This is a genomic window from Roseomonas sp. GC11 (assembly GCF_024437745.1).
Classification (GTDB): Bacteria; Pseudomonadota; Alphaproteobacteria; order Acetobacterales; family Acetobacteraceae; genus Pseudoroseomonas.
The window spans coordinates 1-55842 of sequence record NZ_JANFNY010000025.1 but is presented as its reverse complement, the minus strand read 5'-3'; the positions used below and the strand labels follow the sequence as shown (position 1 = coordinate 55842).

The window sequence follows — 55842 nt, the reverse complement described above, 5'->3', positions numbered from 1 at the left end:
TCATCGCCAGCGCCTCGTCGAGGCTGTCGGCGCGGGCGTCGAGATACCCCGTTTCCAGCCGCTTCTCGATGCGGCTGGGCTGGCATTCCACCGCCAGCACCGCGGCCCCCGCGAAGACACCGGCCAGCGGCTGCGCCCCGCCCATGCCGCCGAGGCCCGCCGTCAGGATCCAGCGCCCGGCGAGGTCGCCGCCGAAATGCTGCCGCCCGGCCTCGGCGAAGGTCTCGTAAGTGCCCTGAACGATGCCCTGGCTGCCGATATAGATCCACGAGCCGGCCGTCATCTGGCCGTACATCATGAGTCCCGCGCGATCCAACTCGGAAAAATGCTCCCAGTTGGCCCAGGCGGGGACGAGGTTGGAATTGGCGAGCAGCACGCGCGGCGCATCGGCATGCGTCTCGAACACGCCCACCGGCTTGCCGGACTGCACCAGCAGAGTCTGGTTCTCTTCCAGCCGCTTCAGAACTGAAAGAATGGTCTCGTAGCTCTGCCAGTCGCGCGCGGCGCGGCCGATGCCGCCATAGACGACCAGCTCGCCCGGCCGCTCGGCCACCTCGTCATCGAGGTTGTTCATCAGCATCCGCATCGCCGCTTCCGTCGTCCACTGCTTGGCGGTCAGCGTGGCGCCGCGCGGGGCGCGGATGGCGGGGGCATTGCGCAGACGGGTGAAAGTCATGCAGGCCACTCCTTCGGTGTCAGTCCAGCGCGCCGCCGAGGCGGTATCGCGAGCCGGGATGGGTCAGCCAGGCCCGTGTCGCCACCACGCGCCAGGACCAGGTCCGGCGGTGGATCAGCAGGCAGGGCTCGTCAGGCGGGATGTCCAGCGCGGCGGCGGTCTCGGGCTCGGGGCGCGTGGCTTCCACCACATGCTCCACCCGCTCCGGCGGCGCGCAGGAGGTGAGGTAGCGATAGGGGGTGATGCGCGTGAAATCCTGCTCCAGGAAACGCGGCGCGATCACCGGGTTCACATAGCGGTCCTCGAACTGCACGGGCGTGCCGTTCTCGCGATGCACGAGGCGGCAGCGGAAGAGTTCCGCGCCCTCGGGCAGGCCGAAGCCCATGGCCAGCGCCGCATCGGCACGCGTCGCGTGCAGCGCCAGCACGCGGCTGTCATGCCGGCTGCCGCGCTCCGTCATCTCCTCCGCGATGTCGCGCAGTTCGAGGATGCTGGATTGCGGCTTGGCCCCGGCGACGAAGGTGCCCACCCCCTGCACCCGCACCAGCAGCCCCGCATCCGCCAGCTCCCGCAGCGCGCGGTTGACGGTGACGCGGGAGACGCCGGTCATCTTCACCAGTTCATTCTCGGAGGGAACGCGGTCCTCCGCGCCCCATTCACCGCTGGCGACACGGCTCAGGATGAAGGCCTTGATCTGCTGGTAGCGCGGCGTCGCCGGGCTCGGCGTGGGCAATAAAGTCGGGCTCGGCGGGGGCGGCAGGGAAGGGGCGTCGTCGCTGGGCATGGGGTTGAGCATGGTTGTCTTGACAAGTTTCGTCAACCGCGATCAGCATGCCGCCACCATTCCGCAGGAGGCCCGCCATGACCGTCTTCTTCGCCCCCCTGGCCCTGTTGCCCGGCGGCTGGGCGCGCGATGTGCGGATCACGGTGGAGGCCAGCGGCGCCATCGCCGCCGTGCAGCCGGGTGCCACGGCGGAAGGGGCGGAGCGCCTGCCCGGCATCACCCTGCCGGGCCTGCCCAACCTGCATTCCCACGCCTTCCAGCGCGCCATGGCGGGCCAGACCGAGCGCCGCTCCCCGCCCGAGGCCCGCACCGCCGAGGGTGGCACGGATTCCTTCTGGACCTGGCGCCACACCATGTATCGCTTCGTCGGCCGCTTCTCGCCCGAGGATGCGGAGGCCGTGGCCGCCCAGCTCTACGCCGAATGCCTGGAATGGGGTTTTACCAGCATCGCCGAGTTCCATTACCTGCATCACCAGCCGGACGGCACGCCCTATGCCGACCGCGCGGAAATGGCACTGCGCCATCTGGCGGCGGCACGGCGCGCGGGCATCGGCATCACCCTGCTGCCCAGCCTCTACCGGCACGGCGGAATCTTCGGGAAGGACCCGGTGCCGGGCCAGCGCCGCTTCCTCAACGACCTGGACGGCTTCTGGCGCATCGTCGAGGGCATCCGCGCCGCCATCGCCGGCGATGCGCAGGCGGGGCTGGGCCTTGCCCCGCATTCGCTCCGCGCGGTGACGCCGGAGATGCTGCGCGCGCTGTCCGGTTTCGCCGGCCCCATCCACATCCACGCCGCCGAGCAGCTGCGCGAGGTGGCGGAATGCCTGGAGGCCACCGGCGCCCGCCCCGTGCAATGGCTGCTGGACAACCTGCCGCTGGATGCGCGCTGGTGCCTGATCCATTGCACCCACATGACGGAGGAGGAGGCCGCGCGCCTCGCCCGCAGTGGCGCCGTGGCCGGGCTCTGCCCCAGCACGGAGGCCTCGCTCGGGGATGGTATTTTCGGCCTGCCGGCCTATCGCGCGGCGGGCGGGCGTTTTGGTTTCGGCACGGATAGCCATGTCGGCATCTCGCCGCGTGACGAAATGCGCCAGCTGGAGACCAGCCAGCGCCTCGCCCTGCGCCAGCGCTCCGTGGCGACGGAGGATGCGAATCCCTGGCCCGGCCGCAATCTTCTCGAAGCGGCGCTGGCGGGTGGGGCGCAGGCCAGCGGGCGCCCCATCGCCGGCATCGCCGCCGGGCAGCGCGCCGATCTCGTGGTGCTGGACCCCGATCACCCGGCGCTGTTCGGGCGGGAGGAGAATGAAGTGCTGGATGCCTGGGTCTTCAGCGGCCAGGGCAACCCGGTGACGCAGGTGGTGGCCGGTGGCCGCGTGGTGGTGCGGGAAGGGCGGCATATCCACGCCGCCGCCATCGCGGCGGAGTTCCGCGCCGCCCTGCGCCGCCTCGCGGCATGAAAGCATCAGGGAAAGAGGAAGAAGGCAGCGTTCTTTTTTGAAAAAAAGAACCAAAAAACTTTTTCAGTGGGCGTCCCGCCTCAACGCCGAAGCGGGACGCCAAACAGAAAAAATCAGCCGGCGGAAATTTCTTCTGCCTTGCGCATGATCCGCAGGAAATTGCCCGACCACAGCAGGCCAAGCGCCGCCGCGTCATAGCCGCGCCGCAGAAGTTCGGCGCTGAGGTGGCCCGTCTCCGCCGCGTTCATCCAGCCCGCCACGCCGCCGCCGCCATCGAAGTCGGAAGAAAGGCCGACATGCTCCAGGCCGATGCGCTTCACCGCGTAATCCACATGGTCGGCGAGATCGGCCACGCTGGCGCGGGCCTTGCCGTCCGGGCCGGGGGCGCGCAGGAAGCTCGGCACGGCGGTGATCTGCATCAGGCCACCGCGGGCGCGCAGGGCGTCCATCTGCTCGTCATCCAGGTTGCGGGGGTGGTCGCGCAGGGCGCGCACGCAGGTATGCGTGGCCACCACCGGCGCGCGCGAGATCTCCACCGCCTGGAGCATGCCGCTCTTGGCGACGTGGGAGACGTCGATCAGCAGGCCGAGGGCGTTCATCTCCGCCACGGCCTGCCGGCCCAGCGCGGAAAGGCCGCCATGCAGCGCCGCGCCATCGCCCAGGTCGGGGCGGGGAATGGCGGAGTCCGAGAGCAGGTTGTGCCCGTTATGCGTCAGCGTGACGTAGCAGGCGCCGAGGCCGCGCCACAGCGCCAGGCGGGAGAGATCCTCGCCCATCGCATAGCCATTCTCCACCGCCAGCAGCACGCCGAGATCGGGGCTGCCCGCCAGGGCCGCCAGTTCCGCCGCGCGGGTGACGATGCGCCGCCCGCCGCCGGCCGCCGTGGCGCGGATGCTGCGCAGCATGGCCTCGCAGCGCGCGGCGGCGGCGGCATGGCCCTCGGCCGTCAGCGGCCCCTGCGGCAGATAGGCGGCGAAGACCACGGCGCGCAGCCCGCCCGCCGCCATCTTGGGGAAATCCACGCAGCGGGAGGTCTCGCCGCGCGGGTCGGGCGTCTCCGGCCAGGGGATGTCCACATGCGTGTCGAGCGTCAGCGTCGCGGCATGGACGGCTTCGGGAGAAAGGCGGTCGGTCATGTCTCGTCCAACAGCGAGGAAGCGGCCAGACTCGGCCCGGCCGCGCCCCGCGTCAACGCCCCCGCCCCATCAGCCCAGGGCATCAGTCCAGGGCATCAGTCCAGGGCGGCGGTCACCCGCGCCAGCACCTCCGGCAGCGCCGCCGGGTCCAGCCAGCGGAAGACGGCGACGATGCGGTGCTCCGGGTCGATCCAGATGACATTGCCGCCGGCGCCCTGTGCCAGGAAGCTGGCGCGGCTGGCACCCGGATAGCGGCCCTGGCCATTCAGCCACCAGAGCAGGCCATAATCGGCATTCAGGGCGCAGGGCGTGGTGCAGGCGGCCACCCAGCCCTCGGGCAGGAGGCGGCGGCCCTCCCACACGCCATCCTGCAGCATGAGCTGCCCGATGCGCGCCTGATCCTCCGCATGGGTGAAGACGCCACCCCCCCAATGCCCGCCGCCGGAGACGGAGGGGAGGCGCTGGCCACCGATCTCGACGAAGCTGGTGCGGTAGCCCTCCCAGCGCCAGTCCTGGCTGCCGCCGATGGGGGCCATGATCCGCTCGGCGAAGACCTCGGGCAGCGGGCGGCGGAAGCGGTGCAGCAGCGCCAGGGACAGGGCGTTGACCCGGACGTCGTTATATTCCCAGTAGGTGCCGGGGCTTTGCAGCGGGCGGTCGATGCCCTTGGGGCCGCTGCCCTCGCGCTTCAGGTCGCGGCCACGGTCGATCCGCTCCGCCTTGCCGAACAGCGTGCCTTCCCACTCGCTGGTCTGCTGCAGCAGCATCCGCCAGGTGATGGTGCCATTGCGCGGGCCGCTGAAGGCAGGGTCCGCGACGCTGGCCGAGACCGGGGCATCCAGGCTGCCGATCAGCCCATCCCCGAGCGCCAGCCCGGCCAGCAGGGCGAGGTAGCTCTTCGCCACGCTGAAGGTCATGTCCACCTGCCGGGTGTCGCCCCAGCGGGTGACCAGCGCGCCCTCGCGCAGGATCAGCCCGTTCGGCGCGCCACGCGGCGCGGTGTTGCCGAGCACCTCATTATCGGGCGCGGGCTCGAAATAGCCGGCTTCCAGATGCGCCAGGATATCGCGCGGGAAGGGGCTGTCCTGGGCCTCGGCGAAGGCCACGGCCTCGGCCAGGCGCTGCGGGTCGAAGCCGGCCAGGGCCGGATCGCGGGGCGGGAAGGGGGTGGGGCTGTGCATGGCCGCGACGGTGGCGCGCGCCCGGGGGCGGCGCAAGCGGGAGGGGAGATGCGCAACCGCGCGGGGCACCCCATCTCTGCACCCTCACGACAAGGAGCCCCGCCATGTCCGACTCTCCGACGACCGAGACCGCCATCCTGGGGGGGGGCTGCTTCTGGTGCCTGGATGCCGCCTACCGGCATTTGCAGGGGGTGGCCGAGGTGCTCTCCGGCTATGCCGGCGGCCATGTGGAGAACCCCGGCTATGAGGCGGTCTGCGGCAAGCGCACCGGTCATGCGGAGGTGGTGCGGGTCGTCTTCGACCCCGCCGTGATCTCCTATGCCGATCTGCTGCGGATCTTCTTCACCCTGCACGACCCGACCACGAAGGACCGCCAGGGCGCTGATATCGGCCCGCAATACCGCAGCATCATCATCACCCTGTCCGATTCGCAGGCCGAGACGGCGCGGCAGGTGATGGCCGAGGTGGAGGAGGCCCGCCTCTGGCCTGCCCCCCTGGTCACCGAGGTCACCGGCCCCGCGACCTTCTGGCCGGCCGAGCCGGAGCACCAGGACTACTTCGCCCGCAACCCCTGGGCCGGCTATTGCCGCGTGGTGATCGCGCCCAAGGTGGCGAAGTTCCGCCAGCGCTTCGCCGGGCGGCTGAAGGAGAATGCTCTTTCGTAAGCGTTCTTTTTTGAAAAAAAGAACCAAAAAACTTTTCCAGTTTGGCGTCCCGCTGTGCCGGGAGACGGCGGCAGCCTGAAAGAAGTCTTTTTGCTTCTTTTTCTTTAGAAAAAGAAGAATTTAGAGCATTGATTTCACGAAAAATCCCATCGCGGCGCTGCCGCCCAGCAGGGGCAGGACGCCCAGCCGGAAGCGGAACAGCGCCAGTGCCGCCAGCAGGGTGAGCAGCAGCGCCGCGGGGTCGAGGCTGCCCGGCACTGGCAGTTCCAGCGCGAAGGGCCCCAGCTCCAGCCGGGCCTGCGCGCGGAAGACCAGCCGCAGGGCGAACCACAGGGCGAGGTTGGCGATGACCCCGACCACGGCGGCGGTGACCGCCGCCAGGGCGCCGCGCAGCCGCGGCATGGCCTGGAGCCGCTCGATGAAGGGCGCGCCAAGGAAGATCCAGGCGAAGCAGGGCGCGAAGGTAACCCAGAGCGCCAGCCCCGCCGTGGCCAGCGCCGCCAGCACGCCCTGCGGCCATCCGGCCATGAAGCCCACGAATTGCAGCACGAGGATCAGCGGCCCCGGCGTGGTCTCGGCGAGGCCGAGGCCGGCGAGCATCGCCTCGGGCGTCAGCCAGCCATAGTGGCCCACCGCCTCCTGCGCCACATAGGCGAGCACGGCATAGGCGCCGCCAAAGGTGACCACCGCCATGCGGGAGAAGAACCAGGCGATCTCGCCAAAGAGCGGCACATCCCGCAGCAGGGCCACGGGCCAGAGCCAGAGGGCCAGGGCCACCAGCCCGGCCCGGCGGGCGCCGCGCGCCATGCGGGCGGGGCGCTCCGGCTCGGCGGCCAGCAGGTGGTCGATCAGCGCGGGGGCCTCGGCGGCCTGGGTGGGGGCGGTGGGGCGCTGGAAGGCGGCGGGCCATGCGGCGCCAAGCAGGGCAGCCCCCGCCACCACCGCCGGAAAGGGCCAGTGCAGGGCGAAAAGGCCCAGGAAGGCGAGCCCCGCCAGCCCCCAGGCGAATGGCCCGTGCAGGGCGCGCCGGGCGATTTTCAGCAGGGCTTCCAGCACCAGGGCCAGGACGGCGCATTGCAGGCCGAAGAACAGCGCCGCCACCAGCGGCACCGCCCCCAGCGCCGCATAGAGAAGAGAGAGGCCGAGCATCACCGCCGCGCCGGGCAGGATGAACAGCAGCCCGGCCACCAGCCCGCCCCGCACCCCGTGCAGCAGCCAGCCGAGATAGGTGGCGAGCTGCTGGGCCTCGGGCCCAGGCAGCAGCATGCAGAAATTGAGGGCGTGGAGGAACCGGGCCTCGCCGACCCAGCGTTTTTCCTCGACCACGGCGCGGTGCATCAGGGCGATCTGTGCCGCCGGCCCGCCGAAGGAGAGGCAGCCGATTCGGGCCCAGAGCCGGGCGGCCTCGCCCAGGCCGGGGTGTTGAGGAGGGACCATGCCAGGGGCCATGCCGGTGATCTCCGCGCTGCCCGCCGGTTAGAGCGGAAGGCGCGGGCGGCGGGAAGAGGGGGGTAGAATCGCGGACGGCGCCCTGGCCATCAGCCCGGCGCCGTCATCACGCTTTCCGTCCCTTTGCGGGATCGTTCCTCCCCAAACTCGGCCTGCTGAGCAATCCCGAGAGCCTCATCCTAACAGGTCTTGTATAAGACACAAGTCTTTCTTTACCGATGCCTTGAATCAGCCATCAGGATCGTGAAGAGAGGCTTTCGCGCTGCACCATGCCCGCCTTGCCTGCCGGAGGTTTGCCACCCGCCATGCCGATGCCCGACGCCCCGTCGCCGCGACTGGACGCCCGCCCGCTCTACCGCCAGGTGGAGGATATCCTGATCGGGCGCATCGTGGGGGGGGAGTGGCCACCGGGCCATCTCCTGCCGGCGGAGCCGGATCTCGCGGCGGAGCTTGGGGTTTCCCAGGGTACGGTGCGCAAGGCCCTGGCGGGGCTGGAGCGCCGCCACCTGATCGACCGCCGCCAGGGGCGCGGCACGACCGTCGCGCGGCATACCAGCGAGACGGCGCGCTTCACCTTCTTCCGGGTGCGCGACCTCAGCGGCCGGGCGGTGGTGTCGCGAATCACCGTGCTGTCCTGCACGCCGGGGGAGGCGGAGGAATGGGAGGCGAAGGCCCTGGGCCTGCCGGCGGGCGCGCCGGTGATCCGGCTGCGGCGGATTCGGCAGCTGGACGGCTCGCCGCGGATTTTTGAGCGCTGCTGCCTCTCGGCGGCGATCTTCCCCGGATTCGCGCTGCTGCCGGGGGACCTGCCGACGGAGCTTTATGTCCTGTTCCAGCGCAGCCACGGCGTCACCGTGGCGCGGGCGGAGGAGGAGCTTTCCGCCGCCCCGGCCGATGCGGAAACCGCTGAGGCGCTTGGAAAACCTGTGGGCACGCCCCTGTTGATGGTGCAGCGGATCGCGTATGATGTGGCGGACCGTCCTGTTGAGGTCCGCCTGTCGATGATCGACACCGAGCGGCACCGCTACGCCGTGCGGTTGGATTGAGCCGCGCGGGCCGTAACGCTTGCACCTTGGGGGGTGCGGTGGTAATGGCCCCGCCTTCCTTGATTTCCGCTGACTCTACACAGCACAGCACTGAGAAGAGAGGCCCGGCGCCATGGCCGTTCCGAAGAAGAAGGTTTCGCCCTCCCGCCGCGGGATGCGCCGCAGCCACGAGGCTCTGTCTGCCCAGGCGCACCATGAGTGCCCGAACTGCGGTGAGCTGAAGCGCCCGCATCATGTCTGCGCGTCCTGCGGCCATTATGATGGCCGTGAGATCGTCCAGGCCGGCAAGGCCCTGAAGGCCGCGGTCCGCACCTGACGCCTCCCGCTCGTCCAGGGGAAAACGGCACCTTGTCGCAGGTCGGATTGCCGCAGGGCGGCCTCCAGCAGCCCGGTGCCGCCGGGGGCTTTGCCCTGGCCATCGATGCCATGGGCGGTGATCACGCCCCGGATTCGGTGCTTGACGGCCTGGAGATCGCCGCGGAGCGGCATCCCAAGGCCCGTTTCCTCCTGGTGGGCGATGAGGTCCGCCTGGGTGCCCTGCTGTCGCGCCGCCCCCGGGCGGCGCGAGCCTGCGCCATCCGGCATGCGCCGGAGGCCATCCCCGGCGATATGAAGCCGACGGCCGCGCTGCGCGTCCGCAACTCCTCCATGCGCATCGCCATTGATGCCGTGGCGGCGGGCGAGGCGGCGGGCGTCGTCTCCGCCGGCAATACCGGCGCGCTCATGGCGCTCGGCAAGATCGTCGTGAAGACCCTGCCGGAGATCGACCGGCCGGCTCTCGCCGCCATCGGGCCCTCCGCCCGGGGCGATGTGGTGCTGCTCGACCTGGGTGCGAATGTCGCCTGCGACGCGCGCAACCTGGTGGAGTTCGCCATCATGGGCGATGCCTTCGCCCGTGCCGTGCTGGGGCTGACCAGCCCGAGCATCGGCCTGCTGAATGTGGGCAGTGAGGAGCTGAAGGGGGATGACCGCGTCCGCCTCGCCGCCGAGCTGCTGCGCGATTCTCCCCTCTCCGCCCAGTTCCACGGCTTTGTCGAGGGCCACGACATCACCGCCGGCACGGTGGATGTGGTGGTGACGGACGGCTTCACCGGCAATGTCGCCCTGAAGACGGGCGAGGGCGCCTTCAAGCTGGTGGGCAGCCTGCTGAAGCAGGTCTTCACCTCCTCCTGGACGGCGAAGCTCGGTTACCTGCTGGCCCGCCCCGCGCTGGACCGCCTGCGCGAATGGATGGACCCGCGGCGCTACAACGGCGCCGTGCTGATCGGCCTGAACGGCGTGGTGGTGAAAAGCCATGGCGGTACCGATGCCCTCGGCTTCGCCCATGCGGTGGATGTGGCCATGGATATGGTGACGCACCGCTTCAACGAGCGTATCCGTGAGGGTCTGGCGGCGCTGCCGCCGCGGGGGCGCGCTGCCGTCGCCGAATCCAGCGCACCAGTTCGCTGATTCGCCTTCGCTGATTCCTCCCCGCTGATTCTGCTGCCGCCCCTGCGCACCGACCTGCTGGACCTCGCCGCATGACCCCTCGCGCCCTGATCGCCGGCACCGGCGGCTATCTGCCGGCCCTTGTGCTCGACAATGACAGCCTGGCCGCGCGCCACGGGCTCGATACGTCGGATGCCTGGATCCGCGAGCGCACCGGCATCCGCCAGCGGCACATCGCCGCGCCGGGTGAGATGGCGAGCGACCTTGCCGCCGCCGCCGCCCGCGCCGCGCTGGAGCAGGCCGGGGCGGAGGCCGCCGAGGTGGATGGCATCATCGTGGCCACCGCCACGCCGGATGCCGCCTTCCCCTCCACCGCCGCGCGGGTGCAGGCCAAGCTGGGCGTGACGCGCGGCTTCGCCTTCGATCTCGCGGCGGCCTGCACCGGCTTCGTCTATGCCCTCTCCGTGGCGGATGCGATGATCCGCGCCGGGCAGGCGCGCAATGTGCTGGTGATCGGCGCCGAGGTGTTTTCCCGCATCCTCGACTGGACGGACCGCACCACCTGCGTGCTGTTCGGCGATGGCGCCGGCGCCGTGCTGCTGCGCGCCAGCACGGAGGCCGAGGTGGGGCGGGGCCTGCTCTCCTGCCACCTGCATGCCGATGGGCGCTTTGGCGACCTGCTGCATCTTGAGGGCCACCCCGGCGTGGTGCGGATGAACGGGCGCGAGGTGTTCCGCCACGCCGTCAGCAAGCTGGCCTCGGCGGTGGATGAGGCGCTGCAGGCCAATGGCCTGTCCAAGGGCGATGTCGCCTGGCTGGTGCCGCATCAGGCCAATCTGCGCATCATCGAGGCGATGGGGCGCAAGCTGGACCTGCCGCCGGAACGCGTGGTGGTGGCGGTGGACCGGCATGCCAATACCTCCGCGGCCTCCATTCCCCTGGCCCTGGCCGAGGCGACGCGGGATGGCCGTATCGCGCGTGGCGATCTGGTGCTGATGGAGGCCATTGGCGGCGGGCTGACCTGGGGTGCGGCGCTGGCGCGCATCTGAGGCACCAGATTCGTCTCAATTTTCGGACAAATCTCTGTTCCTGGCTCTAGGGTGACGCTGCTTCCGTATTTCACGGAGTAGCCCGCCCCGGCGATGGGGCCAGGGAATGGTCCGAATGCCTGATGATGGTCACGCGGCCAGCGCGGCCCCGATCCTGCGGACCTGGCAGAGCCGCCCCACCGCCCTGCCTGAAGAAAGCCGGGCCCCCGATGCGGTGGATTGGAAGACGCCGCTCAAAGGGGCGGTGATGGTTCTGCTGGCGCTGGCGGCCCTTGCCTATTTGGTTTCCCATTAATTTTTGCCGTCCCGTAAGGCAGGCTGTCCAAACCATCAGCAGGTGGGGCGGTTGAGTCGAAATTTCATCGACTCAGCCACAGGCCTGCCTCTTGGCTTTATCCCCCCCGCCCCTGTATGGTCCGGCCGCCTTCAGGGGCCGGAACAGAAGCCGGGCCTCTTTCGGTCGGGGGATCGAACCACAATGCTGATCACTGTGCCGCCAGACTACCGGCCGTCTGACTCCGAAGAGTTCATGAACCCCCTGCAGCAGGAATACTTCCGCCAGAAGCTGCTGCGCTGGCGCCAGGATCTGCTGCGTGAAGCCGGGGATACGCTCGCCAGCCTGAGCGAAGGCGGCATCGCCGAGGCCGATCTGACCGATCGCGCCAGTGTCGAGACCGACCGCGCCCTGGAACTCCGCACCCGCGACCGCGCCCGCAAGCTGATCTCCAAGATCGACCAGGCTCTGGAGCGGATCGAGAACGGCACCTACGGCTATTGCGAGGAGACGGGGGAGCCGATCGGCCTGCGCCGGCTCGAAGCCCGCCCCATCGCCACCCTGTCCATCGAGGCGCAGGAGCGCCACGAGCGGATGGAACGCGTCCACCGCGACGATTGATGCGGCTTTCCTGGCGGGAGCCCAGCCCCGCCAGGACCAGGAACACGCGGCTGCCTGCCCCTCGGCGCAGGGTGGCCGGCCTTGGGGGCAAGCCCCGCCCGGCACCACCTCCGCCCGCGCATGATGCCGTTGCCGTGCAGGCCAGCCTTGCGTGCCGCACTCTGAGTGCCGTGCCTGCCATTCGGCTGTCACGCCTCTCTTCCCTTGCCCGCTTCCTGCCGCGCTGCATCATGTCAGGATGCGCGGCGCTGCCGCATGCCGCCTTTCCGTTCCCGCTTTCCGCCGCGCCAGGGCAGACCTGCTCCGGCAGGAGCCGGCCGGGTGGCGGCGGGCGGCCCCGCGGGGCCGGGACGCGGGGGTTTCGCGCTCTTATCGCTTGCAATGCGGGCCGATCCGGTGCATCTGCCGCGCGACGGTGGGTGCGGTGAATCGCCCTGGCGATGGCCGCCCCCGTCGGTTCCGGGACACCGTTCGGCCATTCGGGTTCGAGCATGCGGCGGCGGCGAGGCAGGGGCAACACCCAGCCAGCCGCTTCCCCAGGCCAATCCCCTGCGGCAGCCCGGAACCGGCAGTTTGACATTCGGCGAGCGCGCGGGACGGGAAGCCGCGCTTGGCTCGATGGCGATTCCCGCGCGGCACCTGCCGCGTTAAACTTGTTCCGCGCGGCTGCCGCCGCGACGCGTATGGAGGCCCCCGTGGCGCGCACCCCGCTCGAGAAGATCCGCAATATCGGCATCACGGCGCATATCGACGCCGGCAAGACCACGACGACCGAGCGGATCCTGTATTACACCGGCAAGTCCCACAAGATCGGTGAGGTCCACGAGGGCAACACCACGACGGACTACATGGAGCAGGAGCGGGAGCGTGGCATCACGATCACCTCCGCCGCCGTGACCGCCGAGTGGAATGAGCACCGCATCAACATCATCGACACCCCGGGCCACATCGACTTCAACATCGAGGTGAACCGCTCCCTGCGCGTGCTCGATGGCGCGGTGTTCGTGATCGAGGGCGTGGCCGGCGTGCAGCCGCAGTCCGAGACCAACTGGCGCCTGGCCGACCGCTACAACGTCCCGCGCATCATCTACATCAACAAGCTGGACCGCACGGGCGCCGACTTCTACCGCGCCGCGGCGACGCTGACCGAGAAGCTCGGCATCACCTGGGTCGCCCTGCAGCTGCCGATCGGCATCGAGGACAACCTGAAGGGCATCGTCGACCTGGTGACGATGAAGGCCCTGATCTGGGAAGGCGACGAGCTCGGCGCCAAGTACCACGAGGCCGAGATCCCCGCCGACCTGGCCGACAAGGCCGCCGAGTACCGCCAGATCCTGCTCGACACCGCGCTCTCCATGGATGACGCGGCGATGGAAGAGTATTTCGAGAAGGGCGATGTGGCCGTCGAGACGCTGAAGGCCTGCATCAAGAAGGGCACGATCTCCGGCGCCTTCCGCCCGGTCGTCTGCGGCTCCTCCTTCAAGAACAAGGGCGTGCAGCCGCTGCTGGACGCCGTGGTCGACTACCTGCCGAGCCCCGTCGACGTCGAGGGCATCAAGGTGGCCCCGGAGGAAGGCGAGGAGGACGATCCCAACGCCGACCGCCGCGTCATCGAGGTCTCCGAGACCGCGCCCTTCTCGGCGCTGGCCTTCAAGATCATCAACGACAAGTACGGCAATCTGACCTTCATCCGCGTGTACTCGGGCGTGATCAAGCAGGGTGACACCATGCTGAACACGACCAAGGGGCACAAGGAGCGCATCGGCCGCATGTTCCAGATGCACGCCGATAAGCGCGAAGAGGTGAAGGAAATCTTCGCCGGTGACATCGTCGCCGTCGTCGGCATGAAGGACACCGGCACGGGTGACACCCTGGCCGACCCGGCCGACCCCGTCGTGCTCGAGCGCATGGCCTTCCCGGTCCCCGTCATCGACATCTCCGTCGAGCCGAAGACCAAGGACGGCGTCGAGAAGATGACCCTCGGCCTCCAGAAGCTGGCCGGCGAGGACCCCTCGCTGCGCCTGAAGACGGATCAGGAGACGGGCCAGACCATCCTCTCCGGCATGGGCGAGCTGCACCTCGAGATCATCATCGACCGCCTGAAGCGCGAATATGGCGTGGACGCCAATATCGGCGCCCCGCAGGTGGCCTATCGCGAGACGATCACCAAGGCGCACACCGAGACCTACACCCACAAGAAGCAGTCGGGTGGCTCGGGCCAGTTCGCCGAGGTGAAGATCACCTTCGAGCCGAAGGAGCGCAACGAGGGCATCGAGTTCGTCAATGCCGTCGTCGGTGGCTCGGTGCCGCGGGAATACATCCCGGCGGTCGAGAAGGGCATCAAGGTCCAGGCCGACACCGGCGTGCTGGCCGGCTTCCCGACGGTGGACTTCAAGTACACCCTGACGGACGGCAAGTACCACGACGTCGACTCCTCGGCGCTCGCCTTCGAAATCGCCGCCAAGGCCTGCTTCCGCGAAGGCATGAAGAAGGCCGGCCCGGTCATCCTCGAGCCGATCATGGACGTCGAGGTGACCACGCCGCAGGATCACGTCGGTGACGTCGTGGGCGACCTGAACCGCCGCCGCGGCATCATCCAGAGCCAGGACATGGCCGGCACCTCGGTCATCGTCCGCGCCCATGTGCCGCTGAAGGAGATGTTCGGCTACATCTCCAACCTGCGTGGCATGACGAAGGGCCGCGCGTCCTTCTCCATGCAGTTCCACCACTATGATCCGGTGCCGCGCAACGTCGCGGAAGAGATCATGGCGAAGAGCGCCTGATTGCCATGATGCGGCTCCGCTGGCAGCGCGGCCGCATCGAAGACCCCGGCCCTGGTGCGGCAGACCCGCACCGGGCGCTGGAGTGGGTGGGTTGTGACGACGCGGGCGATCCTATCGCCCGCGTCGTTCGCGTTCGGGGGCCGGTCTGGTTCCGCTGGCACCTCCGCCACGCCGTCGCGCTCGATGACGAGGCGCGGGTGGTCGAGCTGCGCCCCAGTGTCAGCGAGAATCGCTGGCTGGTGCTGATCGGCAACCAGGTGGTGGGGCGGGCCAGCCTGCCCCTCCAGGCGGTGCGCAGGGCTGAGGCCGCGCTGGCCGGTTGAGGTGCTTCTCCGTCAACTGGGCAGGCAGCGGATGATATCGCGATGGCCGCGCGCCAGCACTGGCCGCGTGCCTTCCGGGCAGGCCATCACCGCGTTGCGGGCCGCCGGGGCAAGGCCATTGTCCCAGGGCGTGCGGTCCATGCCGCGGTCACAGCGGCCGGGCACACCCTTCACCGGAGAGCCGCCATGCGGGCAGAGCCAGCGGCGGATGTCTTCCAGTTGCGCCGCGCTGGGGCGGCGTGGCGCCTCTGCCCGCGCCGGGGGGGCGGGCAGGGCGGCGCACAGGCCGAGCAGCAGCAGGGCAATGGATGGGAAGGAGGGGTGCGCCATGGCCGCCTCCCTAGCATGTTCGGCACAGGTGCCGAAGCGATGCCTCTTGAACTGGCCGCTGGCTGAGGCAACATCCTGCTCATGGACCCGCGATCTTCCGACCGCCCCGTTCTGGATATGACCCCGGAAGGGGAATTCCGCGACCCTGCGCCGCCGCGCCAGGCGACCTGGCTCGATCGCCTCTTGCTGCGCATCGGCGGTGCCGCGGCCCTGGCGGCGCTGCTGGCGGCTGGCATCGTGGTCGCCGGCGTGGCCGTTGCGGCCTTTGCCCTGGCCTTGCCGGTGGCGCTGCTGGCCGGGGTGATCGCCTTTTGCACGCTGTGGTGGCGGGTGCGCCGGGGTGGCACGGTGGTGGGCAAGAATTTCAGCTTCACCGTGACCCGCCGCTGAGCACGCCGCCTCTTTTCCCGCTTGATCCAAAGCGGCTCTACGAGGTCGACGAGCAAGGGCAGGCCTATACCCTCCAGGGTGTCGAACCGGGGCAGCAGGCGCGGCTTCTGCATCAGGCCAAGCTCTGGTGGCTGCTGGCTGCCGGGTGCAATGCGGCCAGCATGACCATGGCCGCCCTGGCCTATGCGCTGGGGGCCCGGGTGCTGGCGGCATGGCTGGGCCTCTGTGTGCTGGCCACGGTGCCCCTCCTGGCGGTGGGCCCGCTGCTGCAATGGCGCAGCCGGCAAAGCCGCACCCGCCGCCATCGCCAGCGCGCGGCCCATTTCAGCCAGGGGTAGAAGCGTTCTTTTTTGAAAAAAAGAACCAAAAAACTTTTTTCAGTTTGCCCGAAAATTCAGCGTGCCAGAAAACTGGAAAAGTCTTTTTGCTTCTTTTTCTTCAGAAAAAGAAGATAAATTTCAATAACTTATCTTTCGGCGGGCCCTCGCTGCCGGTAGGTCAAGGCTTCCGCCAGATGGTGTCGTTCGATCCGGGGCGAGGCGGCGAGGTCCGCGATGCTGCGCGCCACGCGCAGGCAGCGGGTGAAGGCCCGGTTCGATAACCCCAACTGTGTGGCGGCGCGTTCGGCCAGGGCCAGGGCCTCGGGCCCCGTCGTGGCGACCAGAGCTTCCAGGGGCAAGTCCGCATTGTGCTGGCCCGGGGGCATGCCGTGCCCGGCCTGGAAGGCGCGGGCCGCCCGGATGCGGGCGGCCACATGGAGGGAGCTTTCGCCCCGTGGGGCCCGGGCCAGTTCGCCGGGGCGCACGGGGGCCATGGGCACATGCAGGTCGATGCGGTCCAGCAGCGGTCCGGAGAGCCGCGCCTGATAGGTTTCGCCACAGCGCGGAGCGGAGCCGCATTCGCGCGTGGCATCGCCCAGATGGCCACAGCGGCAGGGATTCATGGCCGCCACCAGTTGGAAGCGCGCCGGATAGGTGACATGGGCGCTGGCGCGGCTGATGACGCAGCGGCCGCTTTCCAGCGGCTGGCGCAGCGCCTCCAGGGCGGGGCGGGTGAATTCCGGCAATTCGTCCAGGAAGAGCACGCCGTGATGCGCCAGGCTGATCTCCCCCGGCCGCACCCGCGCCCCGCCCCCCACCAGCGCGGCCTGACTGGCCGAGTGGTGGGGGTCCCGGAAGGGGGGGCGGGCGGAAATGCGGCCTTCCTCGATCAGCCCGGCCACGCTGCGGACGAGGCTGACCTCCAGCGCCTCCGCCGGCGTCAGGTCCGGCAGGAGAGAGGGCAGGCGCTGCGCCAGCATGGACTTCCCCGCCCCGGGTGGCCCGACCAGAAGCAGGTTGTGGCGGCCCGCCGCGGCGATCTCCAGGGCGCGCTTGGCGCTCTCCTGCCCCTTCAGGTCGGAGAGGCAGGGGCCGGCGCTGGCCTCTTCCTCCAGTGGCGCCGGGCGCGGGGGGGAGAGCACCTGCCGCCCTGTCAGATGCGCGATGACCTGTTGCAGCGTCTCCGCCGCCAGCACCTCCAGCGAGCCGGCCCACAGCGCCTCCGGCCCCTGCGCGGCGGGGCAGATGAGGCCGAGCCCGCGCGTCGCGGCGGCCAGGGCGGCGGGCAGGATGCCCGGCACCGGGCCGATGCCGCCATCCAGCGCCAGTTCTCCCAGTGCCGCCAGGCTGGTGAGTTCCTCGCGCGGCAGGATGTCCATCGCCGCCAGCAGGGCCAGGGCGATGGGCAGATCCAGATGCGGCCCTTCCTTCTGCAACCCGGCAGGGGCGAGGTTGATGAGGATGCGCTTGGGTGGCAGGGAAAGGCCCAGCCCGTGCAGCGCCGCCCGCACGCGCTCGCGGCTTTCCGCCACGGCTTTGTCCGGCAGGCCGACCAGGAGAAAGGCGGGCAGCCCGCCGGCAATCTGGACCTGCACCTCGACGGGCAGGGCTTCGACGCCGGCGAAGGAGAAGCTGGCGAGGCGGGCGATGGACATGAAACGATTTAGTATCGTTCCATGCCCCGATCTTCAACGCCGGGGTGAGGGTCTCAGCGCCCCCAGCCCTCCAGGAAGCGGCGCAGCAGGCCGCCGATCTTCTCGACATTGTAGCCGCCTTCCTGCACCACCGCCGTGGGCAGGCCGAGGCCGGAGAGGATTTCACCCGCGCGGGCGAAACCATCGGCGGTGACCTTCAGGAAGCTCAGCGGCTCATGCTCCGAGGCATCGAAGCCGAGGGGCACGATCAGCGCCTCAGCCCCGAAGGCGCGGGCGCGCTCAGCGGCCTGGCGCACGGCCGCCAGCCACGCCGCGTCACCGCTGCCCTGGGCGAGGGGGAGGTTCAGGTTGGCACCCGCCCCGGCGCCGCCGCCGGTCTCCGTGGCATAGCCGACATACCAGGGGTAATAGCCCGCCGGGTCACCATGGACGGAGACGGTCAGCACATCCGGCCGCTCCCAGAAGATGCCCTGGGTGCCGTTGCCGTGATGCGCGTCGATATCGATGACGGCGACGCGCTTCGCCCCGGCGCCGCGGAGATGCTCGGCGGCCAGGGCGCTGTTGTTGACGTAGCAATGGCCACCGGCGCGCGCGGCATAGGCGTGGTGGCCGGGCGGGCGGGCCAGGGCATAGGCACAGCCCCCGGCGGCGGCGACCTCGGCCGCGGCCAGGGCGCAGCTCGCGGCGCCGAGGATCGAGGCCCAGCTGCCGGGGCCGATCGGGCATGCGGTATCGGCGGTGTACCAGCCGACACGGCCGACCATGGCCTCCGGCAAGGTAGCGCCCTGCGATAGCATCTCCGGCGAGGGATGCATGTTCGCCACCACTTCCGGCCCCTTGTCGGGCAATTGCGCCCAGGCCGTGGCGGCCTCGGCGAGGAAGCGGACATAGCCGGCATCATGCACGGCGTGCAGGGCCTCGGCTGCGACGGTGGCCGGCGTCTCGACGCCCAGGCGCATCTCCTGCAAGGCCGCCAGCAGGGCTTCTGCCCGCGCCGGCACCTCGAAATTGCCGCGGACCTGGCCGCGCTGGAGGAAGAATTGCGGCGCGTGCCGCGACTGATCGGGGTGGGCAAAAGCTCGCATGCCAAAAAGGCTATGCCCGACTCAGCGTCTTGTCGATCCGCCCGAGGCAGGTCTAGCGTTCGTCCCGGGAAGTTTCATCGGGAGAGATCAAATGGGTATTTCACGTCGCGGCCTCATGGCCGCTGCGGCCGTTACCCCCTGGCTGATGCGCGCCGAGGAGGCGCTGGCGCAGGGCATCCAGCCCAAGCGCGGCGGGACGCTGACCACCATCGTGAACCCTGAGCCGCCGGTGCTGCATATCGGCGTCAACAACCAGGCGCCGACGCTGATCGTCGGCGGCAAGATCTTCCAGGGGCTGCTGCGCTACAGCGCGAAGCTCGAACCGCTGCCGGAACTGGCGAAGAGCTGGGAGGTGAGCGCCGACGGCCTCGAATACACCTTCCGCCTTCAGGAGAATGTGAAGTTCCATGACGGCACGCCGATGACGGCGGAAGACGTCATCTTCTCCATCATGAAGTTCCATATGGAGGTCTCGCCGCGCGCGCGTGGTGTCTTCGCGCGCATCAAGGAAGGCGTGGTGGTTGATCCGCACACCGCGAAATTCATCCTCTCCGCGCCCTTCGAGCCTTTCCTGCTGATGTTCGACGTGACGGTCTCCGCCATCGTGCCGAAGCATCTCTTCGAGGGGCAGGATTACCGGCAGGCGCCGGTGGTGCAGAAGCCCGTCGGCACCGGCCCGTTCCGCTTTGTCGAGTGGCAGCGCGGCAACTTCATCCGCCTGGAGCGCTTCGCCGATTACTGGAAGCCGGGGCAGCCTTACCTGGATGCCATCATCTACCGCGTGGTGCCGGACAGCCAGTCCCGCCGCCTCGCGCTGGAGACGGGGCAGGTGCAGCTCACCCAGTCGAACGATATCGAGCCCTTTGACATTCCGCAGATGCGCGCGCGCCCCAACCTGGAGGTGCAGACGGCGGGGTGGGAGTATTTCGGCCCGCTGATGTGGCTGGAGCTGAACCACCGCGTGAAGCCGCTCGATGATGTGCGGGTGCGGCAGGCGCTGGCGCATGCGGTGAATCGCGACTTCATCGCGCAGCGGCTGTGGTTCGGCATCGGCAAGCCGGCCACCGGCCCCGTCTCCAGCGCCACGCGTTTCTACGACGCCAGCGCGAAGATGCCGGCCTATAATGTGGAGACGGCGAAGAAGCTGCTCGACGATGCCGGGCTGAAGCCGAATGCGCAGGGCGTACGCTTCACAATCAGGCATATGAGCCTGCCCTATGGCGAGGTCTTCACGCGCCTCGCCGAGTTCCTCAAGCAGTCGCTGCGCCAGGTGGGCGTGGACCTGCAGCTTGAGAGCGTCGATGTCGGCACCTGGGCGCAGCGCACGGCGAACTGGGATTTCGACACCACCATCAACTACCTCTACCAGTATGGCGACCCGACGCTGGGCGTGGAGCGCAGCTACGTCTCGACCAACATCAAGAAGATCCTGTTCTCCAACGTCTCCGGCTACGCCAACCCGAAGGTGGATGAGCTGTTCACCCAGGGCCGTGACGCCGCTGACCCGAAGGCGCGGCAGGCCGCCTTCAGCGCCGTGCAGAAGATCCTGGTGGAGGAGGTGCCGCTGGTCTGGCTGATGGAGATGGCTTTCCCCAGCATCTATGACAAGAAGCTGCACAACATCATCACCTCCGGCGCCGGGGTGCATGCCAGCTTCGACGACGTCTTCTTCGCCTGATCGCAGCGGCATGGAACTGTCGAGGCTGCCGGCCTTTCTGCTGGCCCGTGCCGTGAAGGCGGCGGTCGTCATCCTGGCGATCGTCGTCTGCAATTTCTTCCTGATCCATGCCGCACCCGGCGACCCGGCGAGCATCATCGCCGGGCAGTCCGGCGCGGCCGATGCCAAGTTCCTGGCCCAGTTGCGCGCGCAGTTCGGCCTGGACCAGCCGCTTTACGTGCAGCTCTGGCTTTATCTGAAGGGCGTGCTGACGCTCGATCTCGGATTCAGCCATCGCCAGCAGGTTTCGGTCGCGGCGCTGCTGCTGGACCGCCTGCCGGCGACGCTGCTGCTGACGGGCGCAGCCTTCGTCTTCGCCATCAGCGTCGGCGTGGCGATGGGCGCGCTGGCGGCGCGCCGCGTCGGCACCTGGGGGGATTCGATCATCACCATCCTGGCGCTGACTTTCTACGCCACGCCGCTGTTCTGGGTGGGGCTGATGCTGGTGCTGCTGTTCAGCGTGGCGCTGGAATGGCTGCCGTCCTTTGGCATGGCCTCGGTGGGTGTCGAGCTGCACGGCATCGCGGCGGTGCTGGATGTGGCGAAGCACCTGCTGCTGCCGGGGCTGACGCTCGGGCTGTTCTATGTTGCCGTCTATGCCCGCCTCTCGCGCGCGACGATGCTGGAGGTGGCGGACCAGGATTTCGTCAAGACCGCGCGGGCCAAGGGCGTGCCGGAAGGGCGCATCCTGCGGCGGCATATTCTGCGCAATGCGCTGCTGCCGGTCATCACCTTCGCCGGCATCCAGGCGGGGCAGCTGATCGGTGGGTCCATCCTGGTGGAGACGGTCTTCGCCTGGCCCGGCATCGGCCGCCTGGCCTTCGAGGCGCTGCTGGCGCGCGACTATCAGGTGCTGCTCGGCGTGTTCTTCTGCACCAGCGTGATGGTGGTGCTGTTCAACCTGATCACGGATCTTCTTTACGCCATCGTCGATCCGCGCGTGGAGGTGGCCCGATGAAGGAATTCTGGCGCAACTTCCGCCGCAACCGCGGGGCCGTGGTGGGTCTGGCGGTGCTGCTGCTGGTGCTGCTGCTGGCCGTGCTGGCGCCGGTGCTTTTCCCCGGCAGCCCGTGGGACATGGCGGGCATGCCCTTCGCCCCGCCGGGCGAGATGGGCATGCTGCTTGGCACGGACAGCCTGGGGCGCGATGTCGCCGCCGGCATCGCCCATGGCGCGCGCGTCTCGCTGCTGGTGGGGGCGGTGTCCACCGTCGCCGCGCTGGCCATCGGCGTCAGCCTGGGCGCCGTCGCGGGCTATCTCGGCGGCGTGGCGGATGACGTGGTGATGCGCTTCACCGAATTCTTCCAGACCATCCCGAGCTTCGTGCTGGCCATTCTCCTCGTCGCCATCTTCACGCCGAGCATCGGGTCCATTGTCTTCGCCATCGCCGTGGTGTCCTGGCCGCCCGTGGCGCGGGTGGTGCGCGCCGAGTTTCTGTCCCTGCGCTCGCGCGAATTCGTTCAGGCGGCCGAGGTGCTCGGCAAGTCGCGCCTGTCCATCGTGGTGGGCGACATCCTGCCCAATGCGCTGTCACCCATTGTCGTGCTGTCCTCGCTGATGGTGGCCTCGGCCATCCTGCTGGAAAGCGCGCTGTCCTTCCTGGGCCTTGGTGATCCCAACATGATGTCCTGGGGCTTCCTCATCGGCTCCGGGCGCAGCGTGATCCGCATGGCATGGTGGATGAGCGTCTTTCCCGGCATTGCCATCTTCCTCACCGTGCTCTCGCTCAATCTCGTGGGCGAGGGCCTGTCCGACGCGCTCAATCCGCGCCTGGCGCGCAACCGCGGGGGGAAGGCATGACCCGTCTGCTGACCGTCGATTCTCTCACGGTTGCTCTGCCGCCGGGCGCCGACCGGCCGCATGCCGTCGAGGATCTGTCGCTGCATCTCGATGCCGGCGAGATTCTCTGTGTCGTCGGTGAAAGCGGCTCGGGCAAGTCGATCACCGCCAATACGGTGATGGGCCTGCTGCCCAAGACGCTGAAGGTGAAATCCGGCCGTATCACCTTCGAGGGCGAGGATGTGCTGGGCCTTTCGGCCGAGGCGCTGCGCTCCCGCCGGGGCCGCCGCATGGCGATGGTGTTCCAGGAGCCGATGACGGCGCTGAACCCGCTGATGAAGGTGGGGGACCAGATCGCCGAGGCGCTGGCCGTGCATGGCCGCGCGGCGGAGGCCAGGGCGCGCGTGCCGGAACTCCTGGCGGCGGTGAACCTGCCGGACCCGGCGGCGATCGCGCGCATGCACCCCTTCCGCCTCTCCGGTGGCCAGCGGCAGCGCGTGATGATCGCCATGGCCCTGGCGCTCGAGCCCGCGCTGCTCATCGCCGATGAGCCGACCACGGCGCTCGACGTGACGACGCAGATGCAGATCCTGCGCCTGATCCGCGAGATCCAGTCGCGCAAGGGCATGGGCGTCATGTTCATCACCCATGATTTCGGTGTGGTGGCGGAGATTGCCGACCGCGTGGCGGTGATGCAGCATGGCCGCATCGTCGAGCAGGGGCCGGCGGCACAGGTGCTGAACGCGCCGCGCCATCCCTATACCCGCGCGCTGATCGCCGCCGTGCCGCATGGCGCGGCGCCGGAGCGTGCGCCCATCCGGCCCATGCCGGTGCTGTCGCTGAAGGGCGTCACCAAGACCTACCAGCGCGGCGGCTGGTTCGGCGCGCGCGCCACGGTGAAGGCCATCCACGATGCCGACTTCACCCTGAACAAGGGCGAGACGCTGGGCCTGGTCGGCGAGAGCGGCTCCGGCAAATCCACCCTGGCGCGCTGCGTGGTGCGCCTGGTGGAACCGGAAGCCGGCGAAATCCTGTTCCATGGCAAGGATCTCCGCCCGCTCTCGCGCCAGGGCTGGCTGCCCTACCGGCGCCGCATCCAGATGGTGTTTCAGGACCCCTATGCCTCGCTCAACCCGCGCCGCAGGGTGGGCGATGCGATCATGGAAGGCCCTGTCACCCACGGTGTCAGCGTGGAAGAGGCGCGGCAGCGCGCGCTCGACCTGCTGCGGCTGGTGCGGCTCGATCCCTCGGCGATGGAGCGCTTCCCGCACGAGTTCAGCGGCGGGCAGCGGCAGCGCATCGGTCTCGCCCGCGCGCTGGCCATGCAGCCGGAACTGCTCATCGCCGATGAGCCGGTCTCCGCGCTGGATGTCTCCGTCCAGGCGCAGGTGCTCGACCTGCTGGCGGAAATCCGCCAGCGCCTGGGCCTGACCATGTTGTTCATCACGCATGACCTGCGCGTCGCCGCGCAGATCTGCGACCGCATCGCCGTCATGCAGCGCGGCGCCATCGTCGAGCAGGGGCCGACCGCCGAGGTCTTCGGCGCCCCGCGCCACGCCTATACGCGCGCCCTGCTCGACAGCATTCCCGGCCGGGGCTGGACCCCACCGGTGCTGACACCTGCCTGAAGGACTGACCATGTCTGCTCTCGATCCCGGCGTCCGCCGTGCCATTCTCGATGCCGTGCAGGCGCTGGAAGGAGAGGCCATCGCGGCGCTGGAGCGCCTGGTCCGCTACCCCTCCACCCTGGGCAACGAGGCTGGCGCGCTGGAGGAAATGGCGCGCAACTATGCCGCGCTCGGCCTCGCCCCGCGGCGGATTCCCACGGTGCCGGAAGCGCTCGCCGCGCATCCTGGCTTCTCCCCCCCGCTGATGTCTTACAGCGGGCGGGACAATGTGGCGGCGGTCTTCACCCCGCGTGAGCGCAGGGGCCGCAGCCTCGTGCTGCAAGGCCATGTCGATGTGGTGCCGGAAGGCGCCGCCGAGATCTGGGCGACGCCGCCTTATGAGCCCTCCATCCGCAATGGCCGCATGTATGGCCGTGGCGCGGGTGACATGAAGGCGGGGGATATCTCCAACGTCATGGCCTTCCGCGCGCTGCAGCTCGCGGGTCTGCAGCCGGCGGCGGAGGTGCAGTTCCAGTCCGTCATCGAGGAGGAATGCACCGGCAATGGCGCGCTGGCCTGCATGCTGGCGCTGCCGAAATGCGACGCCGTCATCATTCCCGAGCCAGGGCCGGGGGTCGAAGGAATCTACACGGCCGAGGTTGGCGTGGTCTGGGCCTGGGTCACCGTCACCGGCCGCCCGGCCCATGTGCGGGAGATGCAGGCCGGCGTGAACGCCATCGAGGCCGCCTATGTCATCGCCCAGCGCTTCAAGGAATACGAGGCGGAGGCCAACCGCGCCGAGAACATCCATCCCAGCTTCTTCGGCGTGAACCACCCGGTGAATGTCAATTTCGGCACGGTGCAGGGCGGCGAGTGGAACAGCTCCGTGCCGACCCGCGCGAAGATCGGCCTGCGCGTCGGCATCATGGTGGGCAACACCGCCCGCCAGGTGAAGGCGGATATCGAGCGCATCGTGGCCGAGGCGGCGCAGGATTCCCGCCTGCGCGGCGCGCAGCTGAAGCTGGAATTCGGTGGCTTCATGGCCGACCCCTGCGTCTTCGACCAGCAGGCGCCGATCGTGCAGATGGTGCGGCGGAACTTCGCCGAGACCAACGGGCATGAGCTGCGCGACTACCCCGCCTCCGGCCTGACCGATGGGCGCTTCTTCACCCTCTACCAGGACACGCCCGTGGCCTGCTTCGGGCCTGACGCCGATGCCATCCACGGCATTGATGAAAGCGTCGGGCTGGAGAGTTTCCACGCCACCACCCGCACCATCGCCCTGACCATGGCCGAATGGTGCGGCGTGGAGAAGCTGCCGTGAGCGGCGGCAATCTCCCCGTCTCCGGCGCCCGGCTCTGGGACAGCCTGATGGCGATGGCGCGCATCGGCGGCACGCCGAAGGGCGGCTGCAACCGCCAGACCCTGACGGATCTGGATGGCGAGGGCCGGGCTCTGCTGCGCCGCTGGGCGGAGGAAATCGGCTGCGGCGTCACGGTGGACCGCGTCGGCAACATGATCATCCGGCGTGAGGGCAGGGACCCCGCCCGCGCCGCCGTCGCCATGGGCAGCCATCTCGACACCCAGCCCACCGGCGGCAAGTTCGATGGCGTGCTGGGCGTTCTCGCCGGGCTGGAGGTGCTGCGCGCCCTCCATGAATCCGGCACGGAGACGGAGGCGCCGATCGTCCTGGTCAACTGGACGAATGAGGAAGGCGCGCGCTTCTCCCCGCCGATGATGGGCAGCGGCGTCGCCATGGGCCTCTTCTCCGAGGCCGAGGTGATGGCGAAGACCGATCCTGCCGGCGCCGTCTTCGGCGAGGAATTGCGCCGCATCGGCTGGCAGGGCGAGGCCGATCCCGCCGCGCTGCAAAGCCTCGGCGCTTACTTCGAACTGCATATCGAGCAGGGGCCGCTGCTGGAGGCGGAGGGCATTCCCGTGGGCGTCGTGGACAGGGCGCTGGCGCAGCTCTGGCTGGATGTCACGGTGGAGGGCGAGGATGCCCATGCCGGCTCCGCCATGGGCCCGCGCCGCGATGCCATGGTCGCCGCCGCCCTTATGGTGCAGGCGGTGGAAGAGGTGGCGCTGGCCGCCGGCGGCGATGGGCGGGGCACGGTGGGGCGCCTGCTCGTCACGCCGGACAGCCGCAACGTCGTGCCGAGCCGCGTCTGGTTCAGCGTCGATCTGCGCCATGGCGATCCGCGCCAGCTCGCCGCCATGGGCGCGGCTTTCCGCCAGCGTGCCGGCGCCATCGCCGCCCGGCGCAACCTTGCCGTCAGCGTCACGGATTTCTGGGAGTTTCCGCTGACGCCCTTCGACCCTTCGCTGGTCGAGGCGCTGCGCGTCGCGGCGCAGGGGCGGGGCCTGCCCTTCCGCACCATGCCCACGGGCATCGGCCATGATGCCGTCTATGTCGCGCGCCGCGTGCCGACGGCGATGATCTTTGTCCCCTGCGAAGGGGGCATCAGCCACAACGAGGCCGAGGCGATCACCCCCGCCTGGGCCGAAGCGGGGCTGGTGGTGCTGGCCGATGCCGTGCTGGCCACCGCCAACCGCGTTCCGGGAGGATAAGAATGCGCATCGCCCTGGGCGGCTTCCTGCATGAAAGCCACTCCTTCGCCCCCCGCGCCACGGCCTGGGAGGATTTCCGCAGGCCCGGCGGCTTCCCGCCCTTCCAGCGCGGCGCTGGGCTGATTGAGGCGCTGCGCCCCACCTCTGCCCCCGCCGCCGGCGCCATCGCCGCGGCCGAGGCGATGGGGGGCGTGGCACTGGTGCCGCTGGCCTGGTGTTTCGCCAATCCCGCAGGCCCCGTCACCAACAATGCCTTCGAGCGCATCAGCGCCGCGCTGGTGGACGAACTGGTGGCGGCGCTCGACGAGGGGCCGCTGGATGGCGTCTATCTCGACCTGCACGGCGCCATGGTGGCGGAGGCTTTCCCCGATGCCGAAGGCGAGGTGCTGCGCCGCGTGCGCGCCATCGTCGGGCCGGATGTGCCCGTCACCGCCAGCCTGGATCCGCACTGCAACCTGACGGCGCAGATGGTGGTGCTGGCCGATGCGCTGGTGCCCTTCCGCACCTATCCGCATGTGGACATGAAGGCCGCCGGGGCGCGCGCCTTCACCCTGCTGATGGAGCGCATCCGGCGCGGCGCGCCTTTCGCCCGGGCCTTCCGGCAGGCGGATTACTGGATGCCGCTGACCACGCAATGCACGATGGTCGAGCCGATGCAGGGCGTCATGGCCGCCCGCGCCGCCCTGGCCGAGAAGCCCGGCGTGGCCGAACTCGGCTTCTGCTTCGGCTTCCCCTATGCCGATTTCGCTGATTGCGGCGTGGCCCTGGCCTGCTACGCGGCGGATCAGGCGGCGGCCGATTCCGCCGCGGATGCCTTGCTCGCGGTGCTGGAGGAGCGCGAACCCCTCTTCGCCGGCAGCGCCCTGCCGGCGGCGGAAGGCGTGGCGCGCGCCAGGGCCATCGCGGCCCAGGCGGCGAAGCCTGTCATCCTGGCGGATACGCAGGACAATCCCGGCGGCGGCGGCCATGGCGACACCACCGGCCTGCTGGCCGAACTGGTGGCGCAGCAGGCCGATGCCGTGCTGGGCCTGATCAACGATGCGGAGAGCGCCGCCGCCTGCCATGCCGCCGGGGAGGGCGCGGAACTTTCCCTGAGCCTGGGCGGAAAATCGGATGGCGTGCCGCTGGCCGTCACCGCGCTGGTGCTGCGCCTCACGGATGGCCGCTTCACCTGCACGGGGCCGATGAGCGCGGGCAACCCGGCCGATCTCGGCCCCTCGGCCCTGATCGCCATCGGGCCGGTGAAGGTGATCGTGGTGACCCGCAAGATGCAGGCCCATGATCAGGCGCTGTTCCGCCACCTGGGCATCGAACCGGCACGGGAAAAAATTCTTGCGCTGAAAAGCAGCGTTCACTTCCGCGCGGATTTCCAGCCGATCGCGGAGGAGGTGCTGGTGGTGGCGGCGCCGGGTCCGGTGCTGGCCGATCCCTCCACGCTGCCCTTCACCCGGCTGCGGCCGGGGCTGCGCCTGCGGCCGAAGGCCGCTTGAGACGAGCCTGCGGCCGAGGGCCGCTTGAGACGTGTCTGCGGCCGAAGGCCGCTTGAGATGAGCCTGCGGCCGAAGGCCGCATGACATGACTCCGGCCGGGCTCCGGGGGCATTGCCCCCGCGGCCCGGCCGGATCACAGGCTTTTCAGCCCAGCGCAGCCATCTTCTCGGCGGTGCGCTCCAGCTCGCGCGCCTTGTCATGCGCCTCGCGCGCCTTCTGCGCCGTCTGCCCCAGCGTGTCGTGATAGCGGTTGACCTGCACCGAGAGGCTGCTGGTCGCGTCGCGCAGCGTCTGCAGGTTGCTGCGGAACTCGGCCACCGCCGCCGCCTGCTGCGCCAGCGCGGTTTCCAGCTTGCGCAGCGCCAGGCGGAGCCGGTCCTCCGGCAGCTGCGGGAAATGAAGAACGGGGGCGGGCTGGTCCATGGGTCGGGGCCTCGGCTGATCTGTTGATGATTTGTTAACAGACCCTGACGCGTTTAAGCCATCTCAAAATTCGAGACTGCGATAAAAAAATCTGGAAAATCCCTAACGCCGTGGGGCTGTGGCGCGGGGGTTCCCCCGGCCCGCGCAATCTGCTCTAACGCGCGCCCCCCAGCGCACAGGTGATTCCATGGCCGAGGTCATCGGCATTGATTTCGGCACGACCAACAGCGTGATCGCGCTGCGGCAGGAGGATGGCAGCGTCACCGCCATCCGCTACCGCGTCGGCGCGGCGGAGGTGGATACCTTCCGCTCCCTGCTGTGCTTCTGGGCGGAGGAGAGCGGCGCCCGGCGCGGGCGGCTCCAGCACGCCGCCGGGCCCCATGCCATCGAGGCCTATCTGGATGATCCGCTGGGCTGCCGGCTGATCATGTCGATGAAAAGCTATCTGGCCAGCCGCAGCTTCATGGAAACGCGAATCCACGGCCAGTCCTTCACGCTGGAGGATCTGATCTCGCTCTTCCTGCGCTCGCTGCTGGCCAGCGCGCAGGGGGGCGCCGCGCTGGCCGGGGTGCGGGTGGTGGCCGGGCGTCCGGTGCGCTTCGTGGGCGACAACGCCGATGACGAACTGGCCGCGCGCCGCCTGCGCGCCGCCTTCGCCGCCGCCGGCTGGCAGGACCTCACCCTGGCGCTGGAGCCGGAGGCCGCCGGCTACCGCTTTGCCGCCCGGCTGGATGCGCCGGCCACCGTGCTGGTGGGCGATTTCGGCGGCGGCACCAGCGACTTCTCGCTGATGCGCTTCGAGCCGGGGGCGCAGCGCCGGGTGACGCCGCTGGGCCATGCCGGCCTGGGCATCGCCGGGGATGCCTTCGACTACCGCATCATCGACCATGTGGTGTCGCCGCGCCTGGGCAAGGGCGACTCCTACCGCGTGATGGGCACGCCGCTGCCGGTGCCGCCCAGCTTCTACACCAGCTTCGCCCGCTGGCACCGCCTCTCCCTGATGCGCGCGCCGCGCACCATGCGCGAGATCGCCGAGGTCGCCCGCGCCGCCGACCACCCGGAGAAGCTGCATCACCTGATCCGGCTGGTGGAGGATGAGGCGGGCTACGCGCTGTATCAGGCCGTCTCCGGCGTGAAGGCGGCGCTCTCGGGGCAGGAGAGCGCCACGCTGCGTTTCCGCCATGCCGGTTTCGATCTGGAAGAAGAGATCCATCGCGAGGATTTCGAGCGCTGGATCAGCCCGGAGCTGGAGCGCATCGGCGCCGCGGTGGATCAGGCGCTGGTGGATGCGGGGATGCCGGCCTCGGCGGTGGACCAGGTCTTCCTCACCGGCGGCACCTCGCTGGTGCCGGCGGTGCGGCGGCTCTTCGAGGCGCGCTTCGGCGCCGGGCGGGTGGCCCATGGCGGCGAATTCGTCTCGGTGGCCGAAGGGCTGGCGCTGATTGGGGCAGAGCAGCGCGGGGAGTAAGGGTTCTTTTTTGAAAAAAAGAACCAAAAAACTTTTTCAGTCTGGCGTCCCTCTGGGCCGGGAGAGGGGGGCAGCCTGGGAAAAGGACCTTTTGACGGTCTGGCGCCCCCACCAGCCCAGTCCCAGGCTGGCCAGGGGCGGCAGGGCGAAGCCCAGCAGCAGCCCCGCCCAGCCGGGCGCGAGGGGAAAGGCCAGCAGCGCCGCCATGCCCAGCGCGCCCGCCCAGGCGCGCGGCGCCCGCCACCGGGCCGGCAGGCCCAGAAGCGCCGGCCCCTGCTCGGCCAGCTTGGCCAACGCGGCCAGCGCAGCCAGGCCGCCCGGCGCCAGCAGCGCCGCACGACCCGCCAGCACCAGCGGCAGGCCCAGCCCAGGCACAGCAAAACTGGCCAGCGGCGCAGCGCCGGCATCGCGGCTGGCCAGCAGCAGCAAAGTAACCGCGAGGGCGGCCAGGGCGGAGCCGGCCCACAGCGCATCCGCCAGGGCCGAGACCAGCGGTTGCAGGAGATGGCGCCGCTGCCCCGCCGTCAGGGCGCGCGACCAGGGGTTCAGCAACGCCCCGGCATGGCGCCGCAGCAGGGCAAAAGGCGTGGCCGGAGCAGGCAGGCAGGCCGGGGCCTCGCCCATGCTCTCTTCCAGCACGGCGGAGTCCCAGCCCTGCCGCAGCAGGCGCAGGCTCATATCGGCCAGCTGGTCAGGGGCCGCCTCATCCCAGCCGCCGGCCAGCCGCAGCGCATCCGCGCGCAGCAGGGCCAGGGTGGGGCGCAGCCCGGCCGCCACCTGCTCATTGGCGGCGCGGCGGGGGGCGGCCCAGTTCGCCTCGTCCTGGGCATGGGCGAGACGGGCGGCGAAGCCTGTCCCGGCGGGGCTTGCTGCGGCCTGCAGGAAGCCCAGCCCCTGCCGGGCCTGGAAGAACGGCACGCTGCGGCGCAGCCAGTCCGGCCGCGCCAGCGTGCCGGGCGAGACCAGCCCGATGACCTGTGCCTCCACCGCCGTCTCGCGCAGGGCGAAGCCGCGCGCCGCCTGCGGGCAGGCCCCGAGGTGGAAAAAGCGGAAGCGCGGCCCCAGCCGGGCGCAATGCTCGGCCACGGCTTCCCAGCGCGCCGGGGTGCTGCTGCTGTCCACCACCAGCACCTCGAAAGCGGGGTAGTCCAGCGCCGCCAGCCGGTCGAGGGTGCGGCGCATCTGCGCGGGCTCCGCATCCTGGCTCAGCAGATGGAGGGAAACCTTCGGCTGCGGGCGCGCCAGGGAGCCCTCCAGGGCCGGCCAGCGGCGATGAAAGCGGCGCAGGCCCCGCGCCTCGGCCACCTGGCGGGCCAGGGCGAGCACCAGGACCCAGGCCGCGCCTTGCGCCAGCAGCCAGGCCGGGTTTTCCCCGCGCAGCAGCGCGGCCACCAGCGCCGCCGCCGCCCCTTGCGCCAGCGCCGCCAGCAGCCAGCGGGGCAGGGCGCGCAGCGCCTCATCCCGGTGCAGCGTGGCGAGGCCGAGCAGCAGCCCAAGGGCGGCGGCCAGAACACCCATCCCCCCGGCCCCGCCGGGCAGCCAGAGCAGGCCCTGGACCAGGGCGGCGGCCAGGGGGGGCAGCCAGAAGCGCGCCCGCCGTGGCAGGGCGCGCCTTGCCGGGGGCGTCGCTCCGGGCGCCGCTCCGGGCGCCGCTCCCTGGGCGGTCCCCGGGGTACCCCAAGGGGCAGCGGCCCAGGGGGCCGCCGTGGAAGACTCGGTCACAACCGTTCGGGGTAGCGGAGCATTCATGAGCCGGGTCCGGGATTCGGGTGCGGCTGCGTGCCGCCACCCTCCTTTGCCTGCCTGATGCGGCAGGGGATCGACGGCTTGATGGCAGGAATGGGGCCGCGAGGCGTGACCCTGTGGCCATCAGGCTCTAGAAACCCTGCATCAACCCTTTGGACGGAGGTCTTCACCCCCCATGGATGTCGCGCTCGAACTGGCGGTGATTATGCTGCTGGTATTGCTGAATGGCATTTTTGCCATGAGCGAGCTGGCGATTGTGTCCTCCCGCCGGGTCCGGCTGCTGGGGATGCAGCGGGCCGGGCGCGCGGGAGCCACGGCGGCCCTGGCCCTGGCCGAGGACCCCCAGCGCTTCCTCCCCACCGTGCAGGTGGGCATCACTCTGGTGGGTGTGCTGGCCGGCGCCTTCGCCGGGCAGGGGCTGGCGCAGCGCCTGGCGGGGGTGCTCACCCTCGTGCCGGGGCTGGAGACCTATGCCGGGGAGATCGCCCTGGCCCTGGTCGTGCTGGGCATCACCTATGCCTCGCTGATCCTGGGCGAGCTGGTGCCGAAGCAGCTGGCGCTGCGCAACCCGGAGGTCATCGCGGTGCTGATGGCGCCGCCCATGCTGCTGCTCTCCCGCGTCGCGGCGCCGATGGTGTGGCTGCTCTCGCGCTCCTCCTCCCTGGTGCTGGGGCTGCTGGGCGCCTCCCGCCCCATCTCCTCGACCATCACGGAAGAGGAGGTGAAGGCCGCCGTGGCCGAGGGCGCCGAGGCCGGCGCGCTGGAGACGGAAGAGCGCCACATGATCGAGCGCGTGCTGCGCCTGGCCGACAAGCCGGTGCGCGCGCTGATGACGCCGCGCCCCGAGGTGGAATGGCTGGACCGCGCCGCCCCGGCCGAGGAGCTCGCCACCCGCCTGCATGAAAGCCATGTGACGCGCTTCGTCGTGGCGGAACGGCGCATCGACAATGTGGTGGGCGTGGTCGCGGCGAAGGACCTGCTGGACCAGCTGCTGCGCGGCGGGCGGCTGGATGTCGCGGTGGCGCTGCGCCAGCCCATGATCCTGCCGGACAATCTCTCCGCCCTGCTGGCGCTGGAACGCCTGCGTGCCGATCCCATCGGCATCGCCCTGGTGATGGACGAGTATGGCAGCTTCGAGGGGGTGGTCACCGCCTCCGATCTGCTGGAGGCCATTGTCGGCGAACTGGGGCCGGTGCAGCCGCAATCCTCGGGCGGCGATGTCGTGCGCCGCCATGATGGCAGCCTGCTGCTCGACGGCATGATGCCGAGCGACGAGCTGAAGGCGCGGCTGGAACTGCCGGAACTGCCGGCGGAAGGCAGCTACCACACCGTCGCGGGGCTGATGCTGGCGCTGCTCCAGCGCGTGCCGCGGGAGGGGGACCGCATCGTCTGGGCCGGCTGGCGCTTCGAGATCGTCGATATGGACGGGCGCCGGATCGATAAGGTGCTGGTCAGCCAGGAACAGGCGACGGGCGCCTGACATAAAAAAGTGGGGGGGGGGGGCGGCGGGGCCCCGCGGGGGCCGCATGAAAAAAAAAAGAGGGGGGGGCCGCCCCGGACCCCGCTGGGGGAACTGAGTTCCCCCAGACCCTGACTTAAGGCGCCCCCACTTCAGGCGCCCCGCTTCAGAGGCCGGCCTGGGTCACGAACTTGGTGATCAGGTAGGGCTCGATGGCCTCCGAGCCGCCCTCGGAGCCATAGCCGCTGTCCTTGATGCCGCCGAAGGGCACTTCCGGCAGGGCCAGGCCCAGGTGGTTGATGGTCATCATGCCGCTCTCGACCTGCGAGGCGATGGCATTCGCCGTCTTGGCCGATTTGGTGAAGGCATAGGCGGCGAGGCCGAAGGGCAGGCGGTTCGCCTCCTCCACCACCTCGTCGAATTCGCGGAAAGGCACCATCAGGGCGAGCGGGCCGAAAGGCTCCTCGTTCATGGCGCGCATCTCGCGCGTCAGGCCCGTCAGCACCGTCGGCTCGAAGAAATAGCCCTTGTTGCCGATGCGGTTGCCGCCGGCACGCAGCTCCGCGCCCTTCTGCACCGCGTCGCCGATCAGCGCCTCCATGGCCGGGATGCGCCGGTCATTGGCCAGCGGGCCCATCTGCACGCCCTCTTCCAGGCCGTTGCCGACCTTGAGCGACTGGGCATAGCTGGCGAAGGTCGCGACGAACTGGTCAAAAACCTTTTCCTGCACCAGGAAGCGCGTCGGCGAGACGCAGACCTGCCCGGCATTGCGGAACTTGCTGGTGGCCAGCGTCCTGCTGGCGAAATCCACATCCGCGTCGTCGAAGACGATGGCCGGGGCATGGCCGCCCAGCTCCATCGTCGCGCGCTTCATGTGGCGGCCCGCCAGCTCCGAGAGGTGCTTGCCCACCGGGGTGGAGCCGGTGAAGGTCACCTTGCGGATCACCGGATGCGGGATCAGGTAGCCCGAGATCTCCGAAGGCACGCCATAGACCAGCGCGATCACCCCCGCCGGAATGCCGACATCGACGAAGCAGCGGATCAGCTCGGCCGGGGCCGCCGGCGTCTCCTCCGGCGCCTTGACGATGATGGAGCAGCCCGTGGCCAGCGCGGCGGAGAGCTTGCGCACCACCTGGTTGATCGGGAAGTTCCACGGCGTGAAGGCCGCGACGGGGCCGACCGGCTCCTTCACCACCAGCTGATAGATGCCCTCGGCGCGCGCGGGGATGACGCGGCCATAGGCGCGCCGGGCCTCCTCGGCGAACCAGTCGATGATGTCGGCGCCCGCCAGCACTTCCATCCGCGCCTCGGGCAGGGGCTTGCCCTGCTCCAGCGTCAGCAGCCGGGCGATGGTGTCCGCGCGCGCGCGCAGCAGATCCGCCGCCTTGCGCATCAGCTTGGAGCGCTCGAAGGCCGAGACCTTCTTCCAGGTGGCGAAGCCACGCTCGGCCGCGGCCAGCGCCTCGTCCAGATCGGATTGGGAGGCATGGGCAACAGTGCCGATCACCTCCTCGCTCGCGGGGTTCAGCACCGGGATGCTGCGCCCGCCCGAAGCGGGGCGCCACTTGCCGTCAATATGGAGCAGGACGTCCTGATACATCGCTGCGTCTCCTCTCAGCACAGAGTCGGCGCGAATGTGGGCCTGCGGCGCGGCCAGCGCCACCCCTTGACGGGTGATAAAATAGGATCATCCGATGATTGGGCGGCAGGGAAAACCTGGCCCGCGCCTTGAGGGGCTTTGCCCCTCAAACTCCCCAGCAGGGGACAGGGTCCCCTGCACCCGCCATCAGGGGGGACTCCCTGATGGGTTTCCAAAGGCCTCAGGCCTTTGGTGGGGAGAGTTTGAGAGGGGCGAAGCCCCTCTCAAGATAACGCGCCGTCTCGCGCAACGCTTTCAGGCGGTTTCCAGCACCGCGACGCCCGGCAGGGTCTTGCCTTCCAGCCATTCCAGGAAGGCACCGCCGGCGGAGGAGACATAGGTCATCCGGTCCGCCACCCCGGCATGGCGCAGGGCGGAGACGGTATCGCCACCCCCGCCGATGGTCTTCAGCCCGGCCGATGCGGTCAGCGCCGCCGCCGCCTGCGCCACCTGCACCGTCGCGGTATCGAAGGGCGGTATCTCGAAGGCGCCGAAGGGGCCGTTCCACACCAGGGTGGAGGCGCGCTTCAGCCGCGACTCGACGGCGGCCACGGTCTGCGGCCCGACATCAAGCGCCATCATCCCCTCCGGCACCGCATCGGCGGAGACGGTGCGGCTCGGGGCATGGGCGGCGAAGGCCTCGGCCACCACCAGATCCTCCGGCAGCAGCACCTCGCAGCCCGCCGCCTTGGCCTCGTCGAGGATGCGCAGCGCCGTGCCGTGCATCTCCGCCTCCTGCAGTGACTTGCCCATGGCCTTGCCCTGGGCGGCGAGGAAGGTGTTGGCCATGGCGCCGCCGATGACCAGCACATTCACCTTCCGCGACAGGTTGCCGAGCAGGTCGAGTTTGGTGCTGACCTTGGCGCCGCCGACAATGGCCACCAGCGGCCGCGCCGGGTTGCCCAGCGCCGCGTCCAGCGCCTCCAGCTCCGCCTGCATCAGCCGGCCGGCATAGCCGGGCAGCCGGTGCGCCACGCCCTCGGTCGAGGCATGGGCGCGGTGCGCGGCGGAGAAGGCGTCGTTGACGAAGATATCTCCCAGCCTGGCCAGGGCATCGGCCATCGCGGGGTCGTTCTTCTCCTCGCCGGCGTGGTAGCGCGTGTTCTCCAGCACCAGCACGTCGCCATCGGCCAGCGCGGCCACGGCGGCCTCCGCGACGTCGCCGATGCAGTCATCGGCGAAGGCGACGGGCCTGCCCAGCGTGGCGGAGAGCGCCTCGGCCATCGGCTTCAGCGACATCTCGGGCACGCGCTTGCCCTTGGGCCGGTCGAAATGGCTGCACACGATGACGCGCGCGCCCTTCTCCGCCAGTTCGCGGATGGTGGGGGAGAGCCGCTCGATGCGCGTGCGGTCGGTGATGACCCCATCGCGCACCGGCACGTTGAGGTCGGCGCGCAGCAGGACCCGCTTGCCGGCGGGTTCGAGCTGATCGAGCGTCCGGAAGCGGGCCATCGCTGCGCCCCGCTCTCAGAGCTTGCCGTAGTAGGCGGCGGTGTCCGACATGCGGTTGGAGAAGCCCCACTCGTTGTCGTACCAGCTCATCACGCGCACCAGCCCGCCATCGACCACCTGCGTCTGCGTCGCGTCGAAGGTGGAGGAGGCCGGGTTGTGGTTGAAGTCGATGCTGACAAGCTTCTCGGTGCTGTAGCCGAGGATGCCCTTCAGCTCGCCCTCGGCGGCTTCCTTGATGGCGGCGTTGATCTCTTCCTTCGTCAGCCCGGTCTTGGAGGGCACGAAGTCGAGCGAGACCAGCGAGACATTGGGCGTCGGGATGCGGATGGCGGTGCCGTCCAGCTTGCCCTTCAGCTCCGGCAGCACGAGGCCGACAGCCTTCGCGGCCCCCGTCGAGGTCGGGATGGCGGAGACGGCCGCCGCGCGGGCGCGGTGCAGGTCCTTGTGCAGCGTGTCGACGGTGTTCTGGTCACCCGTATAGGCGTGGATGGTGACCATGTAGCCGCGCTCGATGCCGAACTTCTCGTGCAGCACCTTGGCCACCGGCGCCAGGCAGTTGGTGGTGCAGGAGGCGTTGGAGACGATCTTGTCCTCGGCCGTCAGGGTCTTGTGGTTGACGCCGTAGACGATCGTCTTGTCCGCGCCCTCGCCGGGGGCGGAGATCAGCACCTTGCGGGCGCCCGTGCCGAGCAGCAGCCCCGCCTTCTCGCGCGCGGTGAAGATGCCGGTGCACTCGGCGGCGACATCGACGCCCTGCCACTGCAGCTTGGCGGGGTCGCGCTCGGCCGTCACCTTGATCGGGCCCCAGGTCTTGCCATGGGCCTTGATGGTGATGCTGTCGCCCTCGACGATCACCTCGCCGGGGAAGCGGCCATGCACGCTGTCATAGCGGAACAGATGCGCATTGGCCTCCACCGAGCCCAGGTCGTTGATGGCAACGAACTCGACATCGTCACGCCCGCTCTCGCAGGCGGCGCGCAGCACGAGGCGCCCGATGCGCCCGAACCCGTTGATCGCGACCTTCACAGCCATGGTGTCTTCCCTTGTCTTTCCCGAAATTCCGGCCTGCTCGATCAGGCCAGCTTGCGCCGCACCGCGGCCACGGCGGCGTCCGCCGTGATGCCGAAGTGGCGGTAGAGATCTTCCGCCGGTGCCGAGGCCCCGAACCCCGTCATGCCGATGAAGGTTGCGTCCTTGCCCAGCCAGCGGTCCCAGCCGAAGCCCAGCGCGGCCTCGATGCCGATGCGCGGCGCATCGCCCAGCACGGCGGCGCGGTAGCCCTCATCCTGCAGGGCGAACAGCTCCCAGCAGGGCAGGGAGACGACGGCGGTGGGGATGCCCTCCGCCTCCAGCGTCTCGCGCGCGGCCATGGCGAGCTGCACTTCCGAGCCGGTGGCGATCAGCGTCGCGCGGCGCGGGCCGGAGGCCTCGGCCAGCACATAGCCGCCGCGGGCGGATTTGTTCTCGCCCGCCTCCGCGCGCAGCGCCGGCAGGTTCTGGCGGGAGAGCGCCAGCACCGCCGGGCCATCGGCGCGGTCCACCGCCAGCTCCCAGCACTCCGCCGTCTCCATCGCATCCGCCGGGCGGAAGACGAAGAGATTGGGGATGGCGCGCAGGCTGGCCAGGGTCTCCACCGGCTGGTGGGTCGGGCCATCCTCGCCGAGGCCGATGCTGTCATGCGTCAGCACATGGATGACGCGCTGGCGCATCAGCGCCGCGAGGCGCAGCGAGGGGCGCAGATAGTCGGCGAAGACCAGGAAGGTGCCGCCATAGGGGATGGTGCCGCCATGCAGCGCCATGCCGTTCATCGCCGCGGCCATGCCATGCTCGCGGATGCCCCAATGGACATAGCGGCCGCCATAATTGGCCGTGGTCAGGGCGGGCACGCCCTTCACATTGGTGTTGTTGGAACCGGTGAGGTCGGCCGAGCCGCCGATCATCTCGGGGATGGCCGGCACCAGCACTTCCAGGGCGCGCTGGCTGGCGACGCGGGTGGCGATCTTCGGCTTGTCCTCGGCCAGCTTCGCGCGGAAGGCGGCGGCGGCCTCGTGCCAGCCCTCGGGCAGCTTGCCGGCCATGGCGCGCTCGAACTCCGCCTTCTGCGGGTGGTTCGCCAGGCGCTTCAGCCAGGAACGGCGGGTGCCGGCCGAGCGCCGCCCGGCGGCCTCCCAGGCGGCCTTGATGTCCTCGGGGATCTCGAAGGGCCCGCCGGTCCAGCCCAGCGCCTGCTTCGCCGCCGTGGCCTCAGGCCCGCCCAGCGGGCTGCCATGGCTGCCCGCCGTGCCCGCCTTGGTGGGGGCGGAGAAGCCGATGATGGTGCGGCAGGCGATGATGGTGGGCTTCTTGGAGCGGGTCGCCGCGTCGAGCGCCTTCTCGACGGCGGCGGGGTCATGCCCGTCCACCCGCTTCACGGCCCAGCCATACGACAGGAAACGCTTCAGCACGTCGTCCGAGGAGGTCAGGCCGACATCGCCATCGATGCAGATGCCGTTGTCGTCCCACAGCACCGTGAGCTTCGACAGCCGGAAATGCCCGGCGATGGAGGCGGCCTCGTGGCTGATGCCCTCCATCAGGCAGCCATCGCCGGCGATCACCCAGGTGCGGTGGTCCACCAGGCTCTTGCCGAAGCGGGTGGCCAGGTGGCGCTCCGCCAGCGCCATGCCGACCGCATTGGCCAGGCCCTGGCCAAGCGGGCCGGTGGTGGTCTCGATCGCCGGATGCTCGCCGAATTCCGGGTGGCCGGCGGCCACGGAATGCAGCTGGCGGAACTGCTTCAGGTCCTCGACCGTCATGCCGGCATGGCCGGAGAGATGCAGCCAGGCATAGAGCAGCATCGAGCCATGGCCGGCGGAGAGCACGAAGCGGTCGCGGTCCGGCCAGCGCGGATCGGCGGCGTCGTGCTTGAGGAACCTGGTGAACAGCACCGTGGCGGCATCGGCCATGCCCATCGGCATGCCGGGATGGCCGGACTTGGCCTTCTCCACCGCATCAATGGCCAGGGCGCGGATGGCATCGGCCATCCGGCGGTTCTCGGTCACCGGCCGGGCCAGGATTTCGGCCTGGGCCGCGATGGCGGGGTTGGCGGAAGCGTCGGGGAGGGGGGCGATGCTGGCCAAGGCGAAGGACCTCTCAGGCGTCGGGACGGCTATAAAGCTGCGGTCTGTGGGCGGCAACCCGGCCGGGCCTGACCTCCTGGGCGGCCCCTCCCGGCGAATCTGCGCAGCCCATAGCCTGACGGCGCCGGACATGCCAGCCTGCTTGCCCGGCCGCGGCAACCCCTGTCCCGCTCCGCTGGCGCTTCTGTCGCAGGCTTTTGTTGCGGCGCGGCGCGCCGCGGGTCAATCCTGCCGCCCCATGAAGCTCCCGCTCGCCCTGCCGCGCCGCCAGCCCGGCTTTCACGAGACCGCCCTCTTCCGGCCGCGCTCCGTCGTGCTGCTGGCCGACCCCGCCCTGCCGGAATCGGCCATCCTGGCGCGCAACCTCGCCGCGGGCGGGTTCAAGGGGGCGCTCTGCGTGGTCGGCATGGCGGCGGCGGGGCTGGAGGAGGCGCCGGATATCGCCAGCCTGCCGGCAGCGCCGGATCTCGCGGTGCTCTGCCTGCCCCCCCCGGCGCAGGAAGCGGCGATGCAGGCCCTGGCGGCGCGCGGCTGCTTCGCCGCCATCCTGCCCGTGGCCGCCCCCGATCTCGCGGGGATGTGCGAGCGCACCGGGGTGCGGGCGCTGGGCGCGCACAGTTTTGGCCTCTGCCTGCCGGCGCTGGGGCTGAATGCCAGCCTCTCCCATCTGGCGCCGAAGCCGGGGCGGCTGGCGCTGCTCTGCCAGTCCGGCGCCGTGGCGCGCGCCATCATCGACTGGGCGGCCGGGGAGGAACTCGGCTTCAGCCATATCATCGGCATTGGCACCAATCACGGGCTGGGCTTCGCCGTCTCGCTCGACTGGCTGGCGCGCGATCCGGCGGCGGGGGCGGTGCTGCTGGATATCCGGCGCATCAAGAACCGGCGCATGTTCATCTCGGCCGCGCGTGCCACGGCGCGCACCCGGCCCGTGGTGGCGCTGCGCCCCGGCGGGCGGCAGATCGACGCCTCCGGCATCGCCGATGCGGTGATGGAGGCGGCGCTGCGCCGCGCCGGCGTGCTGCGCGTCAGCGGGCTCGAGGATCTGCTGGCGGCGGCCGAGACGCTGGCCCGCCTGCGCCCCGCCCAGCGTGGCGGCAGCGACGCCCTGGCCGGGGACCGCGTGGCGATCGTCGCCAATGGCCAGGGGCCGGCGCTGCTGGCGGTGGATGCCGTGCTGCAGGGCGGCGCCCGGCTGGCGCAATGGGGCGAGCCGGCGCGGGAGGCGCTACGCCTCGCCCTGCCCCAGGCTGGCACCCAGGCCGGCACCCAGGCGGGTGGGGTTCCGGGCAACCCGCTGCTGCTGCCGCCCGGGGAGGGCCACCGGCTGGCCGAGGCCGCCAGCCTGCTCGCCGCCCTGCCGGAGGTCGATTCGGTCGTCGCCGTGCACGGCCCGACGGCGGAAGGCGATGGCGAGATCGCCGCCACGGCCCTGACCGCCGCCGCCAAGGCAACGCGTGGCGCGCCGGTGCTGGTGGGCTGGCTGGGGCGGGCCGATGCCCCGGCGCGGCGGCGGCTGGCGGCGGCGGGCCTCGCCGTCTTCGACACGCCGGAGGCCGCCGTGCGCGGCGCGCTGCATCTGGCGATGGACCGCCGCAACCGCGCCGCCGCCGCCGAGCTGCCCCCGCGTGAGGTGCTGGAACTGGCGCCGGACCGTGCCCGTGTCCGCGCGCTTATCGGCCGCATGCGCGCCGAGGGCCGCCTCGGCTTCACCGAGGCCGAGGCGCTGGAGATCCTGGAAGCCTATGGCCAGCCCGTTGTGCCCGGCCATGCCGTGGCGGATGTGGATGGTGCCGTCTCCGCCGCCATGCGCATGGGCTTCCCCGTGGTGCTGAAGGTGCTGAGCCCCGACCTGCCGCGCAAGACGGAGGTGGGCGGCGTGGTGCTGGGGCTGAAGGACGTGGCCTCGCTGCGCATGGCGGCGCAGGCCATGCTGGGCCAGGTGCGGGCACAGCGGCCGGAGGCGCGCATCCACGGCTTCCTGGTGCAGCGCCAGGCCGGCGGCGGCGCGCTGCGCGGCCATGAGCTGCGCCTGCGCCTGGGGGATGACCCGATGTTTGGCCCCTGGATCGGCTATGGCCGGGGCGGCACCGCCTCCGATTTTGAGCCGGATGTGGCCTTCGACCTGCCGCCGCTCAACCGCACCCTGGCGCTCGCCCTGCTGCGGCGGACGCGCAGCGTGCGGCTGCTCGAGGGCTTCCGCGACCATGCCCGCGTCGATCTCGCCCTGGTGGCGGATGCGGTGGTGCGCCTGTCCCAGATCGCGGTGGATTTCCCCGAGATCGAGGGGCTGATCATCAACCCCCTGCTGGCCGATGAGCGGGGGGTGGTGGCACTCGACGCCTCGGGCGAGCTGCGGCCACCGGGTGAGGCCTCCGCCCTGGCGGTGCCACCCTATCCGGCGGAGCTGGCACGCCCCTGGCAGGCGCGCGACGGCCGGCGCCTGCTGGTCCGCCCCATCCGCCCCGAGGACGCCGCCGCCCATGCCGAGGCCTTCCGCGGCCTGGCGCCGGAGGATGTGCGCTGGCGCTTCTTCAGCCAGCTCAAGGAACTGCCGCCGGCGCAGATCGCCCGCATGACGCAGATCGACTATGACCGGGAAATGGCCTTCGTCGCCGTCGAGGAGCCGCCGGAAGGGCAACCCCGCACCGTGGGCGTGGCCCGGCTGATCCGCGAGCCGGGCGGGGGGCAGGGTGAATTCGCCGTCGTCACCCTGCCGGGCTGGAAGGGGCAGGGGCTGGCCCGCCACCTCATGGAACGGCTTTTCGAATGGGGCCGCGCCCAGGGGCTGGAACGCGTCGTCGGGCAGGTGCTGGCCGACAACAAGCCCATGCTCGGCTTCGTCCGCGCGCTCGGCTTCGCCCTCACCCGCTCGGCGGAGGATGAGGACGTGATGGAAGCGAAGCTGGATTTGTAGGGAAGAGGTTCTTTTTTTGGAAAAAAGAACCAAAAAACTTTTTTCCGTTTAGCGTCCCGGCTCTGGAGTGAGGCGGGACGCTGGACGGGAAAAATTACTGCCTGGGGCCGACTTCGCGGATCAGGTCGCGCACCCGGGCGGCGGCGGCGGGGCCCTTGAGGGCTTGGCGCCATGCCGTCTCGGCGACGCGCTGATGCACCGTCACCGCTTCATCGGCGGCGGTGATGGTGCCGACGCCCACGGCGGCGCTGGCCGTCAGGTCGGGCGGGAAGGGAGAGGTGCAGACATGCGCCCGCTCCCGCCCGCGCAGCACCAGGAAATTGCCCGCCGGCTCACCGGCCAGCAGGCCGATCTGCAGGCCGATCGGCACGCTCTCCATCAGGCTGGCGATGCTCTCCGCCTCCGCCCGCGCGGCGAGGCGGCAGCGTGTGCGCGTGCGCTCCGACACCGCCAGCCCGCCCGCCACGCCCTCAGTCAGGAAGCGGCGCAGCGAGGCCTCGGAGAGCATCGAGATGATGCTGGCCCGGCGGGACTGGTGCAGCTTCTTGCGCGCGGTCAGCAGGCCCATGGCCTGGTCGGCGGCGGCGCGGGCGGCCACCCGCTCCGGCGCCGCATCCGCGGCCTCGGCCCAGGCCTCGGCCAGGGCGCCATCGAAGGCTTCCGTGGAGGTCTGGTAGCAGACGGCCCCACCCACCTGGAGGATCTGGTCCGACTGCTCCTCCACCTGCCGCAACCGCTCCTGGAAAGCGATCGGGCGGGAGAAATACTCCACGCCGATCCCCAGCAGGGAGAGGGGGGAGATCTTCAACAGCTCGGCCAGCCTTCGGATGGTGTCGAGCTTGATGACCTCGCCCTTCTCGTAGCGGTAGAGAGCGGCGCGAGAGACACCGAGCCGGGCCGCGATCTCCTCGGCGCGCAGACCGGACTCGAGACGGTAGGCCCGCAGTTGCTGGCCGATATCGGCGAAACGCATGATACCTCTTGTCGATATCAACCGAGGAAGGACCGCATGGGGAATGAATCTCGCCCCATGTGGCTTATGCATGAAAATGCGGTCAGCGGCGGGCAATAGCAATCGGAGAATTGGTTGCAGTGCAAATACGATCTCCTGGTGCGCGGAGACCGCCGCTTTGTCTCTTTGTCATGCCGGTGCGTATCAGGCAACGCGGTGGGCGGCCATCGCTTCCAGGGCTTGTACGAGTCCGGAATGATCCCACCCCCCGCCACCGGCCGCGACACAGGCGGAAAACAATTGCTGCGTCGCGGCGGTGTTCGGCAGCGACACCCCCAGTTCGCGCGCTGATTGAAGGGCCAGGTTGAGGTCCTTCTGGTGCAGGGCGATGCGGAATCCGGGGTTGAAGCTGCGGGTGATCATCCGTTCCCCATGCAGTTCAAGGATGCGTGAGGTGGCGAGCCCCCCCATCAGCGCCTGCCGCACCTTGGCCGGGTCCGCCCCCGCCTTGCTGGCGAAGACCAGGGCCTCGCCCACCGCCTCGATGGTCAGGGCGACGACGATCTGGTTGGCCACCTTGCAGGTCTGCCCCGCGCCATTGGCCTCGCCCACCAGGGTGATGTTCTTGCCCATGGCCTGGAAGAGGGGCAGGGCCCGCTCGAAGGCCGCCTGCGGGCCGCCCACCATGATGGTCAGCGTCGCCTGCTTCGCGCCCACCTCGCCGCCGGAGACGGGGGCGTCGAGGTAGTCGCAGCCCAGGGCGTTGATGCGGGCGGCGAAGTCCTTGGTGGCGGTCGGGCTGATCGAGCTCATGTCGATCACCAGCTTGCCGGGGGCGAGGCCCGCCGCCACGCCGCGCGGGCCGAAGAGGACGGCCTCCACATCCGGCGTGTCCGGCACCATCAGGATGATGGCTTCGGCCGTGGCGGCGATGGCGGCGGCATCGGGCAGCACGGTGGCCACGGCGCGCACCTCCTGCGGCAGGCTGGCGCGCTCCGGCACGAGGATCCGGTGCCCCGCCTGTTGCAGGTGCAGCGCCATCGGGCGCCCCATGATGCCGAGGCCGATGAAGCCGATATCCATGGCGGGTTTCCTTCCTCCGTGCGGGGGCCTCGCCCCCTTGCCGGCACGCTAGAGGCCTGACCGGGAAGCGCAAGAGGGGTTGTCCGACAAGTCCTCGTCCCGCCGGGGAGCAAGGCGGGGCCGGGGTGGCGGTGCTGGCGGAGCGGCCCCGGCTCGGGCACAGTCGGGGGATGCAATCTTCTCCCCCCTCCGACCAGGGGCTGCGCCCGGCCCGCCTGCTGGGCCTTGCGGCTCTCGCGGCCTTGCTGGCCGGCTGCCTGATGGTGCTGCGGCCTTTTCTCTCCGCCCTGCTCTGGGCGGCGATCCTGGCCTTCTGCACCTGGCCCGCCTACCGCGCCCTGCGCGACCGGCTGCGCCTTTCCCCCACCTGGGCGGCGCTGCTCATGGTGACGCTGGAGATGCTGCTGATCGGCCTGCCGCTGCTCTTCGCCACGCCGATCCGCGCCGAGGATGTGGAAGGGCTGCGCCGCAGCGTGGAGACGCTGATCTCCTCCGGCCTGCCCGGGCTGGGGGACCGGCTGGCGCGGATTCCCTGGGTGGGCGAGTTCCTGCGTGAGCGCTGGGCTGCCCTGCAATTCGACTTCTCTCCGGTGACGGAGCTGCTCCAGCCCTATGCCGGGATGATCGCGCAGCAGGCGCTGGGGGTGTTGCTGGCGGTGCTGTCGGGCATTGCGGAGCTGGTGCTGGCCATCCTGCTCTCCTTCTTCTTCTACCGCGACGGCCCGCGCCTGGCGGCGGGGCTGGAGGCGCTGGTGGTGCGCATCGCCGGGGCTCAGGCGCGGCGGCTGGTGCAGCTCACCGGCAATGTGACCACGGGCGTGGTCTATGGCCTCCTGGGCACCGCCGTGGCGCAGGGCGTGCTGACGGGCTTCGGCCTGTGGATTTCCGGCGTGCCGCAGCCGGTGCTGCTCGGGGTGGTGGCCGGCATCATCTCGGTGCTGCCGGTGGGGGCGCCGCTGGTCTGGCTGCCGGCCTCGCTCTGGCTGTTCAGCCAGGACTCCACGGGCTGGGGTATTTTCCTGCTGATCTATGGCGCGGGCGGCATCAGCAGCGTGGACAATGTGATCCGCCCCTGGCTGATCAGCCGCGGCGCGGACCTGCCCCTGCTGCTGACCATCCTGGGCGCCTTGGGCGGGGTCTTCGCCTTTGGCTTCCTGGGCCTGTTCCTGGGGCCGGTGCTGCTGGCGGTGGGCTTCACCCTGCTGCGCGACTGGGCGGAGGAGGAGGGCCAGACCCTGCGCTGATTCCTGGCATCCCATTTGGGCGCCCCACCGGGAAGCAGGGCGCCAGCGGACAAAGTCTTTTTGCTTCTTTTTCTTCAGAAAAAGAAGATTTCTTTCAGCCCCTTACCGCCCCACCGCATAGCCCTGCATGCCGCGTGGATTGGCCCCGGCGAAGATCTGCCCATCGGCTTCCTGCCGCACGGCGGAGAGCCGCCCTTCCGACCAGTCCCCGCCCATCTCGGCCTGATGCCCGCGCGCCTGGAGCGCGGCGAGCACCTCCGCCCCATAGCGCCCCTCCAGCACGACCTTCCCCGGCCGGGCGACGCGCGGCCAGAAGCTGGAGGGCCAGTGCTCGGTATGGAAGGCGGGGGCGTCGATCGCCTGCTGGATGTTCAGCCCGTGGTTCAGCATGCGCAGCAGCATGATGGGCTGCCACTGGTCCTGCTGCTCACCGCCCGGGGTGCCGAAGGCCATCCAGGGCTTGCCCTCGCGCAGCGCCATGCCGGGCGAGAGGGTGGTGCGCGGCCGCTTGCCCGGCCGCAGCCCGTTGGGCAGGCTTTCCTCCAGCCAGAACATCTGCCCGCGCGTGCCGAGGCAGAAGCCCAGCTCCGGAATGGCCGGCGAGGATTGCAGCCAGCCGCCCGAGGGCGTGGCGGAGACCATGTTGCCCCAGCGGTCGATCACATCGACATGGCAGGTATCGGCCCCCGAGACGCCGAGGCGCGAGACCGTCGGCTCCCCCGCACCGGCGGCGGCGCCGAGCAGGGCCAGGCGCCCTTCCGCCGCGTGGTCCACCCAGCCGGCATGGCCGGGGATGCTGCCCGGGCGCAGCGCCAGCGAGGCCTCGGCCCCGATCAGCCCGCGGCGCTCGGCATTATAGGCCTCGGAGAGCAGGGTCTCCATCGGCACATCGCTGAAATCCGGGTCGCCATAGAAGGCCTCGCGGTCGGCGAAGGCGAGCTTCATGGCCTCCACCACATGGTGGACAAAATCGGCGCCCAGCGGGTCCATGGCGGCGAGGTCGAAGCCCGCCAGCAGGGCCAGGGTCTGCAGCATGGCCGGGCCCTGGCTCCAGGGGCCGCATTTCAGGATGGTGGTGCCGCGATACTCATAGGCCAGCGGTGCCTCCACCGGGGCGCGCCAGCGCGCCATGTCCTGCCCCGTCAGCACGCCGTGATGGGCGCGGCCGGAGGCATCCAGCATCGCGTTCCCGCGGCAGAAGCGGTCCACCGCCTCGGCCACGAAGCCCTCATACCAGGCGCGGCGGGCGGCATCGATCTGCGCCACGCGGTCCCCGCCGGCGGCCTCCGCCTCGCGCACCACGCGGGCATAGGTGGCGGCCAGGGCGGGGTTGGCCCAGAGCTTGCCCGCGCGCGGCCCGCCATCGCGCAGCCACAGCGCGGCGGAGGTCGGCCAGGCCTGTTCAAACAGCGGGCGGACGCTCTCCACCGTCGCCGCGATGCGCGGCACGGAGTGGATGCCGCGGTTGGCGTAGCCGATGGCGAAGTCCAGCACCTCGGCCAGGGTCCATGTGCCCCAGTCGCGCAGCATGGTGGCCCAGGCGTCGAAGGCGCCGGGGACCATGGCGGCCAGCAGGCCGGTGCCCGGGATCAGGTCCAGCCCCAGCTCCCCCTTCACCTTGGCCACGCTCAGTCCGGCCGGGGCCGGGCCCTGGCCGCAGATGACATGCTGCCGCCCCGCCTTCGCGTCGTGGATGATGATGGGGCAATCGCCCAGCGGGCCGTTCAGGTGCGGCTCGGCCACCTGCAGGGTGAAGCCGGCGGCGGCGGCGGCGTCGAAGGCATTGCCGCCGCGCTCCAGCACGGCCATGCCAACCTGGCTGGCGATCCAGTGGGTGCTGCCGACGGCGCCAAAGGTGGCGGCGATCTCCGGGCGGGTTGTGAACATTCCATGGCTCCTGGGCGGGGCGACTTGCCGCCGGGTCTCTGCGCGCCGAAAAGGCGCGGGTCAACCGGGAGAGGAATCCGCGCATGGCCGGCAGGCTGGTGACGGTGGTGGGCGCCTCGGGCGCCGGCAAGGACACGCTGATGGGCGCGGCGCGCGCGGCCCTGGCCGGGGATGCGCGCTTCGTCTTCGCCCGGCGCGTGATCACCCGCCCCGCCGAGACCAACCTCCACCCCGGTATCGAGGAGCACATCCCGATGACCGAGGCCGAATTCGCCGCCGCGCGCGAGTCGGGCGCCTTCGCCCTGCACTGGCCGGCGCATGGGCTGCATTACGGCATTCCGCGCGGCATCGAGGCGGATCTGGCGGCGGGGCGCGTCGTGGTGGCCAATCTCTCCCGCGCCGTGCTGGCCGAGGCGGCGGCGCGCTACCCGTTGCGTGTGCTGCTGGTGACAGCCCCGCGTGAGGTGCTGGCGGCCCGCCTCGCCGCGCGCGGGCGGGAGAGCGTGGCGGAGATCGCGCTCCGCCTCAGCCGGGAGGCGCCACTGCCGGAGGGGCTGGATGTGGTGGAGGTAGCCAATGACAGCACGGCCGAGGAAGGCGCGGCGCGGCTGCTCGCGGCGCTGCGAGGGTAGGTTATTGAATTTTATTTTCTTTTTCTGAAGAAAAAGAAACAAAAAGACTTTTTCAGTTTGGCGTCCCGCCTCAGGCCTGAAGCGGGACGCCAACTGGAAAAAGGTTTTTGGTTCTTTTTTTAAAAAGAACGGGCTTTAGCCCAGAAGTCTCAGGCGCTCGGCAATCAGGAAGGGCGCCCCAGGCCCGGCCTGGGTGAACAGGCACAATTCCCGCACGAAGCGCGGCTGCGCGGCGATCGCGGCCAGCGCCGCCTCCGCCGCCGGGCGCACAATTGCGGCTTCCTCCGCCGTGAGGCGGCGCGAGAGCGTCAGGTGGAAGCGCCAGGACTCGAACACATGCGGGTAGCCCCAGGCCGCCAGATAGCCGCGCTCGCGCTCCGGCAGGCGTTCCGGGCGGCGGCGGGCGATCTCGGCTTCCGTCGCCGGCGCCCGGTGCGGCTCCAGGCCGCGCACGCAGTCATCGGCGAAGGCGTGCAGTTCCGGGCAGGGCGCGCTCTCGCGCAGCGCCAGGAAGCCATCCAGCTCGGCCACCTCCAGCGGCGGCAGGGCGAAGGGGCGGGTGCGCGCGGCCAGTTCCTTCGCCGCCTCGCGCGCCGCCGCATAGGCGGTGGCGAGGCGGAAGGGCGGCTTCAGCGTGGCGTGGAAGCCATAGCCCCGCGCATCGGCGGTGATCTCGGCGATGTCCAGGCCGGGCAGCGGCGCCTGGGGCAGGGGGGCGCCGGTCTCGGCATCCCGCCCCAGCCAGCGGGAGGCCGCGGCGTGCAGCGGGTCCGTGACCTCCGGTGCCCAGTAGAGGGCGAGGCGGGCGCTCATGCCACCCGCTCACCCGCGCGCCAGACGGCCCGCACCACGGGAATCGCGCCCAGGCTGCGGATGCGCACCAGATCGCCGCGCAGGCCGGGGGCGATGCGGCCACGGTCGGCCATGCCGAGCATGTCGGCCGGGGCGGCGGTGATGGTGGCCACCGCCGCGGGCAGGGAGAGGCCATTCTCCGCCACGCTGCGCCAGACCGCCTCGATCATCGCCGGCGGCACATAGTCGCTGGCGAAGACATCCACGAGGCCCTCCCGCACCAGATCGGCCGCCGCGACATTGCCGGAATGGCTGCCGCCGCGCACGATGTTGGGCGCGCCGGCGATGATGCGCATGCCATGCCGCCGCGCCGCCTGCGCCGCCGGCATGGAGACGGGGAATTCCGAGATCAGCACGCCATCGGCGGCATTCTCGGCGATCTCGTCCTCATGCCAGTCGTCATGGCTGGCCAGCGCCACCCCGCGCCCGGCGAAGAGGTCGAGCAGGGCGCGGCGCTGCGGGCCGCGCAGCCGGGCGCGCTGCTCGGCCAGTTCGCGGATGCGGCGGTCCACCTCCTCCACCGCCTTGCCGCCGCGCAGGCGCATCTGGCGGTAGCGCTCGATATCGGCGTATTGGCCACCGCCCGGGGTATGGTCCATCAGGCTGACCATGCGCACCGCCGGGTGCGCCGCCACCGGCTCCACCAGCGGCATCAGGTCGGCGGCGGGAAGCTCGCAGCGCAGATGCAGGTAGTGCTCGCTCTTCAGCAGCCCGGTCGGCACCAGCGCGTCAAGATCAGCCACGCCGTCGAGGAAGGTCTGCGTCCGCTCGGCATCGAAGCCGAGATCGCCGAGGCAGAGCGCATCCAGCACGGTGGTGACGCCCGCCGCCGCCGTCTGCGCGTCATGCGAGAGGAAGGCGGAGCGGGAGGGCCAGCGCGCCAGGCTGCGCGGCTGCACCTGGCGTTCCAGATTGTCGGTATGGACGTCGATGACGCCGGGGATCAGGTGGTCCCCCTCCAGGTCGAGCGCGCCGGGGGCGTGGCTGCGGCCGGGCTGCATCTCGGCGATGCGGCCCTCCCGCAGCACCAGCGTGCCGGGCTCCACCCGGTCGGGCAGCACCAGCAGGGCATTGGTCAGGATGGTCTCGGCGGTCATGCGGCGTCCTGGATGGGCAACACTTCAAAAAGACGGTCGGCGACGCGGTCGCGCACTTCCAGGTCGTGGAAAATGCCGATGATCGCGGCGCCGGCCTGCTTCGCCTCGGCGATCAGCCGGATCACCACCGCGCGGTTGGCGGCATCCAGGCTGGCGGTCGGCTCGTCGAGCAGGAGGACAGGGTAGAACGGGGCGAAGCCGCGCGCGAGGTTCACCCGCTGCTGTTCGCCGCCGGAGAAGGTGGCGGGCGGCAGGCCATGCAGCCGCTCCGGCAGGTTGAGGCGCAGCAGCAGGGCGCGCGCGCGCTCCCGCGCCGCCGCGCGGTCCATGCCGCGCGCCACCAGCGGCTCCGCCACGATGTCGAGGGCGGGCACGCGCGGGATGACGCGCAGGAACTGCGAGACATAGCCCAGGCTGTCGCGCCGGATGGCCCGCATCTGCCGCGCATCGGCGGTGGTGAGCTCCACCGCCGCGCCCTGGTGGCGGAGGAAGATGCGCCCCGTGCCGGCGCCGTAATTGCCGTAGAGGCAGCGCATCAGCGTGGACTTGCCGGCGCCCGAGGGGCCGGCCAGGGCGACGCATTCCCCCGGGGCCACCGCCAGCGCGACATCGCGCAGCACGGGGATGCGGGCGCCGCCCTGCAGGTGCAGGACGAAATCCTTGCCGAGGTCTTCGGTCCAGAGAAGCGCGGTCATGCGGCCAGCACCGAGGCGACGAGGAGTTGCGTATAGGGGTGCTGCGGGTCGTCCAGCACCCGGTCGGTCAGGCCATGCTCGACCACCTGGCCGTGGCGCATCACCAGGATGCGGTGGGCCAGCAGCCGGGCGGCGGCGATGTCATGCGTCACCAGCAGCACGGCGAGGCCGAGATCGGCCACCAGCGCGCGGATCAGGTCGAGCAGCCGCGCCTGGACGGAGACATCGAGGCCCCCCGTCGGCTCGTCCATGAAGACAAGACGCGGGCGGGTGACCAGGGTGCGGGCGATCTGCAGGCGCTGCTGCATGCCGCCCGAGAAGGTGCGCGGCAGGTGGTCGATGCGCGCCGGGTCGATTTCCACGCGCGCCAGCCACTCCGCCGCCTCGGCGCGGATCCCGCCATAGTGGCGGGCGCCGATTGCCATCAGCCGCTCCCCCACATTGCCGCCGGCGGAGACGCCCATGCGGAGGCCATCCCGCGCATGCTGGTGGACGAAGCCCCAGTCCGTGCGCATCAGCCGGCGCAGCGCGGCCTCGCCCATGCCGTGCACCGGATGCGCCGTGCCATCCGGCGCGCGGTAGGTGACGGTGCCGCCCTCGGGTCGCATCTGGCCGGAGAGCACGCGCAGCAGGGTGGATTTGCCCGAGCCGGACTCGCCCACGATGGCGACGACCTCGCCCGGGTGGATATCGACCGCCACATCATCCAGCGCGCGCACGGCGCCGAAGGCGAGGCGCAGGCCGGAGGCTTCCAGCAGGGGGGCGCTCATGCCGCCTGTTCCTTCGTGTTGGCCTGCCGCTCCTCGCAGTAATCGGTGTCCGAGCAGACGAACATCCGGCCGCCGCGGTCATCCGTCACCACCTCGTCCAGATAGGAGGTGGTGGAGCCGCAGAGGGCGCAGCAGCCCTCGGCGCGGTGCGGGCGGAAGGGGTGGTCCTCGAAATCCAGGCTGCGCACGGCGGTATAGGGCGGCACGGCGTAGATCTTCTTCTCGCGCCCGGCGCCGAAGAGCTGGAGCGCCGCCATCCGGTGCATCTTCGGGTTGTCGAAGGCAGGGATGGGGGAGGGCGACATCAGATAGCGTTCCTCCACCATCACCGGGTAGCTGTAGGCGGCGCTGACATGGCCGTGGCGGGCGATGTCCTCGTAGAGCTTCACATGCATCAGCCCGTAATCGGCCAGGGCGTGCATGCGCTTCGTCTCCGCCAGCCGCGGCTCCAGCTTGAACAGCGGCTCCGGCATCGGCACCTGGTAGACCAGGATCTGCCGCTCGGTCAGCGGCTGCTCGGGGATGCGGTGGCGCGTCTGGATGATGCTGGCCTCCGGCGTGCGGGTGGTGGTGGCCACCCCCGCCACGCGGTGGAAGAAGCGGCGGATGGAGACGGCGTTGGTGGTGTCGTCCGCGCCCTGGTCGATCACCTTCAGCACGTCGCGCGGGCCGAGGATGGCGGCAGTGACCTGGATGCCGCCGGTGCCCCAGCCATAGGGCAGCGGCATCTCCCGCGCGCCGAAGGGCACCTGGTGGCCGGGGATAGCCACCGCCTTCAGCAGGGTGCGGCGGATCATCCGCTTCGTGTTCTCGTCCAGATAGGCGAAGTTGTAGCCGGGATCCTGGCTCATTCGGCCATCTCCTCTGCGCGGCCCGCCCCGATGCTGTCCTGGGTGCTGCCCTGGCCGGTATCCCCGGCGATGTGGGCGGTGGCGGTCGCGCGCATGCGGCGCACCACCTCCAGCTCGCTCTGGAAATCGACGTAGTGGGGCAGCTTCAGATGCTCGACGAAGCCGGTGGCCTCGACATTGTCGGAATGCATCAGGACGAATTCCTCGTCCTGCGCCGGGGCCACGCGGTCCTCGCCCAGTTCCCCGGCCATCAGGGCGCGGTCCACCAGGGCCATGGCCATCGCCTTGCGCTCGCCACCCCCCAGCACCAGCCCGTAGCCGCGGGTGAATTGCGGCGGCTCGCGCTTCGAGCCGTGGAACTGGTTCACCATCTGGCACTCGGTCACCAGGATGTCGCCCAGCTCGATCTCGAAGCCGAGTTCCGGCGGGGTGAGGCAGACCGCCACATGCCCCTGCCGGATCTCACCGACGAAGGGGTGGGCATTGCCGTAGCCGCGCTGCGTCGAATAGCCGAGGCCGAGCAGGAAACCCTCATCGCCGCGCGCGAGGTTCTGCAGCCGGGCCGGGCGGCTGGCGGGGAAGGCCAGGGGCTGGCGCGTCAGGTCGGCGGGCCCGGCCTCGCTGGCCGGCTCGCGCGCCATCAGCCCCTCGCGCGCCAGCAATTCGGTCACATGCGGCGCGGGCTCCTGCGGCGCGGCGGCCTCGGGGGCGGGGGGCGGCACCTCGCCGCGCGCGGCCAGGGCGAAGTCGAGCAGGCGGTGGGTATAGTCATAGGTCGGCCCCAGCACCTGCCCGCCCGGCAGGTCCTTGTAGGTGGCCGAGACGCGGCGGCGCAGGCGCATCGCCGCCGTCGCCAGCGGCGCGGCATGGCCGAAGCGGGGCAGGGTGGTGCGGTAGGCGCGCAGCAGGAAGGCGGCCTCGATCAGGTCGCCCTGCGCCTGCTTGATGGCCAGGGCGGCGAGGCCCCGGTCATGGCAGGCGCCTTCCGCCATCACGCGGTCCACGGCGAGGCCCAGCTGCTGCTCGATCTGCGCCACCTCCAGCTCGGCCAGGGCGGCCTCGCCCCGGCGCGTCTCGGCGAGCCAGGCATGGGCGTTGGCGATCGCCTGCTCGCCCCCTTTGACGGCGACATAGGCCATGGCTCAGCCCTCCGTGACGCGGGTGGTGCGGGGCAGGGCGGCGAGGCGCGTGCCGGCGCAGAGGATGAGGTCGAGCCCGCGCGGAAAGAGCGGCCGCAGCCGCGCCCGCGCCGCCCAGAAGCCGGCGGGCAGGCCGCTGACGCGCAGTTCGTGCCGCTGGGCGATGCCCGGCCCCTCCAGGATGAGGCCGGGCGCCGCCTCCAGCGCCGCCACCTGGAGGATGAGGGTGGCGCCGGCCTGCGGCTCCTCCTCGCTGCCGAGCTCGAGGGTTTCCAGCGCGGGCGGCGCGCCGGTGGCCAGCAGGAAGGCGGCCTCTTCCGGCGCCGCCACCAGCGGGCAGCCGGCATGGAAGCGCAGCCATTCCGCCACCCCGGCGCCGGCATCCTGCCAGAGCGGGGTTTCGGCATCGGCCAGGGTCAGCAGCACGGCGGCGGTGGCGGGGTGCAGCCCCTCGGGCGGGGTGAGGCCCCCGCCCGCCTCCTGGGTGCCCGCCTCCTGGATGCGGCCGGGGCGGCTCATTGCCTCCAGCACGGCACGGAAGCAGGACTGTGATTCCTTCACGGGGTCGGTGAAGCCGGGGCGGATCATCGCATGGTCGCCATGGTGAAGAATTGCACGCGGGTGGCGGCGGCCTTGCGGGCGGTTTCGGCGCGGGCGGCCTCCTGGGCGGCGGCCAGCGGTTCGACCACCATGGCCAGCAGGGCCGGGCGGCGCGCGGGGTCCTGCAGCGCGGCATCGAGCAGGGCGGCGAGTTCGGCCTGGGCGGCGTCGCGCCCGGCCACATAGGCATGGCCCACCTGGCCCTCGGGCAGGGTGACGGCACAGCGCGTCACCGTCATCTCGGAGAGGTTGAAGGGCGCGCCATCGCCGCCGGCGCGGCCGCGCAACATCACCAGCCCGGTTTCCGGGCCACGCAGGCGGGTATGGGGCGGCAGGGGCGGGGCTTCGGCCAGGCGGGTGCGGAGGGCCTCCGCGCTGGCGCGGGCCAGGATGCCCATCCAGCGGCGGCGGTCATCATGCGGGGCGTGGGACACGGGAGCCTTTGGCGTTGTTGAGACGTCTAGACAACTAGATGTCCGTCCGGTTAGCGTCAACGCGAAATTGCCATGACCTCCGAGGCCCGGGCTTGAAGTTTCCATGACGCTGCCACCCCGTACCGAACCCACCGATGCGTCCCCTCTTGAGGCGACTCCATTGGAGAGATCGCTGGCGCGCGGCGAGGGCGTCGCCCTCTGGCGCCAGATCGCCCAGGCGCTGGAGCAGGCCATCGCCCGTGGCGAGCATCCGCCGGGCAGCCGCCTGCCCACCGAGGCCGCGCTCTCCGCCCGGCATGGCGTCAACCGCCACACGGTGCGGCGGGCGCTCGATTCCCTGGCGCTGCGCGGGCTGATCCGCATCGAGCAGGGGCGCGGCTCCTTCGTGGCGGAGGATGTGGTGGATTACCGCCTCAGCCCGCGCACCCGCTTTTCCGAGCTGATCCGCGCGCAGAACCGCGAGCCGGAGGGGCGCATCCTGTGGCTGCGCGAGGTGCCGGCGGAGCCGGTGGTGGCGGAGGCACTGCGCCTGCGCCCCGGCCGCCCGGTGCTGGCGGTGGAGCGGCTGGGCCTGGCCGATGGCCGCCCGGTGGTGCTGGGCCGCCACCACTTCCTGCTGCCCCGCTTCGCTGAACTGAAAAAAATCCTGGCGGGGACGGGCTCGATCACCGAGGGGCTGACCCGCTGCGGCGTGCCCGATTACCGCCGCGCCTGGACGCGGCTGACCGCCACCCTGCCGGATGCGGAAGAGGCGGAACTGCTCCAGCAGGCCCGCACCCGCCCGGTGATGTGCGCCGAGGCCCTGACGGTGGACCCCGAAGGCCGGCCGATCGACTTCACCCTGTCGCGCTACGCCGCCGGGCGCGTGCAGATCGTCATCGAGGGCGGCACGCAGGACGGACAACAGGCATGACGGCGTGGATCATCACGGGCGGCGAGGTGCTGCGCGCGGGGCGGATGCAGGCGGGCGCGCTGGCGCTGGCGGAGGGCGTGGTGGCCACCGCCGCGCCGGAGGGGGCGCGCCGCTTCGACGCCGCGGGGCTGCTGGTGCTGCCCGGTATTGTGGACATCCATGGCGATGCGCATGAGCGGCAGTTCCAGCCGCGCCCCGGCATTGGCATCCCGCCCGCCCAGGCGCTGCGCGATTCCGAGGCGCAGATCCTCGCCGCCGGCATCACCACGGCCTTTCTGGGGGTGACGCTGTCCTGGGAGCCGGGGCTGCGCTCGCTCCAGGCCTGGAGGGTGCTGCTGGCGGCGCTGGCGGAGACGGAAGGCCGGCGCGCCGCCGATCTGCGGGTGCATCTGCGCTTCGAGGCCGACAATCTGGACGCGCTCGAGGATGCGCTGGCCGATATCGCCGCCGGCCGGGTGCATCTGCTGGCCTTCAACGACCATACCCCCGGCATTCTGCGCAAGCTGGACCGCGAGGCGGCGGCGGCGAAGTATGCCGAGCGCGCGGGCGTGGGCATCGCGGCCTTCCGTGCCCTGGCCGAGGCGGTGGCGGCGCGGCGGGGGGAGGTGCCGGCGGCGCGGGCGCGCCTGGCCGCCGCCGCGCGGGCCCCCGGGGGGGCCA

General features: G+C 70.6%; 49 protein-coding genes and 1 pseudogene (1 of these 50 only partly in view). 25 read left to right on the top strand and 25 right to left on the bottom strand.

The window, feature by feature from the left end:
* Together hutU and hutC are read right to left on the bottom strand one after the other, a co-directional pair.
* Positions 1-676 carry the start of a urocanate hydratase gene (hutU, locus tag NON00_RS10100; RefSeq protein WP_256020264.1) on the bottom strand. Its footprint begins 1007 nt before the window's first position, so 676 of the gene's 1683 nt are visible here — the first part of the coding sequence; the start codon lies at positions 674-676; its stop codon lies off the left edge, out of view.
* A gap of 19 nt (positions 677-695) precedes the next feature.
* A complete protein-coding gene (hutC, locus tag NON00_RS10095) occupies positions 696-1460 on the bottom strand; it encodes a histidine utilization repressor (protein WP_256020262.1) in 765 nt (254 codons plus the stop codon).
* Positions 1461-1537: 77 nt separating this feature from the next.
* Here hutC and NON00_RS10090 point away from each other — a divergent pair, with 77 nt between their 5' ends.
* Positions 1538-2917, top strand: coding sequence for a formimidoylglutamate deiminase (locus NON00_RS10090; protein ID WP_256020260.1), 1380 nt, complete (start codon positions 1538-1540; stop codon positions 2915-2917).
* A gap of 113 nt (positions 2918-3030) precedes the next feature.
* Here the strand turns inward: NON00_RS10090 and NON00_RS10085 are convergent, their stop codons facing one another.
* Positions 3031-4053, bottom strand: a complete 1023-nt coding sequence (locus tag NON00_RS10085; protein WP_256020258.1) for a dipeptidase — start codon at positions 4051-4053, stop codon at positions 3031-3033.
* Positions 4054-4148: 95 nt separating this feature from the next.
* Positions 4149-5270, bottom strand: coding sequence for a serine hydrolase (locus NON00_RS10080; RefSeq protein WP_256020256.1), 1122 nt, complete (start codon positions 5268-5270; stop codon positions 4149-4151).
* Between the two features lie 68 nt (positions 5271-5338).
* Here NON00_RS10080 and msrA point away from each other — a divergent pair, with 68 nt between their 5' ends.
* Complete coding sequence (gene msrA / locus NON00_RS10075; protein WP_256020252.1) at positions 5339-5899, top strand: peptide-methionine (S)-S-oxide reductase MsrA; 561 nt, start codon at positions 5339-5341, stop codon at positions 5897-5899.
* Positions 5900-6019: 120 nt separating this feature from the next.
* Here the strand turns inward: msrA and chrA are convergent, their stop codons facing one another.
* Positions 6020-7348: a chromate efflux transporter gene (chrA, locus tag NON00_RS10070; RefSeq protein WP_256020249.1), complete on the bottom strand. Its 1329-nt coding sequence runs from the start codon at positions 7346-7348 to the stop codon at positions 6020-6022.
* A gap of 305 nt (positions 7349-7653) precedes the next feature.
* Here chrA and NON00_RS10065 point away from each other — a divergent pair, with 305 nt between their 5' ends.
* The 7 genes from NON00_RS10065 (at position 7654) to NON00_RS10035 (ending at position 14872) form a co-directional block, all read left to right on the top strand.
* Complete coding sequence (locus tag NON00_RS10065) at positions 7654-8394, top strand: GntR family transcriptional regulator (protein ID WP_256020247.1); 741 nt, start codon at positions 7654-7656, stop codon at positions 8392-8394.
* A gap of 112 nt (positions 8395-8506) precedes the next feature.
* The gene (rpmF, locus tag NON00_RS10060; RefSeq protein ID WP_256020245.1) at positions 8507-8710 is read left to right on the top strand and encodes a 50S ribosomal protein L32; all 204 of its coding nucleotides are present in this window, start codon (positions 8507-8509) and stop codon (positions 8708-8710) included.
* A 47-nt stretch (positions 8711-8757) separates the two neighbouring features.
* Positions 8758-9843, top strand: coding sequence for a phosphate acyltransferase PlsX (plsX, locus tag NON00_RS10055; protein WP_370688699.1), 1086 nt, complete (start codon positions 8758-8760; stop codon positions 9841-9843).
* A gap of 71 nt (positions 9844-9914) precedes the next feature.
* Positions 9915-10871 carry a beta-ketoacyl-ACP synthase III gene (locus NON00_RS10050; protein WP_256020243.1) on the top strand — a complete coding sequence of 319 codons (957 nt, stop codon included), beginning with the start codon at positions 9915-9917 and terminating at the stop codon, positions 10869-10871.
* A 478-nt stretch (positions 10872-11349) separates the two neighbouring features.
* Entirely contained in the window at positions 11350-11766 is a 417-nt protein-coding gene (gene dksA, locus NON00_RS10045; protein ID WP_256020241.1) for an RNA polymerase-binding protein DksA, read from the top strand.
* Positions 11767-12449: 683 nt separating this feature from the next.
* Positions 12450-14549, top strand: a complete 2100-nt coding sequence (gene fusA / locus NON00_RS10040) for an elongation factor G (RefSeq protein WP_305123289.1) — start codon at positions 12450-12452, stop codon at positions 14547-14549.
* A gap of 5 nt (positions 14550-14554) precedes the next feature.
* Positions 14555-14872: a hypothetical protein gene (locus NON00_RS10035; RefSeq protein WP_256020237.1), complete on the top strand. Its 318-nt coding sequence runs from the start codon at positions 14555-14557 to the stop codon at positions 14870-14872.
* Between the two features lie 12 nt (positions 14873-14884).
* Here NON00_RS10035 and NON00_RS10030 read toward each other — a convergent pair whose 3' ends face one another.
* Positions 14885-15202 carry a hypothetical protein gene (locus NON00_RS10030; RefSeq protein ID WP_256020235.1) on the bottom strand — a complete coding sequence of 106 codons (318 nt, stop codon included), beginning with the start codon at positions 15200-15202 and terminating at the stop codon, positions 14885-14887.
* A gap of 81 nt (positions 15203-15283) precedes the next feature.
* Here NON00_RS10030 and NON00_RS10025 point away from each other — a divergent pair, with 81 nt between their 5' ends.
* Both NON00_RS10025 and NON00_RS10020 read left to right on the top strand, forming a co-directional pair.
* On the top strand, positions 15284-15592 hold the full coding sequence (locus NON00_RS10025; RefSeq protein ID WP_256020232.1) for a hypothetical protein: 309 nt from the start codon (positions 15284-15286) through the stop codon (positions 15590-15592).
* A 161-nt stretch (positions 15593-15753) separates the two neighbouring features.
* Entirely contained in the window at positions 15754-15930 is a 177-nt protein-coding gene (locus NON00_RS10020; RefSeq protein ID WP_256020229.1) for a hypothetical protein, read from the top strand.
* Positions 15931-16058: 128 nt separating this feature from the next.
* On the opposite strand, the gene NON00_RS10015 is transcribed toward NON00_RS10020, so the two are convergent.
* Complete coding sequence (locus tag NON00_RS10015; protein ID WP_256020226.1) at positions 16059-17567, bottom strand: YifB family Mg chelatase-like AAA ATPase; 1509 nt, start codon at positions 17565-17567, stop codon at positions 16059-16061.
* Between the two features lie 53 nt (positions 17568-17620).
* The gene (locus NON00_RS10010; protein WP_256020224.1) at positions 17621-18652 is read right to left on the bottom strand and encodes a histone deacetylase family protein; all 1032 of its coding nucleotides are present in this window, start codon (positions 18650-18652) and stop codon (positions 17621-17623) included.
* 91 nt (positions 18653-18743) lie between these two features.
* On the opposite strand from NON00_RS10010, the gene NON00_RS10005 reads away from it, so the two are divergent.
* From NON00_RS10005 to NON00_RS09975, 7 genes are read left to right on the top strand one after another with little or no spacing between them, the layout of a single operon-like run.
* Positions 18744-20330, top strand: coding sequence for an ABC transporter substrate-binding protein (locus NON00_RS10005; RefSeq protein WP_256020221.1), 1587 nt, complete (start codon positions 18744-18746; stop codon positions 20328-20330).
* A gap of 10 nt (positions 20331-20340) precedes the next feature.
* Entirely contained in the window at positions 20341-21327 is a 987-nt protein-coding gene (locus NON00_RS10000; RefSeq protein WP_256020219.1) for an ABC transporter permease, read from the top strand.
* Positions 21324-22169, top strand: a complete 846-nt coding sequence (locus NON00_RS09995; RefSeq protein ID WP_256020216.1) for an ABC transporter permease — start codon at positions 21324-21326, stop codon at positions 22167-22169. The genes NON00_RS10000 and NON00_RS09995 overlap by 4 nt, the downstream gene beginning before the upstream one ends.
* Positions 22166-23776: an ABC transporter ATP-binding protein gene (locus NON00_RS09990; RefSeq protein ID WP_256020213.1), complete on the top strand. Its 1611-nt coding sequence runs from the start codon at positions 22166-22168 to the stop codon at positions 23774-23776. Before NON00_RS09995 ends, NON00_RS09990 begins: the two co-directional genes overlap by 4 nt.
* A 10-nt stretch (positions 23777-23786) precedes the next feature.
* Entirely contained in the window at positions 23787-25079 is a 1293-nt protein-coding gene (locus tag NON00_RS09985) for an ArgE/DapE family deacylase (RefSeq protein ID WP_256020212.1), read from the top strand.
* Positions 25052-26326 (top strand): Zn-dependent hydrolase, encoded by a 1275-nt coding sequence (locus NON00_RS09980; RefSeq protein ID WP_370688697.1) that lies wholly within the window; start codon positions 25052-25054, stop codon positions 26324-26326. The genes NON00_RS09985 and NON00_RS09980 overlap by 28 nt, the downstream gene beginning before the upstream one ends.
* Before the next feature lie 2 nt (positions 26327-26328).
* Positions 26329-27816: a M81 family metallopeptidase gene (locus NON00_RS09975; protein WP_256020208.1), complete on the top strand. Its 1488-nt coding sequence runs from the start codon at positions 26329-26331 to the stop codon at positions 27814-27816.
* A 144-nt stretch (positions 27817-27960) separates the two neighbouring features.
* On the opposite strand, the gene NON00_RS09970 is transcribed toward NON00_RS09975, so the two are convergent.
* A complete protein-coding gene (locus tag NON00_RS09970) occupies positions 27961-28239 on the bottom strand; it encodes a hypothetical protein (RefSeq protein WP_256020205.1) in 279 nt (92 codons plus the stop codon).
* Positions 28240-28426: 187 nt separating this feature from the next.
* On the opposite strand from NON00_RS09970, the gene NON00_RS09965 reads away from it, so the two are divergent.
* Positions 28427-29707, top strand: a complete 1281-nt coding sequence (locus NON00_RS09965; protein WP_256020203.1) for an Hsp70 family protein — start codon at positions 28427-28429, stop codon at positions 29705-29707.
* A 36-nt stretch (positions 29708-29743) separates the two neighbouring features.
* Here NON00_RS09965 and NON00_RS09960 read toward each other — a convergent pair whose 3' ends face one another.
* Positions 29744-31225, bottom strand: a complete 1482-nt coding sequence (locus NON00_RS09960) for a glycosyltransferase (protein ID WP_256020200.1) — start codon at positions 31223-31225, stop codon at positions 29744-29746.
* Positions 31226-31628: 403 nt separating this feature from the next.
* On the opposite strand from NON00_RS09960, the gene NON00_RS09955 reads away from it, so the two are divergent.
* A complete protein-coding gene (locus NON00_RS09955) occupies positions 31629-32933 on the top strand; it encodes a hemolysin family protein (protein WP_256020198.1) in 1305 nt (434 codons plus the stop codon).
* A 145-nt stretch (positions 32934-33078) separates the two neighbouring features.
* On the opposite strand, the gene NON00_RS09950 is transcribed toward NON00_RS09955, so the two are convergent.
* From NON00_RS09950 to tkt, 4 genes are all read right to left on the bottom strand, one after another.
* On the bottom strand, positions 33079-34512 hold the full coding sequence (locus tag NON00_RS09950; protein WP_256020196.1) for an NAD-dependent succinate-semialdehyde dehydrogenase: 1434 nt from the start codon (positions 34510-34512) through the stop codon (positions 33079-33081).
* 294 nt (positions 34513-34806) lie between these two features.
* A complete protein-coding gene (locus NON00_RS09945; protein ID WP_256020194.1) occupies positions 34807-36003 on the bottom strand; it encodes a phosphoglycerate kinase in 1197 nt (398 codons plus the stop codon).
* A gap of 15 nt (positions 36004-36018) precedes the next feature.
* On the bottom strand, positions 36019-37035 hold the full coding sequence (gene gap / locus NON00_RS09940) for a type I glyceraldehyde-3-phosphate dehydrogenase (RefSeq protein ID WP_256020191.1): 1017 nt from the start codon (positions 37033-37035) through the stop codon (positions 36019-36021).
* A 41-nt stretch (positions 37036-37076) separates the two neighbouring features.
* A complete protein-coding gene (tkt, locus tag NON00_RS09935) occupies positions 37077-39119 on the bottom strand; it encodes a transketolase (RefSeq protein WP_305123288.1) in 2043 nt (680 codons plus the stop codon).
* A 238-nt stretch (positions 39120-39357) separates the two neighbouring features.
* Between tkt and NON00_RS09930 the strand changes: the two genes are divergently transcribed.
* Positions 39358-42033 carry a bifunctional acetate--CoA ligase family protein/GNAT family N-acetyltransferase gene (locus NON00_RS09930; protein WP_256020189.1) on the top strand — a complete coding sequence of 892 codons (2676 nt, stop codon included), beginning with the start codon at positions 39358-39360 and terminating at the stop codon, positions 42031-42033.
* 94 nt (positions 42034-42127) lie between these two features.
* On the opposite strand, the gene NON00_RS09925 is transcribed toward NON00_RS09930, so the two are convergent.
* Positions 42128-43006: a helix-turn-helix domain-containing protein gene (locus tag NON00_RS09925; RefSeq protein WP_256020186.1), complete on the bottom strand. Its 879-nt coding sequence runs from the start codon at positions 43004-43006 to the stop codon at positions 42128-42130.
* Positions 43007-43189: 183 nt separating this feature from the next.
* Positions 43190-44068: a 2-hydroxy-3-oxopropionate reductase gene (locus NON00_RS09920; protein WP_256020184.1), complete on the bottom strand. Its 879-nt coding sequence runs from the start codon at positions 44066-44068 to the stop codon at positions 43190-43192.
* Between the two features lie 170 nt (positions 44069-44238).
* On the opposite strand from NON00_RS09920, the gene NON00_RS09915 reads away from it, so the two are divergent.
* Positions 44239-45312, top strand: a complete 1074-nt coding sequence (locus NON00_RS09915; protein WP_256020183.1) for an AI-2E family transporter — start codon at positions 44239-44241, stop codon at positions 45310-45312.
* Positions 45313-45414: 102 nt separating this feature from the next.
* Here NON00_RS09915 and NON00_RS09910 read toward each other — a convergent pair whose 3' ends face one another.
* Positions 45415-47199, bottom strand: a complete 1785-nt coding sequence (locus tag NON00_RS09910; protein WP_256020182.1) for a gamma-glutamyltransferase family protein — start codon at positions 47197-47199, stop codon at positions 45415-45417.
* 83 nt (positions 47200-47282) lie between these two features.
* On the opposite strand from NON00_RS09910, the gene phnN reads away from it, so the two are divergent.
* Positions 47283-47831 carry a phosphonate metabolism protein/1,5-bisphosphokinase (PRPP-forming) PhnN gene (gene phnN, locus NON00_RS09905; protein ID WP_256020181.1) on the top strand — a complete coding sequence of 183 codons (549 nt, stop codon included), beginning with the start codon at positions 47283-47285 and terminating at the stop codon, positions 47829-47831.
* A 135-nt stretch (positions 47832-47966) separates the two neighbouring features.
* On the opposite strand, the gene NON00_RS09900 is transcribed toward phnN, so the two are convergent.
* From NON00_RS09900 to phnG, 8 genes are read right to left on the bottom strand one after another with little or no spacing between them, the layout of a single operon-like run.
* On the bottom strand, positions 47967-48644 hold the full coding sequence (locus NON00_RS09900; protein ID WP_256020180.1) for a DUF1045 domain-containing protein: 678 nt from the start codon (positions 48642-48644) through the stop codon (positions 47967-47969).
* Complete coding sequence (locus NON00_RS09895; protein WP_256020179.1) at positions 48641-49780, bottom strand: alpha-D-ribose 1-methylphosphonate 5-triphosphate diphosphatase; 1140 nt, start codon at positions 49778-49780, stop codon at positions 48641-48643. The genes NON00_RS09900 and NON00_RS09895 overlap by 4 nt, the downstream gene beginning before the upstream one ends.
* A complete protein-coding gene (phnL, locus tag NON00_RS09890) occupies positions 49777-50475 on the bottom strand; it encodes a phosphonate C-P lyase system protein PhnL (RefSeq protein ID WP_256020178.1) in 699 nt (232 codons plus the stop codon). Before phnL ends, NON00_RS09895 begins: the two co-directional genes overlap by 4 nt.
* Entirely contained in the window at positions 50472-51245 is a 774-nt protein-coding gene (gene phnK / locus NON00_RS09885) for a phosphonate C-P lyase system protein PhnK (protein WP_256020177.1), read from the bottom strand. Before phnK ends, phnL begins: the two co-directional genes overlap by 4 nt.
* The gene (locus NON00_RS09880; protein ID WP_256020175.1) at positions 51242-52096 is read right to left on the bottom strand and encodes an alpha-D-ribose 1-methylphosphonate 5-phosphate C-P-lyase PhnJ; all 855 of its coding nucleotides are present in this window, start codon (positions 52094-52096) and stop codon (positions 51242-51244) included. Before NON00_RS09880 ends, phnK begins: the two co-directional genes overlap by 4 nt.
* Positions 52093-53235, bottom strand: a complete 1143-nt coding sequence (locus NON00_RS09875; RefSeq protein WP_256020174.1) for a carbon-phosphorus lyase complex subunit PhnI — start codon at positions 53233-53235, stop codon at positions 52093-52095. The genes NON00_RS09880 and NON00_RS09875 overlap by 4 nt, the downstream gene beginning before the upstream one ends.
* Positions 53236-53238: 3 nt before the next feature.
* Positions 53239-53823, bottom strand: a complete 585-nt coding sequence (gene phnH / locus NON00_RS09870; RefSeq protein ID WP_256020172.1) for a phosphonate C-P lyase system protein PhnH — start codon at positions 53821-53823, stop codon at positions 53239-53241.
* The gene (gene phnG / locus NON00_RS09865; RefSeq protein ID WP_256020171.1) at positions 53820-54269 is read right to left on the bottom strand and encodes a phosphonate C-P lyase system protein PhnG; all 450 of its coding nucleotides are present in this window, start codon (positions 54267-54269) and stop codon (positions 53820-53822) included. The genes phnH and phnG overlap by 4 nt, the downstream gene beginning before the upstream one ends.
* A gap of 160 nt (positions 54270-54429) precedes the next feature.
* Here phnG and phnF point away from each other — a divergent pair, with 160 nt between their 5' ends.
* Together phnF and NON00_RS09855 are read left to right on the top strand one after the other, a co-directional pair.
* On the top strand, positions 54430-55182 hold the full coding sequence (phnF, locus tag NON00_RS09860) for a phosphonate metabolism transcriptional regulator PhnF (protein ID WP_256020169.1): 753 nt from the start codon (positions 54430-54432) through the stop codon (positions 55180-55182).
* Positions 55179-55842, top strand: a pseudogene (locus tag NON00_RS09855) (hypothetical protein); the annotation flags it as partial. The gene phnF and the pseudogene NON00_RS09855, both read left to right, overlap by 4 nt.

Bases quoted from the DNA above. Each gene is read 5' to 3' on its own strand.
- NON00_RS09955 (WP_256020198.1), top strand. From the start codon at position 31,629: ATGGATGTCGCGCTCGAACTGGCGGTGATTATGCTGCTGGTATTGCTG.
- NON00_RS10050 (WP_256020243.1), top strand. From the start codon at position 9,915: ATGACCCCTCGCGCCCTGATCGCCGGCACCGGCGGCTATCTGCCGGCC.
- NON00_RS10010 (WP_256020224.1), bottom strand. From the start codon at position 18,652: ATGCGAGCTTTTGCCCACCCCGATCAGTCGCGGCACGCGCCGCAATTC.
- NON00_RS09930 (WP_256020189.1), top strand. From the start codon at position 39,358: ATGAAGCTCCCGCTCGCCCTGCCGCGCCGCCAGCCCGGCTTTCACGAG.
- NON00_RS09915 (WP_256020183.1), top strand. From the start codon at position 44,239: ATGCAATCTTCTCCCCCCTCCGACCAGGGGCTGCGCCCGGCCCGCCTG.
- chrA (WP_256020249.1), bottom strand. From the start codon at position 7,348: ATGGCCCCTGGCATGGTCCCTCCTCAACACCCCGGCCTGGGCGAGGCC.
- NON00_RS10000 (WP_256020219.1), top strand. From the start codon at position 20,341: ATGGAACTGTCGAGGCTGCCGGCCTTTCTGCTGGCCCGTGCCGTGAAG.
- phnH (WP_256020172.1), bottom strand. From the start codon at position 53,823: ATGATCCGCCCCGGCTTCACCGACCCCGTGAAGGAATCACAGTCCTGC.
- NON00_RS09985 (WP_256020212.1), top strand. From the start codon at position 23,787: ATGTCTGCTCTCGATCCCGGCGTCCGCCGTGCCATTCTCGATGCCGTG.
- NON00_RS09965 (WP_256020203.1), top strand. From the start codon at position 28,427: ATGGCCGAGGTCATCGGCATTGATTTCGGCACGACCAACAGCGTGATC.
- rpmF (WP_256020245.1), top strand. From the start codon at position 8,507: ATGGCCGTTCCGAAGAAGAAGGTTTCGCCCTCCCGCCGCGGGATGCGC.
- NON00_RS09990 (WP_256020213.1), top strand. From the start codon at position 22,166: ATGACCCGTCTGCTGACCGTCGATTCTCTCACGGTTGCTCTGCCGCCG.
- msrA (WP_256020252.1), top strand. From the start codon at position 5,339: ATGTCCGACTCTCCGACGACCGAGACCGCCATCCTGGGGGGGGGCTGC.
- NON00_RS09910 (WP_256020182.1), bottom strand. From the start codon at position 47,199: ATGTTCACAACCCGCCCGGAGATCGCCGCCACCTTTGGCGCCGTCGGC.
- NON00_RS09950 (WP_256020196.1), bottom strand. From the start codon at position 34,512: ATGTATCAGGACGTCCTGCTCCATATTGACGGCAAGTGGCGCCCCGCT.
- NON00_RS09895 (WP_256020179.1), bottom strand. From the start codon at position 49,780: ATGACCGCCGAGACCATCCTGACCAATGCCCTGCTGGTGCTGCCCGAC.
- NON00_RS10065 (WP_256020247.1), top strand. From the start codon at position 7,654: ATGCCGATGCCCGACGCCCCGTCGCCGCGACTGGACGCCCGCCCGCTC.
- NON00_RS09900 (WP_256020180.1), bottom strand. From the start codon at position 48,644: ATGAGCGCCCGCCTCGCCCTCTACTGGGCACCGGAGGTCACGGACCCG.
- NON00_RS09960 (WP_256020200.1), bottom strand. From the start codon at position 31,225: ATGGGTGTTCTGGCCGCCGCCCTTGGGCTGCTGCTCGGCCTCGCCACG.
- NON00_RS09970 (WP_256020205.1), bottom strand. From the start codon at position 28,239: ATGGACCAGCCCGCCCCCGTTCTTCATTTCCCGCAGCTGCCGGAGGAC.
- NON00_RS09925 (WP_256020186.1), bottom strand. From the start codon at position 43,006: ATGCGTTTCGCCGATATCGGCCAGCAACTGCGGGCCTACCGTCTCGAG.
- NON00_RS09975 (WP_256020208.1), top strand. From the start codon at position 26,329: ATGCGCATCGCCCTGGGCGGCTTCCTGCATGAAAGCCACTCCTTCGCC.
- NON00_RS09875 (WP_256020174.1), bottom strand. From the start codon at position 53,235: ATGGCCTATGTCGCCGTCAAAGGGGGCGAGCAGGCGATCGCCAACGCC.
- NON00_RS10020 (WP_256020229.1), top strand. From the start codon at position 15,754: ATGACCATGGCCGCCCTGGCCTATGCGCTGGGGGCCCGGGTGCTGGCG.
- hutC (WP_256020262.1), bottom strand. From the start codon at position 1,460: ATGCCCAGCGACGACGCCCCTTCCCTGCCGCCCCCGCCGAGCCCGACT.
- NON00_RS10090 (WP_256020260.1), top strand. From the start codon at position 1,538: ATGACCGTCTTCTTCGCCCCCCTGGCCCTGTTGCCCGGCGGCTGGGCG.
- NON00_RS10005 (WP_256020221.1), top strand. From the start codon at position 18,744: ATGGGTATTTCACGTCGCGGCCTCATGGCCGCTGCGGCCGTTACCCCC.
- NON00_RS10035 (WP_256020237.1), top strand. From the start codon at position 14,555: ATGATGCGGCTCCGCTGGCAGCGCGGCCGCATCGAAGACCCCGGCCCT.
- NON00_RS10030 (WP_256020235.1), bottom strand. From the start codon at position 15,202: ATGGCGCACCCCTCCTTCCCATCCATTGCCCTGCTGCTGCTCGGCCTG.
- NON00_RS09880 (WP_256020175.1), bottom strand. From the start codon at position 52,096: ATGAGCCAGGATCCCGGCTACAACTTCGCCTATCTGGACGAGAACACG.
- NON00_RS09920 (WP_256020184.1), bottom strand. From the start codon at position 44,068: ATGGATATCGGCTTCATCGGCCTCGGCATCATGGGGCGCCCGATGGCG.
- phnL (WP_256020178.1), bottom strand. From the start codon at position 50,475: ATGACCGCGCTTCTCTGGACCGAAGACCTCGGCAAGGATTTCGTCCTG.
- gap (WP_256020191.1), bottom strand. From the start codon at position 37,035: ATGGCTGTGAAGGTCGCGATCAACGGGTTCGGGCGCATCGGGCGCCTC.
- NON00_RS10025 (WP_256020232.1), top strand. From the start codon at position 15,284: ATGGACCCGCGATCTTCCGACCGCCCCGTTCTGGATATGACCCCGGAA.
- phnN (WP_256020181.1), top strand. From the start codon at position 47,283: ATGGCCGGCAGGCTGGTGACGGTGGTGGGCGCCTCGGGCGCCGGCAAG.
- NON00_RS10015 (WP_256020226.1), bottom strand. From the start codon at position 17,567: ATGTCCATCGCCCGCCTCGCCAGCTTCTCCTTCGCCGGCGTCGAAGCC.
- NON00_RS09980 (WP_370688697.1), top strand. From the start codon at position 25,052: ATGGTGCGGCGTGGAGAAGCTGCCGTGAGCGGCGGCAATCTCCCCGTC.
- NON00_RS09995 (WP_256020216.1), top strand. From the start codon at position 21,324: ATGAAGGAATTCTGGCGCAACTTCCGCCGCAACCGCGGGGCCGTGGTG.
- dksA (WP_256020241.1), top strand. From the start codon at position 11,350: ATGCTGATCACTGTGCCGCCAGACTACCGGCCGTCTGACTCCGAAGAG.
- NON00_RS09945 (WP_256020194.1), bottom strand. From the start codon at position 36,003: ATGGCCCGCTTCCGGACGCTCGATCAGCTCGAACCCGCCGGCAAGCGG.
- NON00_RS10085 (WP_256020258.1), bottom strand. From the start codon at position 4,053: ATGACCGACCGCCTTTCTCCCGAAGCCGTCCATGCCGCGACGCTGACG.
- phnK (WP_256020177.1), bottom strand. From the start codon at position 51,245: ATGAGCGCCCCCCTGCTGGAAGCCTCCGGCCTGCGCCTCGCCTTCGGC.
- fusA (WP_305123289.1), top strand. From the start codon at position 12,450: ATGGAGGCCCCCGTGGCGCGCACCCCGCTCGAGAAGATCCGCAATATC.